At 39.5% G+C, this 57,671-nt stretch carries 46 protein-coding genes and 1 pseudogene (2 of these 47 running past the window's edge); 32 read left to right on the plus strand and 15 right to left on the minus strand.

Features of this window, described 5'->3' with window-relative positions; genetic code table 11:
- Together HNR31_RS13970 and HNR31_RS18910 are read left to right on the plus strand one after the other, a co-directional pair.
- Window positions 1-1,427: the 3' portion of a sodium:solute symporter family protein gene (locus tag HNR31_RS13970; protein WP_181556838.1), read on the plus strand. Its footprint begins 34 nt before the window's first position; only the last 1,427 of its 1,461 coding nucleotides appear in the window; its start codon lies off the left edge, out of view; its stop codon occupies window positions 1,425-1,427.
- A gap of 255 nt (window positions 1,428-1,682) precedes the next feature.
- Window positions 1,683-1,811 (plus strand): hypothetical protein, encoded by a 129-nt coding sequence (locus HNR31_RS18910; protein ID WP_258561086.1) that lies wholly within the window; start codon window positions 1,683-1,685, stop codon window positions 1,809-1,811.
- A gap of 512 nt (window positions 1,812-2,323) precedes the next feature.
- On the opposite strand, the gene HNR31_RS13975 is transcribed toward HNR31_RS18910, so the two are convergent.
- Window positions 2,324-2,698: a YmaF family protein gene (locus tag HNR31_RS13975; protein WP_181556839.1), complete on the minus strand. Its 375-nt coding sequence runs from the start codon at window positions 2,696-2,698 to the stop codon at window positions 2,324-2,326.
- A gap of 634 nt (window positions 2,699-3,332) precedes the next feature.
- Between HNR31_RS13975 and HNR31_RS13980 the strand changes: the two genes are divergently transcribed.
- Window positions 3,333-4,427, plus strand: coding sequence for a CotS family spore coat protein (locus tag HNR31_RS13980; protein WP_181556840.1), 1,095 nt, complete (start codon window positions 3,333-3,335; stop codon window positions 4,425-4,427).
- Between the two features lie 2 nt (window positions 4,428-4,429).
- Window positions 4,430-6,145 (plus strand): glycosyltransferase family 4 protein, encoded by a 1,716-nt coding sequence (locus tag HNR31_RS13985; protein WP_258561087.1) that lies wholly within the window; start codon window positions 4,430-4,432, stop codon window positions 6,143-6,145.
- A gap of 444 nt (window positions 6,146-6,589) precedes the next feature.
- Here the strand turns inward: HNR31_RS13985 and HNR31_RS13990 are convergent, their stop codons facing one another.
- Window positions 6,590-7,615 carry a trypsin-like serine peptidase gene (locus HNR31_RS13990; RefSeq protein WP_181556841.1) on the minus strand — a complete coding sequence of 342 codons (1,026 nt, stop codon included), beginning with the start codon at window positions 7,613-7,615 and terminating at the stop codon, window positions 6,590-6,592.
- A 52-nt stretch (window positions 7,616-7,667) separates the two neighbouring features.
- On the opposite strand from HNR31_RS13990, the gene HNR31_RS13995 reads away from it, so the two are divergent.
- Window positions 7,668-8,150 carry a hypothetical protein gene (locus tag HNR31_RS13995; RefSeq protein WP_258561088.1) on the plus strand — a complete coding sequence of 161 codons (483 nt, stop codon included), beginning with the start codon at window positions 7,668-7,670 and terminating at the stop codon, window positions 8,148-8,150.
- 618 nt (window positions 8,151-8,768) lie between these two features.
- On the plus strand, window positions 8,769-9,248 hold the full coding sequence (locus HNR31_RS14000) for a GyrI-like domain-containing protein (RefSeq protein WP_181556842.1): 480 nt from the start codon (window positions 8,769-8,771) through the stop codon (window positions 9,246-9,248).
- Window positions 9,249-9,503: 255 nt separating this feature from the next.
- Here HNR31_RS14000 and HNR31_RS19165 read toward each other — a convergent pair.
- Window positions 9,504-9,632: pseudogene (locus tag HNR31_RS19165) on the minus strand (ISNCY family transposase); the annotation flags it as partial.
- A gap of 321 nt (window positions 9,633-9,953) precedes the next feature.
- On the opposite strand from HNR31_RS19165, the gene HNR31_RS18915 reads away from it, so the two are divergent.
- Together HNR31_RS18915 and HNR31_RS14010 are read left to right on the plus strand one after the other, a co-directional pair.
- Window positions 9,954-10,088 (plus strand): hypothetical protein, encoded by a 135-nt coding sequence (locus HNR31_RS18915; protein WP_258561089.1) that lies wholly within the window; start codon window positions 9,954-9,956, stop codon window positions 10,086-10,088.
- A 384-nt stretch (window positions 10,089-10,472) separates the two neighbouring features.
- Window positions 10,473-11,243 carry a polysaccharide deacetylase family protein gene (locus HNR31_RS14010; protein ID WP_181556843.1) on the plus strand — a complete coding sequence of 257 codons (771 nt, stop codon included), beginning with the start codon at window positions 10,473-10,475 and terminating at the stop codon, window positions 11,241-11,243.
- Between the two features lie 731 nt (window positions 11,244-11,974).
- Here the strand turns inward: HNR31_RS14010 and HNR31_RS14015 are convergent.
- Both HNR31_RS14015 and HNR31_RS14020 read right to left on the minus strand, forming a co-directional pair.
- Window positions 11,975-12,430, minus strand: a complete 456-nt coding sequence (locus HNR31_RS14015; RefSeq protein WP_181556844.1) for a CBO0543 family protein — start codon at window positions 12,428-12,430, stop codon at window positions 11,975-11,977.
- The gene (locus tag HNR31_RS14020; protein ID WP_181556845.1) at window positions 12,357-13,487 is read right to left on the minus strand and encodes a DUF2515 domain-containing protein; all 1,131 of its coding nucleotides are present in this window, start codon (window positions 13,485-13,487) and stop codon (window positions 12,357-12,359) included. Before HNR31_RS14020 ends, HNR31_RS14015 begins: the two co-directional genes overlap by 74 nt.
- Window positions 13,488-13,603: 116 nt before the next feature.
- Between HNR31_RS14020 and shc the strand changes: the two genes are divergently transcribed.
- Window positions 13,604-15,502, plus strand: coding sequence for a squalene--hopene cyclase (gene shc, locus HNR31_RS14025; protein WP_181556846.1), 1,899 nt, complete (start codon window positions 13,604-13,606; stop codon window positions 15,500-15,502).
- 482 nt (window positions 15,503-15,984) lie between these two features.
- Here shc and HNR31_RS14030 read toward each other — a convergent pair whose 3' ends face one another.
- Window positions 15,985-16,887: a DMT family transporter gene (locus HNR31_RS14030; RefSeq protein WP_181556847.1), complete on the minus strand. Its 903-nt coding sequence runs from the start codon at window positions 16,885-16,887 to the stop codon at window positions 15,985-15,987.
- A 388-nt stretch (window positions 16,888-17,275) separates the two neighbouring features.
- Here HNR31_RS14030 and HNR31_RS14035 point away from each other — a divergent pair, with 388 nt between their 5' ends.
- The 3 genes from HNR31_RS14035 to mngB all read left to right on the plus strand — a co-directional run bounded on the left by HNR31_RS14035 (window position 17,276) and on the right by mngB (window position 22,682).
- Window positions 17,276-18,004: a MurR/RpiR family transcriptional regulator gene (locus HNR31_RS14035; RefSeq protein ID WP_181556848.1), complete on the plus strand. Its 729-nt coding sequence runs from the start codon at window positions 17,276-17,278 to the stop codon at window positions 18,002-18,004.
- Window positions 18,005-18,133: 129 nt separating this feature from the next.
- On the plus strand, window positions 18,134-20,047 hold the full coding sequence (gene mngA, locus HNR31_RS14040; protein WP_181556849.1) for a PTS 2-O-a-mannosyl-D-glycerate transporter subunit IIABC: 1,914 nt from the start codon (window positions 18,134-18,136) through the stop codon (window positions 20,045-20,047).
- A gap of 13 nt (window positions 20,048-20,060) precedes the next feature.
- A complete protein-coding gene (gene mngB, locus HNR31_RS14045; RefSeq protein WP_181556850.1) occupies window positions 20,061-22,682 on the plus strand; it encodes a mannosylglycerate hydrolase in 2,622 nt (873 codons plus the stop codon).
- Between the two features lie 564 nt (window positions 22,683-23,246).
- Here mngB and HNR31_RS14050 read toward each other — a convergent pair.
- Entirely contained in the window at window positions 23,247-23,462 is a 216-nt protein-coding gene (locus tag HNR31_RS14050; protein ID WP_181556851.1) for a helix-turn-helix transcriptional regulator, read from the minus strand.
- Between the two features lie 192 nt (window positions 23,463-23,654).
- Between HNR31_RS14050 and HNR31_RS14055 the strand changes: the two genes are divergently transcribed.
- The 15 genes from HNR31_RS14055 to HNR31_RS14125 all read left to right on the plus strand — a co-directional run bounded on the left by HNR31_RS14055 (window position 23,655) and on the right by HNR31_RS14125 (window position 41,659).
- A complete protein-coding gene (locus HNR31_RS14055; protein WP_181556852.1) occupies window positions 23,655-24,512 on the plus strand; it encodes a MurR/RpiR family transcriptional regulator in 858 nt (285 codons plus the stop codon).
- A 178-nt stretch (window positions 24,513-24,690) separates the two neighbouring features.
- Complete coding sequence (murQ, locus tag HNR31_RS14060; protein ID WP_181556853.1) at window positions 24,691-25,578, plus strand: N-acetylmuramic acid 6-phosphate etherase; 888 nt, start codon at window positions 24,691-24,693, stop codon at window positions 25,576-25,578.
- 25 nt (window positions 25,579-25,603) lie between these two features.
- Complete coding sequence (locus HNR31_RS14065; protein WP_181556854.1) at window positions 25,604-26,965, plus strand: PTS transporter subunit EIIC; 1,362 nt, start codon at window positions 25,604-25,606, stop codon at window positions 26,963-26,965.
- Between the two features lie 48 nt (window positions 26,966-27,013).
- Window positions 27,014-28,087 (plus strand): DUF871 domain-containing protein, encoded by a 1,074-nt coding sequence (locus tag HNR31_RS14070; RefSeq protein ID WP_181556855.1) that lies wholly within the window; start codon window positions 27,014-27,016, stop codon window positions 28,085-28,087.
- Window positions 28,088-28,216: 129 nt separating this feature from the next.
- Entirely contained in the window at window positions 28,217-29,164 is a 948-nt protein-coding gene (locus tag HNR31_RS14075) for an aldo/keto reductase family protein (RefSeq protein ID WP_181556856.1), read from the plus strand.
- A gap of 253 nt (window positions 29,165-29,417) precedes the next feature.
- The gene (locus HNR31_RS14080; RefSeq protein WP_181556857.1) at window positions 29,418-30,845 is read left to right on the plus strand and encodes a PTS mannitol transporter subunit IICB; all 1,428 of its coding nucleotides are present in this window, start codon (window positions 29,418-29,420) and stop codon (window positions 30,843-30,845) included.
- A gap of 199 nt (window positions 30,846-31,044) precedes the next feature.
- Window positions 31,045-33,135, plus strand: a complete 2,091-nt coding sequence (locus HNR31_RS14085; protein ID WP_181556858.1) for a BglG family transcription antiterminator — start codon at window positions 31,045-31,047, stop codon at window positions 33,133-33,135.
- A gap of 6 nt (window positions 33,136-33,141) precedes the next feature.
- The gene (locus HNR31_RS14090) at window positions 33,142-33,579 is read left to right on the plus strand and encodes a PTS sugar transporter subunit IIA (RefSeq protein WP_181556859.1); all 438 of its coding nucleotides are present in this window, start codon (window positions 33,142-33,144) and stop codon (window positions 33,577-33,579) included.
- A gap of 1 nt (window position 33,580) precedes the next feature.
- Window positions 33,581-34,738, plus strand: a complete 1,158-nt coding sequence (locus HNR31_RS14095; protein ID WP_181556860.1) for a mannitol-1-phosphate 5-dehydrogenase — start codon at window positions 33,581-33,583, stop codon at window positions 34,736-34,738.
- Between the two features lie 322 nt (window positions 34,739-35,060).
- Entirely contained in the window at window positions 35,061-36,035 is a 975-nt protein-coding gene (locus tag HNR31_RS14100; RefSeq protein ID WP_258561095.1) for a tripartite tricarboxylate transporter substrate binding protein, read from the plus strand.
- 65 nt (window positions 36,036-36,100) lie between these two features.
- On the plus strand, window positions 36,101-36,556 hold the full coding sequence (locus tag HNR31_RS14105; RefSeq protein ID WP_181556861.1) for a tripartite tricarboxylate transporter TctB family protein: 456 nt from the start codon (window positions 36,101-36,103) through the stop codon (window positions 36,554-36,556).
- A 12-nt stretch (window positions 36,557-36,568) separates the two neighbouring features.
- Window positions 36,569-38,095, plus strand: a complete 1,527-nt coding sequence (locus HNR31_RS14110; RefSeq protein ID WP_181556862.1) for a tripartite tricarboxylate transporter permease — start codon at window positions 36,569-36,571, stop codon at window positions 38,093-38,095.
- Window positions 38,096-38,600: 505 nt separating this feature from the next.
- On the plus strand, window positions 38,601-40,181 hold the full coding sequence (locus tag HNR31_RS14115; RefSeq protein ID WP_181556898.1) for an ATP-binding protein: 1,581 nt from the start codon (window positions 38,601-38,603) through the stop codon (window positions 40,179-40,181).
- Window positions 40,182-40,197: 16 nt separating this feature from the next.
- Window positions 40,198-40,887 carry a response regulator gene (locus tag HNR31_RS14120; RefSeq protein ID WP_181556863.1) on the plus strand — a complete coding sequence of 230 codons (690 nt, stop codon included), beginning with the start codon at window positions 40,198-40,200 and terminating at the stop codon, window positions 40,885-40,887.
- A gap of 220 nt (window positions 40,888-41,107) precedes the next feature.
- The gene (locus HNR31_RS14125; RefSeq protein ID WP_181556864.1) at window positions 41,108-41,659 is read left to right on the plus strand and encodes a tetratricopeptide repeat protein; all 552 of its coding nucleotides are present in this window, start codon (window positions 41,108-41,110) and stop codon (window positions 41,657-41,659) included.
- Between the two features lie 127 nt (window positions 41,660-41,786).
- Here the strand turns inward: HNR31_RS14125 and HNR31_RS14130 are convergent, their stop codons facing one another.
- Window positions 41,787-42,971, minus strand: a complete 1,185-nt coding sequence (locus tag HNR31_RS14130) for a globin-coupled sensor protein (RefSeq protein ID WP_258561090.1) — start codon at window positions 42,969-42,971, stop codon at window positions 41,787-41,789.
- Window positions 42,972-43,703: 732 nt separating this feature from the next.
- Here HNR31_RS14130 and HNR31_RS14135 point away from each other — a divergent pair.
- From HNR31_RS14135 to HNR31_RS14145, 3 genes are all read left to right on the plus strand, one after another.
- Window positions 43,704-44,717, plus strand: a complete 1,014-nt coding sequence (locus HNR31_RS14135; RefSeq protein ID WP_181556865.1) for a LacI family DNA-binding transcriptional regulator — start codon at window positions 43,704-43,706, stop codon at window positions 44,715-44,717.
- A 21-nt stretch (window positions 44,718-44,738) separates the two neighbouring features.
- Window positions 44,739-46,283, plus strand: coding sequence for a gluconokinase (gene gntK, locus HNR31_RS14140; RefSeq protein ID WP_181556866.1), 1,545 nt, complete (start codon window positions 44,739-44,741; stop codon window positions 46,281-46,283).
- 74 nt (window positions 46,284-46,357) lie between these two features.
- Window positions 46,358-47,707 carry a GntP family permease gene (locus HNR31_RS14145; RefSeq protein ID WP_181556867.1) on the plus strand — a complete coding sequence of 450 codons (1,350 nt, stop codon included), beginning with the start codon at window positions 46,358-46,360 and terminating at the stop codon, window positions 47,705-47,707.
- A gap of 315 nt (window positions 47,708-48,022) precedes the next feature.
- On the opposite strand, the gene HNR31_RS14150 is transcribed toward HNR31_RS14145, so the two are convergent.
- The 7 genes from HNR31_RS14150 to HNR31_RS14180 all read right to left on the minus strand — a co-directional run bounded on the left by HNR31_RS14150 (window position 48,023) and on the right by HNR31_RS14180 (window position 55,775).
- A complete protein-coding gene (locus tag HNR31_RS14150) occupies window positions 48,023-48,502 on the minus strand; it encodes a GNAT family N-acetyltransferase (protein WP_181556868.1) in 480 nt (159 codons plus the stop codon).
- 348 nt (window positions 48,503-48,850) lie between these two features.
- On the minus strand, window positions 48,851-49,507 hold the full coding sequence (locus HNR31_RS14155; protein ID WP_181556869.1) for a cyclase family protein: 657 nt from the start codon (window positions 49,505-49,507) through the stop codon (window positions 48,851-48,853).
- Window positions 49,504-50,322: a carbon-nitrogen hydrolase family protein gene (locus HNR31_RS14160; protein WP_181556870.1), complete on the minus strand. Its 819-nt coding sequence runs from the start codon at window positions 50,320-50,322 to the stop codon at window positions 49,504-49,506. The genes HNR31_RS14155 and HNR31_RS14160 overlap by 4 nt, the downstream gene beginning before the upstream one ends.
- A gap of 3 nt (window positions 50,323-50,325) precedes the next feature.
- Window positions 50,326-51,702, minus strand: coding sequence for a purine-cytosine permease family protein (locus tag HNR31_RS14165; protein WP_181556871.1), 1,377 nt, complete (start codon window positions 51,700-51,702; stop codon window positions 50,326-50,328).
- Window positions 51,703-51,785: 83 nt separating this feature from the next.
- Window positions 51,786-53,237: an aldehyde dehydrogenase family protein gene (locus tag HNR31_RS14170; protein ID WP_181556872.1), complete on the minus strand. Its 1,452-nt coding sequence runs from the start codon at window positions 53,235-53,237 to the stop codon at window positions 51,786-51,788.
- A 27-nt stretch (window positions 53,238-53,264) separates the two neighbouring features.
- Window positions 53,265-54,239, minus strand: coding sequence for an agmatinase (speB, locus tag HNR31_RS14175; RefSeq protein WP_181556873.1), 975 nt, complete (start codon window positions 54,237-54,239; stop codon window positions 53,265-53,267).
- A gap of 141 nt (window positions 54,240-54,380) precedes the next feature.
- Window positions 54,381-55,775 (minus strand): sigma-54 interaction domain-containing protein, encoded by a 1,395-nt coding sequence (locus tag HNR31_RS14180; RefSeq protein ID WP_181556874.1) that lies wholly within the window; start codon window positions 55,773-55,775, stop codon window positions 54,381-54,383.
- A 144-nt stretch (window positions 55,776-55,919) separates the two neighbouring features.
- Here HNR31_RS14180 and gabT point away from each other — a divergent pair, with 144 nt between their 5' ends.
- Entirely contained in the window at window positions 55,920-57,266 is a 1,347-nt protein-coding gene (gene gabT, locus HNR31_RS14185) for a 4-aminobutyrate--2-oxoglutarate transaminase (RefSeq protein ID WP_181556875.1), read from the plus strand.
- 31 nt (window positions 57,267-57,297) lie between these two features.
- Window positions 57,298-57,671: the 5' end (the start) of an aldehyde dehydrogenase family protein gene (locus tag HNR31_RS14190; RefSeq protein WP_181556899.1), read on the plus strand. The gene runs 1,066 nt beyond the window's last position; 374 of the gene's 1,440 nt are visible here — the first part of the coding sequence; it begins with the start codon at window positions 57,298-57,300; the stop codon falls past the right edge of the window.

Consider the following 57,671-nt stretch of genomic DNA (forward strand, 5'->3'; position numbering starts at 1 on the left):
TGCTCCTTTCTTTGTATTTAGGGATTCGTGCAAGAAAAGGCAAGGATATGAATTTGGAACAATGGACAATCGGTGGACGTGGTTTTGGGACTTTGTTTGTATTTCTTCTAATGGCTGGGGAAATTTATACAACATTTACTTTCTTAGGAGGAAGTGGTTGGGCGTACGATAAAGGAGCTCCTACTTTCTACATTATTTCTTACGGTTGCTTAGCTTACATTATCTCTTACTGGTTGCTTCCTACAGTGTGGAAGTATGCAAAAGAAAATCATCTCATGTCACAATCTGATTTTTTTGTAAGTAAATACAAAAGCCCTGTTCTAGGGATTCTTGTTTCCCTTGTTGGTGTGATAGCCCTTATTCCTTATCTTGTCCTTCAATTAAAAGGATTAGGAATCATTGTTTCTGAGGCATCTTATGGATCTATTTCGCCGACGTTGGCTATATGGATCGGAGTTATAGCTGTCACTTTTTATGTAATGGTTTCCGGGATTCATGGTTCGGCTTGGACATCGGTAGTGAAAGACATTATGATTCTGGTGGTGGTTGTGTTTTTAGGGATTTATCTTCCTTTCCATTATTATGGCGGCATTCAACCAATGTTCGAAGCCATTGACAAAGCTAAACCTGGATTTTTAGTTCTTCCTGAAACAGGAATGAGTGTTTCGTGGTTTGTGTCGACTGTTCTTTTGACCACGCTAGGTTTTTACATGTGGCCGCATACATTTGGGTCTATTTATTCCGCAAAAAATGAAAAAGTGTTCCGTAAAAATGCAATGATTATGCCATTATATCAGCTAGTGTTACTGTTTGTATTCTTTGTTGGCTTTGCTGCTATTTTGCAAGTTCCGAACTTAGAAGGTTCGCAGGCCGATCTTGCCTTGTTGCGGCTTTCTATTCAAACTTTTGATCCTTGGTTTGTTGGAATTATTGGGGCAGCTGGACTTTTGACCGCAATGGTTCCTGGGTCGATGATTTTAATGACAGCTTCCACTTTATTGGCGAAAAACGTCTATAAAGCGGTTTCTCCTTCTGCAACTGATGCTCAAATATCTGCATTGGCTAAATATCTTGTTCCTGTTATTGCTCTTGTCTCTTTGTATTTTACGTTTCAAGGCGGAAATACGATTGTGACATTACTTCTGATGGGATATAGCCTAGTGACACAATTGTTCCCGGCTTTCGTATTCAGCTTAGCAAAAAATAACTTTGTGACAAGGCAAGGGGCATTTGCTGGTATTATCGCAGGTGTTGCAACAGTGGCGTATATTACCATCTCGGGCACAACGATTGGAACACTATTCCCCTCTTTGCCTCAAGCGATTCAAGACTTGAATGTAGGAATCGTTGCGTTGATTGCGAACATTGTTGTAATGACAGTTGTAAGTTTAGTCACCACAAGAACTGTGAATGTAAATTGTGAATAAGGAAAAAAGAAGTGCTACTTAATAAGGAAAAGGTTGTTTTGAAAGTATAAATAAATCTTAATTAAATAGTGCCGAAAAATAGCTCTTGCCTAGACATTCATCAAAATGAAAGCGGTCCGCCTCAACATTTTTAAGGGACAAGAGCACTTTCATTTTACACAGAGTTTATGGTTTCATAAGCCTGTAAGCAACAGCGCTTTGTACGCTCAAAATTCGTCGTTTGATCATGTCTCTTGCGACTCAGAGATAAGTTTGGTGGAGTGGTTTGAGCGGGATGGAGATATCAAATTGCCAAGCCGGTTTAAAATGGATACGCCGATTGTCTCTTACATTCTATACTGGGCGAACTCTTGGTCTGTATATTACGAACATAAATACGTGTGAAGAAGCAATCCTTTCACTGGTTTTTATGTACGCAAGCGTTTTCTAATACGCTTGCTGCCCAATCTTGTTGTCGTCGTACGAGCCTACGATCTTTTTGGAATGGGCATCCATGGACAAAGCGAAGAAGCCCTAATCGTATAGATGATCTTAATCGATAGTACCGCGCACTTTGCAGTCGTCTCTATGATTCTCAAGCAGGAAAATTGACTCGACTGGTACGTACAAAGGGAATAAACTCTATCTTTGTACGATAACAGAAAGAATCGTTCATAAGGTCCATTTTGTACTGCTAGGTGCGATTCCCCTAGAAACCCGCCTATCAGCATTAGCGTAGGTGGACTATTTTTTATTTTTGTTTCTCTTTTCTTATTCTTTTAGTGATTTTTCCAACTATTTAGTTAGGAAGCACAGAATCAGAGCCGGGAGAATGAAAGCATACAGATGCTCACTGGCCACACCATTAATACATATATTAAAGCAAACATTGATACATGGTTAACATCAAGCTTTATTCAGCCACTTGTTTTTCCGCTATATCGATGTGAGTGAGGAATTCGTCCGCTGGTTGTTGTGACGCCGGAGAATTCGTGATAATGTCCCCCTCCTGGAAGTGGAATAGCCGGTCCGGTAACTCCCCTTATCTCATGCCTATGCCCATCATCGAAGGATGTAAATGTAAAATAACGGTGTGTATGTGGAACACCACTTGGCGCAGGTTCTGTCACTCCAACATATTGATGTCTATGACCTACGTCATAAGAAGTAACTCCAGAGAATTTGTGAACATGCACAGGCCTACCATCCCAAGTAGTAATATACAAGTTATGTGAGTGAGACGAGTCTGAATCATCGGAGTGAACCAAATATCCGTTAACAGGTATTTCCATCGTTTTTCTCCTTTCATTCGTTTTCTATATATCATATGATGGCGGGGGATAGATGTATGGGTTAGTATCAAAATTTAATTTATTTCGTACCGAAGCCAAATTTTCCATTTTTATGAGCACATTTTACAAGAATGATTGATGGAACAGTTGTAATGCTGTATTGAGATTTAAACGAGATGTTATCTAAATACAAAAACCTTAGTATTGTTTGAAAGCTATAAAAACCAGAAGTTAAATGGTTTCTGGCTTTTATTATGTCTGTACCGTTTGACAGCACCTTTTAAAAAACTAAATATTATAAATACACATATAAATAACTGAATAATCAGAAAACAAATTTTGCTAAATTACCATTATATTTGTCTATACCTTATTAAAAATGCAGGCATACCTTATTAAAAATACAGCCTACCTTATTGATATGTTTAAAATGACGCTCATTCTACGAACTATGTGTCAAAAAGTGACCTAACGTTGTTTGAGGCTTCTGTCGATGACTAAACCTATAAAATTCTGTTTATGTACCCATCACCCCAACACTGACGTTTATTAGATGAATGAACTACAACAATAATGTTTTGTCTAAGCATGGTTGCGTAGGGCTGATACTTTTCTATTTTATAGGAGGGATAGTGTGGAGAAGACGGTAATTGAACCATGGATAGTCGATGAGTCTACTGATGAATTTTTTGTACCTGACTATATTAATCAATTAGCAGAAGAAGTTCTTCAAAGTTACGATTTATCCGTTAAGAGCATTCAAATAATTACAACCAAGCCGGACAAAGGCGGAGCTATTTGGAAGCTTGAGACAAATTTAGGCCCCAAAAGTTTGAAGCTGCTACATCGAAGACCAACCAGAAGTTTATTCAGCCTAGGGGCTCAGGAATATTTAGTTGATGTCCAAGAGGCAAGGGTGCCGCCAATTGTAAAAACAAAGGACGGAAAAAATTACGTTGAGGCAGGAGGAAAGTTATGGTTTGTTGCAGAATGGATCGAACCATTGGCACCGGTTACAAAAGATTTGGAGGGAGCAAAGCAGCTTTGTTATGCTCTTGGTGAATTCCATCGTTTAAGCAAGGGATATATTCCTCCTGAACAAGCTGAAATTGCCTCAAGATTGTACAAGTGGCCCAAAAAATATGAAAAGGTCATAATTAAAATGGATTGGTTTCGAAACATTGCCAAAGCTTATGAGGAAATGCCGGCAAGTTCATATTTATTGGCTGTGATAGATGAATTTGAAGAGCAAGCAAGAAGAGGACTAGAAAGGCTCAATCAATCAAGCTATTTTGAATTGATAAAACTAGGAAATGCGTATTGGGGATTAGTTCATCAGGACTATGGTTGGTCCAATGGGCAAATGGGAGACGACGGGATGTGGATTATTGACCTTGACGGTGTCGCGTTTGATCTTCCGATTCGTGATTTGAGAAAGCTCATTACCGGTACAATGGCGGATTTATATAGATGGGATGTGACGTGGGTACGGGAAATGATTAAGGCGTACCATGAAGCCAATCCGATAACAGCTCAATTATATGAGATTTTAATGATTGATTTGTCAATGCCAAACGAATTTTATAAAAATATAAAAGAAGTTGTGTATGAGCCTGAAATATTTCTCAATGAACAAACGACACAATTAATTCAAACGATTGTTGAAACCGAACATTCCAAGTGGCCTGTATTAGAAGAAATTCAAGATGATTGGAAGGAGGTGGAATAAACATGAAAATTTTAATGATTTGTACTGAAAAACTTCCTGTTCCTCCTGTATTAGGAGGAGCGATCCAAACTTACATTTCTGGTGTTCTTCCATATTTAAGTAAATTTCATGATATTACAGTTTTGGGGATTAGTGATCCATCACTTCCAGACCAAGAAACTATAAATGGAGTTCATTATGTACGCGTACCCGGAAAAGTATTCGAAATATATCGAGAAAATGTTGTTCGTTATGTTGAAGCAAATCACTTTGATCTTATCCATATTTTTAATCGCCCGCGCCTCGTTATACCTGTTCGAAATGTAGCTCCAAAATCAAAAATTACCTTAAGTATGCACAATGATATGTTCAATCCAGAAAAAATTGATCCAGAAGAAGCACAGGCGGCATTAGAAGAAGTGTCAAATATTGTAACAGTCAGTAATTATGTTGGAAATGTAATACGTGATCTATATCCACAAGCCTCACCAAAAATACGCACTATTTATTCCGGGGTGGATACCGAGAGATTTTTACCTAGAAGCCATCCAAAGATGCAAAAAATACGCAATGAAATTCGTCAAGCACATGGTTTAGAGAATAAAACAGTTATTTTATATGCAGGAAGGATTTCGAATAATAAAGGGGTCGATAAGCTAGTTAGAGCGTTACCGGAGCTTTCAAAAAAATTTAAAGATTTAGCGTTAGTAATAGTAGGAAGTAAATGGTTTAGCCAAAATGACGTAACTGATTATGTCGCCTACGTACGAGCATTGGCAAAAAAGCTGCCAATTCCAGTTGTGACAACAGGCTTTGTTGCACCGGATGAAATACAAAATTGGTTTGCTGCCGCTGATTTATTTGTATGTACTTCGCAATGGCAAGAACCGTTGGCCCGGGTACATTATGAAGCGATGGCAGCAGGTCTTCCGATTGTAACAACAGCAAGGGGAGGCAATCCAGAAGTTATTCTTTCAAACGAAAACGGTCTTATAGTGGAGAACCCGGAGGACCCAAACTGTTTTGTAGAAAAGATTTCACAAATATTATCAGACAAGTCATTGATGAAAAGAATGGGGGAAAAAGGAAGAGGACTTGCTGTTTCCCGTTATAAGTGGGACAGAGTAGCCTCTGAGCTGCTCGAAGTTTGGGCACAAGCTAAAGAAGTTAAACAAGAAAAAACGAATGAAGAACATATTGCTGAACCAGTCGCTGAACATGTTATTGAACCAGTTACTGGGCATGCGGCTGAATCTGTTGCTGAACATGTTCTTGGACCAGTTGCTGAGCCTGTGGCTGAATCTGTTGTTGAACATGTTATTGAACCAGTTGCTGAGCCTGTGGCTGAATCTGTTGCTGAACATGTTCTTGGACCAGTTGCTGAGCCTGTGGCTGAATCTGTTGCTGAACATGTTATTGAACCAGTTGCTGAGCCTGTGGCTGAATCTGTTGCTGAGCATGTTATTGAACCTGTTACTGAATCTGTTGCTGAACATGCAGCTGAATTTGAATCGGAAAATGATAACATAATAGAGGGGCAACTGGAAAAAGGTACAGAAGAACAAACACAAGATCCATCAACTGAAACTGATTCAACTCATGAACAAACTAGAAGCAATGTTCGCGGAAAACATTTTATCATTACAAGCGGCGTTAGAAAAACTGAAATGGGTTCAACTCGTGAAAAAATTAGAGGCAAAGTTCACGGAAAATATTTTATCATTACAAGTGGTCATTAGAACAACTCGAAAATCTTAAGGCGAAAGAAGTTCTTGAGAAAATATCGAAAACACTAAACGTGAAGAAAAGAGCTTAAAGGCGAAGGAAAAATCGCCGAGCTAGAGAAAAAGAATACAGCGATAGTTAAAGAAATTGAAATTCAAGCGAATTTAGTTGAGGCACGTATGGAAATCGTTGAAGAATCTAATGAAAAAGTTGACAAAGCATCAAAAGAAATGTTAGTAAATGTTACTGAAAAATGAAAGTGAACGAAGGAGCAAGTTATAAAACAGCCTAACATTGTTCGCGAAGATAATAAGGACACCCGAGAAATAAAACGTGCTGAAAAAGGAAGAAGAGAGCTAGTTTATCAAGAACTTAAAAAAGCCATAAATAAAGGTAAGCACATATTAGTCAATTTTAATATGTGCTTACCGCTTGTTTTTCTTATTTCGCTAACACTCCTAGTTATTTTGAGCTCCCCAAGTTAAAATAAAGTTTTTAGAAACTGTTGAAAAGGCAACTCCCCAACTAGAAGTGCTATTTAAAGATACAGCATTCCAATTACTGGTTAACATAATTGGCCCGCCACTCATTCCTGATGTAACATAAGCGGTATGTGTAATGGTATTGCTTTCAATTTTGCTTATTTGACCGGAGCTTCCGTACATGTAATAGTAATATGAGCCATTGTACTCAAAACTTTTATCGCCAGGATACCCCACTGAAAAGATGCTATTATTAACTTGTGGATTAGTATTAATAGTTAAATAGTTTGGATGATTTGTACTTGATGACAAATTAATCACGGCAAAATCGTATTGTACATCTTTATAGTAGATACTTTCTTCATCTGGCGGAGTGGCTTGTTGCCATGAGCTAGTAACATATGCTGTCGTTGATGCCATCCCTCCATAAGGTAGTTGAGTCCCGTTTTCTGCAGGATACACATACCATGCTTGATAAAATTTATTATTGTAAGTATCATACACGCAATGTGCTGCAGTAACAACAGTATTTTTGTCAACAAACCAACCGGTACAACTATAACCATATGTGCCATCTGTAAAATCTATTTGAGCTATAGCGTTATAAGGGTAAGTTGTGGTTGGGTTTATCCGAACTCTATTATCAGTTGCTGCAGCTTCACTTTGTAATGGACTTATTGCTGAAGAATTCTTTGATTCTAAAGTAAAAGGAAGTTTTAGTATCTCTCCTTGAGAACTAAAAGAGGTGAATGACGGGTCTTGTTGAAGTTTTTTAATATCTTCACTACTTAAATTTTTTACAGGTTTTTTAGTGCTCTTGATATAATTTAATAATCTTTCAGTGCGTTCCTTTCCTATTTTCGGGAACGTGATTTTTTCGTAAATATCATTTTTGGAAGTCTCTTCGTTGAACGTTGCTGCAAGGGCTTTGTTCGCTAAGCTTATACTAGGAATTAAAAATAACAAGACGAATGAAAATAAAACAATTCCTGCTTTTTTCAATTTGTCCCCCTCCTTAACATTGAATTTTCTTAAAATTTAGTATAATATAACATTGAATGTAAATAAAGTATTTTTTGTAATTTTTTTAAAGGAGGTTTTTAAAATTTTTAAAATAAAAAAAATATCTTTATTGATTATTACTATTACTGTATTGCTAGTCGCTTGCTCCAATAAAAAAGATACGGTCAATCAACTTCCTAATAAAATACCTGTAACCATACACATAGTAGATAAGAGTGGCAAATATTCTAAGTTCTTAGTGAATATTGCCTCGAAAGGATATCAAACGAAGGAAATTGCCTATGTTCCTAAAGATAAAATTATGATTGTGAACAAAAAATCTTTTACATTGAATTTATATGTTGGAATTACATATACTTTGCAAGTCTCCCCGACTAAATACGATACTATCGATGAGTATTTAAAAGCGAAGAAAGCGCTAGGGGAGACTGCCAAAGATGAAAATTTACCGACAAGCAAAATACAATTCATCCCTAGTCTAAAAAATAATAAATTAACTATTTCCATAGAATGATATTAAAGCGGTAACATAACCGACAAAAAAGAGAGTAAAATGTGGCTCAGTGCCCAAATCTGTCCTTGCCACGAAGTTTGAAATCTTTTTTAATTCTCACGCAGCTTATAGATTTGAAGAATAGTAGAAATTCCATATTCAGTGTAAACAAAAAATAAGATCGAGGGTGCAGCAATTAAATATAGATACTGCTTTATAGGATAGTTAGTTCAATATAAGAGCAAGCTATCCTTTTTTATTAGCATAAAAATATAGGTTGATGATTTGGTTTGAAATGTTTAAGATGTAAATTATAAATAGGATTAGTTACTAAAAACCTCTTAGATCCTGTAGAGAAAGAGGAGCTGTTGTAGAGAGGGTTAAAACGTAGAATAGTGATCACTGATAATTAAGTAATATTCGTAAAACTGTACTTAATTCACTCATAATAGTAATAATGTTGTTTAAAAGCTCCAATTTTAATGAATTATAGCTCCCGTTAGTTCATTTAATCGAATACATTCAAAAGCTTTTTGTAGGCAACATGGCATAACATCAGGTGAAGCATGAGAGTCTATTGGAAAGCTCAAATCTTATTACCGCCTGATTATACAGGTGAGTCCGAAAGGAGCAGAACCAATGAAATACAAAATTGTTGAAAGAGATAGTTTTCAAGTAGTAGGAATCAAGCGAGAATTTTCATTAATCAATGAGGAGAATCTTGTGGGTATTCCCAAACTGTGGGATGAAGTGAATGAGGATGGAACAGTCGATTTATTATTGAAGTTGAACAATGGTCAGATTAAAGGTGTATTAGGTGTATGTGCCGCTAATAACGATACACAGAAGCAAGTAATGGATTATTGGGTAGCCACAGAATATGATGGTGACACACCCGACGGATTATTAAAATTTGAAGTACCCGCATCCAAATGGGCTGTATTTGAAGTTCACGGGCCGATGCCAGATGCTATGCAAAAAGTATGGAAACAAATTTTTTCAGAATGGTTTCCATCCAGTGGTTATGAGCATGCAGGCACACCAGCATTAGAAGTATATACAGACGAAGATCCCTCCAGTCCCGATTGTTATTCTGAAATCTGGATACCAGTAAAATAAACAGAAACTTCTGGAAATTTATTTAATGACAAATGCCCTTATATTTTTAAGGGTATTTGTTTGTATAAAATATGATGACTACTAAACACATTATGACAAAAAATCACACTAATCGCTCATTATATCAAATACTCCCTTAACAGCTTTAATCCAAATAACAGATAGATATTCGGAAATAATGACTAACGTTGTAAATCTGCGCTTTCCTGATGTTCCCCCTTATGCAACTAAACGGCACCTTTAGCTCAATATAAACTAGAGTAAAAACTCGAAGTTATACATAAGGATACAGCATAGCACATGCAGTACATATCGATGAAATCCATATCATCTTGGCAGTTCCAGCCTGTTATTCTTTAACTCGTTAAATACCTGTTCAATCTCGCTAGCAAAATCTAAGCAGCCATTGGCCACCGATCTGTTATTTTGTAATATGAAATATTCGCATAACAGAATGGCTCTCTTGCGCTGTAAGCTAATACAAGCAAACAAGAGTCCGGTGATTCTATGGGTTCTTGTTTGCCTTTTATCTGTTGAAGAACTTTTTTGTGGTTCGTGCGTGATCTTTTCCTATTCCCTGAACTTGTCAATCAGACTTATCTTACAATGTTCTGTTAAAACAAGACGTAGTGGTGTGACATGATTTCTGATAAAAAATTGATTTTCGGGAAACACTAATGAAAACAAAAACGGGAAAAAGTAGGCATGCCATGGATCGAAAGACGCATTATTTCCGGTGAATACGACAATGAAATGAACGTCTTTATCATCCAAAAGTTAAAACAGTTTTTCGGTCAATTTGTTCTCCCTCCACACCGGATTATCTGTCAGATTATCTGAAAAATCGTCAAAATGGGAAGGAAGGACAGACTGTGATTCTTTACAATCAAATTCCTGTGGGTCTGTCACAGGAAGAAACATAGCGGCTTTGTATGAAATTTAGCCTCTCCGTAAAGGTTTTTCATGAAAATAAAAAAGGGCATGGAGAAGGGAAAAGAATTGGAGCAGATGGAGGTCCAGCCCGTTCAACAGGAAACGTTGACAGAAGTTGGTTGAATAGGGCTACGCTAGAGTTGTGGCTACAATAACAGACGAAAATAAGCGTGGAGAGAATCCCGATCTGCTGCCGAGAGGTCTCTAATGATCCATATTGGGCGGAAACATAATTGAGAAATAAGTATTCTAACACAAGCAATAAAATTACACAGAAGGTGTTGGTGCTTGATGATAAATAAAAAATTTTTTAAATGGTTAATCTCTATCATAGGTTGCTCTGTTGTTCTGATGTTTATTTGTGTATTGCCCATAACAGCGGACAATAATAAAGGACGAAAGTTTTATGAAGAACAAGGAAAAGCAATTTGGGAAATACCAACGAAAGAAAAAGTTATTGCATTGACATTCGATGATGGACCGAGCTCAAAATATACTCCACAAATTCTAGATGTTTTAAAACAATATCAAGCAAAGGCAACCTTTTTTGTAGTTGGTTCTCGTGTAAAAGATCATCCCGATTTAGCAAAACGGGAAATTTTGGACGGCCATGAATTAGCTAATCATACATACAATCATTTAAATTTCAGAGGGCTTACCGAAGAAGAAATCAGAACAGAGTTAAGAAAAACAAAACAAACCATTATTCAATTGACTGGATTCTCTCCTAAATTATTTCGCCCGCCAGGAGGATATTATAATGAAACCATCATCAATGTTGCTAACCAAGAAGGCTATACAGTAGTGATGTGGTCATGGCATCAAGATACATATGACTGGAAACAGCCGGGAGTCAGCAATATTGTAAAAAAGGTTTTGTTGAATGCCCGAAATGGCGATATTGTCTTATTTCACGATTACGGTGGGGATCGTCGGCAAACTATCGAAGCTCTAAAAAAAATTTTGCCTGAACTTAAAAAAAGAGGATACAAATTTGTCACCGTATCAGAATTGCTAGAAATGCATCCAAACTATAGATATCTCAACGGGATATCGGGATGAATGATAAACAACTGGATAGAAAAATTGCCTGTCATCACTCGAAGCTGGCTGAATGATCCTGCAAACATTCGGGATGTGGCAGGCTCTTTTTTGAAAAAAGAGACAATAATTATGGGGCGAACGTGTAGCGCCGAACAATCATAACTATGTGATAGTTCCGAAATGGGGAATTGTTTGATCTTTAAACGCTAACGATTTACTGGCGAAAAATCGCTGTGTGCTCTGATATTGCGGCAAGTTTTGCGAAGCTGTTTTGAGAGCAAAACAAAAGTGAAGTCAAAGTCAACTGGCCAAATTCGTTCATCGGTTCGTGCCGTTCAGGCTTGAGGATTTGTGCTCGAGGAGTAATTCATTTAGAGGCAAGTGTGGCTTATGGCATAAATTAAAGATAGGGGCAGTGGATACTCCCTTGTAACAAGGAGGCTACGGATGATGACTGTTACAGATGCACCAACATTAATGATTTCCTTTGCAATTTTTACATCATTCCGAAAGAAGCCTCCCGCTTCAAAAACATGACAAAGTTTAGTGTGAAGTGGGGGATCACACTACTTCGTTCATGATTGACACATACGGATTCGGTTACCATGCATGACTATCAAAAGAATTGGCTCATACTTTGAAAATCGCATTTGATTGCTGGTGGTGTATGGAAGAAGATTAACAACAGCAACAATATCGAATGCAGAAGAAGATTCGCATTAACCCCCTGTCTCATAATGTTCAATGCCCTAGATTGAATTCATCCATCGATAGAATTTCCAAACGATTATCATAAAAATCAGATATCCAAAAAAAGAATAAATATGTTCCCACTGATCATTGTGGGCAAACCATCCGAGTGCTTCTGATCGTTTTTCTCCAAGTGTCATTATAAGGCTTGCTGTGCCGATAAAAACACCTTTTTTCCACGTTTTTATCTTCTCCATAAAGTAAAGAAAAAAAGTCGTTAGGATTGGTAGGCCGATCAGCGTAAACATAATGTTAATGGTGAAAATAGCTGGATACGGCCTAGCAGGAAAACTATACCATTGTTTTCCAACGAAATAAAGATCTAAATAAGTTCCAATCCATGAGGCAAATAAGGCTGTAGAAATATAAGCAGAAATATGTTTACTTCGAGTGGAAAATAGCTTTTTTCGCGATAACCGCAAGCTCAATTTTTTCGAGTGCTTCACAATATTCATCGGTAATCTCTCCATTTATCTCTTCCTCTTGTTTGTTGAAATAATCGGTAATGGTCCAGTCATTGAACCAATCTCCTATATCTGCTTCTTCATGTGTAACGTTTTTCCATGCATACTCTAATCTTGGACTATATATTCGAGGTACCCCTTGCTGTATTTGGCAATTTTTGATGCGGCGTCTATAGGGGTGTCCTGGCACCGATTCATGAACGTCATTAAATAGGTGAGGCCAGTAATCTTTACGAGTTCCGGTATGGGGGCAAGAAGCGGCCCATTGCACCACTTTGTCTAACATATTTTTTTTATGAAAAAGTAAGGAATATAACCGCTTTCCTAATAATATCCGTTCATGAAGCGAACTGAAATGATGCAACGTTTGCCCGATGAGTCCTATACTTCGCTTCTCATATTTGTCATAGTAAGGAAAAAGAATATGATTTAAGCTAAGGATATCTTGAAGCTTAAACTCAATTGTATGAAATACGTTCTCTTGAAAAAGGGGATTTTGGATGACTCGTTTTTCTAAATAGCTTTGTTCATTAATTACAAGAGCAATGGCCAGTATATAGGGGTCACCATATTTCCAAAAGTGGCTCCAAATCGTTTCCATAAATGTTGATACATGAAAAATAGAAAGAAGATAAAAAAGTGGTCTTTTCCTTTTTATACTTTCCTCATACAGCAAAAACTGCGGGTATACATCTTGAAAAATAAGCCAATTTCCGCGCTCTAAAAAGGAAAAGAAAGACTGCTGTTCCTGTTCGTTTAACAAATTGGATAGCAGCTCTCCCTTTAAGTCGGTCATATTCCATCCACCATTTCTTGATACCATATGTCCCAAAAGTGCCCAATGAATTTCCGGATGACGCTGATAAAAATCAAAGTATGCTTGTGTTCTTGTGATGTTGTTTTCATTCTTTATTTTTGTGTGAGTGAGTATTTTTTGGACCAACCTTTTTTCTTCTTTGGTTAAATCGGACTTTTTCATCGTTGTTATCTTGAAACCTTTGCACTTTTTCTTTAACTCCTCATTTATTTCCAGAAGAAATGGAGGCATAACCGGTTTTTTCTTTTTCTTTATTAGCCAAAAAATATCTACCCCTCCCTATACGAATCGTTTTCAATATGCGGGAATAAGTATTAGGTAAGTGCTTATTTTTTTAAATGAAAGGGATGGCGAGCGTGAAGTTTAGCATTCAAAACGAAATCAACCGAATCGTGAATCAATTGAAAAAAGAACAATCCCCGGATGGATCATGGCGTTACCCTTTTGAAACTGGCGTTGCCACAGATGCTTATATGATCATCTTATTACGTACGTTGGAAATAAATGATGAGGACTTAATCAAAGCGTTAGTAGAAAGAATCGAAAGTAAGCAGCAAGGGAATGGAGCGTGGAAACTTTTTGATGACGAAGGCGAAGGAAATGTAACGGCAACCGTTGAAGCATATTATGCGCTTCTCTATTCCGGATATCGCAAGAAAAACGATAAAAACATGCAAGCTGCAAAACGGCGGATTTTGGAAATGGGTGGAATAGAAAACGTGCATATGTTTGCCAAATTTATGCTTTCTTTAACAGGGCAATATCCATGGCCGAAATTTTTTCCTATTCCTGTGGAAATCGTCCTTTTGCCGCCTTCGTTTCCGATCAACTTTTGGGATTTTTCCGTCTCTGGAAGAGCCAATCTTACACCGATTTTCATTCTAGCTGACAACAAATATCGTATAAAAACGAGGAGAAGTCCAGATCTTTCGGATTTATTTGTTTCGAGATGTGAAGAAGACGATTACTGGAGATGGTTACAAATGGATCGGTCTTTTCTTTCTTATATGAAACAGGGAATCAAAAGTTTCATTGGTTTACCGGAATATATTCACACTACAGCCATTCATCATGCCAAACAATATATGTTAAGCCGTATAGAATCAGATGGAACATTCTATAGTTATTTTAGTTCTACTTTCCTTATGATTTTTGCTTTGTTATCGCTTGGGTATCCAAAAAGTCATCCAATCATTATCAAAGCGATTAATGGATTAAAGTCTTTTGTCTGCCAAATTAATGGCTATCCTCACATACAATATACAACGGCAAATGTTTGGAACACTTCCTTAGTGAGTTATGCTTTACAAGAAGCAGGGATGTCTTCTACAGATCCCGTGGTTGAAAAAGCAAATCTCTATCTTTTTTCACGTCAACATTATCAATATGGCGATTGGGCCATTCATAATCCATACAGCTTGCCAGGAGGATGGGGGTTTTCAAACATTAATACAATAAATCCCGATGTTGATGACACAACCGCTTCTTTAAGAGCAATTCACAAATTGGTGATGAAAGAACCTTTATTTCGTCAGGCATGGGATAGAGGGATCAATTGGCTGTTCTCAATGCAAAATGACGATGGAGGTTACGGAGCATTTGAAAAGAATGTCAATAAGCGCATTTTACACCATATTCCGATTCAAGGAGCGGAGTTCTTATTAACCGATCCGTCTACCGCAGATTTAACCGGAAGAACGTTAGAGTTTTTCGGAAATTTCACCAATTTATCTAAACAACACCTAGCTATTCAACGTGGAGTAGAGTGGCTTCTAAATCATCAAGAAAAAAACGGGTCTTGGTACGGCAGATGGGGGATTTGTTATATATATGGAACATGGGCTGCTGTCACCGGGATGATTTCAGTGGGGATTTCTCCGAAACATCCAGCCATTCAAAAAGCGGTGAAATGGTTGTTAAACATTCAAAACAACGATGGCGGGTGGGGAGAGTCATGTAAAAGCGATATAGCGAAAGCGTACGTTCCGTTAGGAGCAAGTACGTTAATACATACAGCTTGGGCATTGGATGCACTGATTGCTGTTTTTGATGAACCGATACCGGAAATTCAAGCCGGAGTCCAATTTATTCTCCAATCTGCTGAAAGGAAAGATTGGACAACTTCTTATCCAACAGGGCAGGGAATGGCAGGGGGATTTTATATTCATTATCACAGTTACCAGTATATATTTCCTTTACTAACATTAAGTCATTATCAGAAGAAATATGAAATCTTCCATGTTTGATTTAATATGTTGTTTCCCAGAACGGTCCTTAGTAATGGAGTAAAATCAGGTACACGATGGGGAGCTTCACCGTAACGGTCACAAGCTCTCCATCTTTAGTGCAAACAGAATTGATTGAAAAATGTTGTTTTCGATCTTGTTTGTATGGGCTGCTCCATAAGTGTTTGATCTTACGTACATCTCACAATATCGTTTATTCATCCATGCCATGTCCTACATGTGAGATTTGATATTTTGCTTTTGGGGCAGATTCGTAATCTCTATTTCCTTTGGAAGGAAGATTCTCATGTTGAAAGAATACCTCGATTGAAAATGAACTTTATGTTTAAGTAAATTGTTTTTCTAATGAAGTAAGGAGAAAATAACCGATAAAAACAGAAAAAAAAACGATTTTTCTTTTCCAACGGATCTTTTCGTCGGCTCCTTCTATTTTTCAACCAGTAAGGGTTCTTCTTTTTTTATCTATCACTCGAGATTAAAATTTACAACTGTGCGTGCACTTTTTTTATGACTTTCTCTTTTGGTTTAGGTATTTTTGTAGCAAAATAAACTCCGATGAGCACTAGAGTACCGCCAATGATTTGTGATACGAGAATCTTTTCTCCTAAAATTAATGTGATGATGGCAGTAAACACCGTAATCAAATTTAAATACACACCCGCATGGCTAGGACCAACTTTTTTTACAGCCATGTTCCAAAAAGCAAAGGAACAGACCGATGGAAATAGCCACATATAGATGATTCCGGTAATCCCTTTCACACTTAATTGGGTCATATCCATCGGTTGCAAGAAAAGAAATGGAAATAAAAAAATGACACTAAGAGCAACAGAACTGGCTGTTGCTGTAATAGGAGGAACAGCTAATCTTTTTCCGATAATCGAGTAAAAGACCCAGCATAAATTAGCCGCTATCATCATTAAATCCCCGCGGTTATATGTTGTTTGAAAGATCCATTCTAAATGTCCCTTCGTTAATATGAAAAGCACTCCGATAAGGGAAAGGGCAAACCCTACAACATTAGTCCAGCTCATTCTTTCTTTCAATATAAGAAAAGAAAAAAACACCATCATAGCTGGATTCAGTGCATTTACCAAGGAAGCATTCATTGGCGATGTGTATTCTAATGCGCCGTAAAGCAAGAGGTTGTATCCGATAACACCAAGAAGCCCCATGCAACTTAATGATAACCAAGAATTTTTCAATACTTTGCGGTAATTAGGCCGTTCAACGAAATAAGAAATAGGAATGAGAAAAGCTAAGGATAAAAACCACCTAGTAAAAGTAATCCATAGTGAACTCATCTCGGAAACGACGTATTTTCCAAATACATAGTTCCCTGCCCAAAATAAATTCGCCAAAATTAAAAATATTCTCTCCCTCATAGCAAGATCCCCTATCTATTTTTAATGATATTCCCTATTTTACCAAATAACTGCCATAATGTGTTATGAAATGCATGGGATGGTGAAGAGTATAATAATGCATTAAATACCGATTTTGGTTTATATTTCTTGGACATAACAAGAAAGTTTAAGTGATTTTTACGGAAAAGGTGTTAAAGTTTAAAGTTTAAGAAGAATTCATGGTTGGAGGGAAAGGATTGAGGCGTTATAATAAAACTAGTTTTATAACGGATTTTATGGAAGCGTTTACTGATGGTGGTAGCTACTAAGGGAGAGGGAATTTTTTGTTTATGAGCGTTATTAGGTAATATTAAGAACGGAACCCCTGTGATGAAACAGTAGAACATTGTGGTGAAGGATGAGGGCGATGAAGTTTGAAGAGAGAGTGCAAATTTATGCTCATAAGTTGAATGAGACCGATGATCAAATTGTTGACTATATCCTTAGTCATCGACAGGAAATAGTAAATATGTCGATACAGAAATTATCTAAAAATCTATATACTGTCCCGAATACAATCGTGCGACTTGCGAAAAAGTTAGGGTATAAAGGATTCTCTGAGTTAAAAACGGCTTTGGTGTTAGAAGATCGTTTAAAAACGTTCGATATCACGAAAATTTCCGATCATATATTCAAAACGTATGACATGATCGATATGGATACGATAGATATGGCTGCAAGAAAAATTTACGAGTCAAAAAGAACCCTATTTTACGGTGTGGGGGATTCTGCTTATTTTTGTGAAATGATGGCAAAAAACTTGCGATGTGTTGGGAAACAAGCAGAATTTTTTACACAGCGGCATGAGATGATTTACAGTGCCGAACATATTCAGCCTAAGGATCTTATATTTGTGATCAGTGTTTCTGGAGAGACAAAGCAAGTATTAGATGCGGTTACGATTGCCAAGCAAAAGGAAGTGTTTATTGTCAGTCTCACTCATTTAAACGAAAATTCGCTCGCCGCCTTATCGAATCTTCGCCTCTATTGTTGGGCTCCTAAACAGTTTATCAACAAGTACGAAATCACGGATCGTACGTCGTTGATGATTGTATTAAGAAAATTAAGCGAGCATTACTGGAACGGGTATCGTTAGCATGTGCATAAATACACACGGATAGTCACTATATTTGTGAATTTTGTGAAAAAATAAGAAGATTCAAATCTTCTTATTTTTTTTATTTATAATAAAAACAATACGATGGATGAAGGGAAGTGAAAACAAATGGAATTAAAGAAGTTAACGAGCGTGAACTTAATTGATGTAGATGTGGTGCTAACCGATAAAGACGAAGTCATTCGACATTTAGTAAAGAAATTAGCGCACGAAGGAAAACTGTATTCAGAAGAGGAGTTTTATCGTGATGTCATGGTTCGAGAAAAGCTATCTCCAACTGGATTGGAAGCAGGGCTTGCGGTTCCGCACGGAAAGTCAAGCGCTGTCAAAACGGCTTCTTTCGCTGTGGCTAAGTTACAAAAGCCGATTGAAAATTGGGAAAGCATTGATGAAAACAATAAAGTTGATCTTGTCTTTTTGTTAGCGATTCCTAAGGAAGAAGCGGGATCAACACATATTCAATTGCTTGCTGAATTGGCAAAAAGAATTTCAAATCCGGAATATAGAAAGCGATTACAAAACTGTACAAGTGCAAAGGAATTATATGAAAACTTAGATGGCTTTCATCAAACGGATGAGGAAAATCACAGTATAAGTGAATCAACTATGATTGTTGCTGTCACGGCTTGTCCGGCAGGGATTGCCCATACGTATATGGCAGCCGAAGCTCTTCAAAGGGCTGGAAATGAAGTGGGGGTTACCGTATATGTGGAAAAGCAAGGGGCAAATGGAATTGAAGACTCTCACACAGACGAGCAATTAAGAAAAGCAGATGTAGCGATTTTTGCTGCTGATGTGGCGGTGAAAAACGAAGAAAGATTTGCTCATCTACCAATCTATCGAATAACGGTAGCCGCTCCGCTAAAAGACGCAAAAGGAGTGATCCAAAAGGCGCTCGAAACAGCGAAAAGTAAGGAGAAAACGGAGTATCAACCACAAAAAAGGGAATCTCGTGAAGATACGACATCATGGAAAACGGAAATCAAGAATTCGATTTTAACAGGCATTTCTCATATTATACCAATTATTGTTGCTGGGGGAATGATTTTAGCTTTTACGGTTTTAGTTGCCCAAGCATTTCATTTGCAGGAATTGTATGATACGGAAAACTCATGGTTATGGATGCTCCGAAAATTGGGCGGAAATATGTTGGGAACATTGATGATTCCAGTATTATCTGCTTATATGGCTTATTCCATTTCTGACAAACCGGCGCTAGGACCGGGATTTGCGGCGGGAATCGCAGCGACCATGATTAACAGCGGATTTTTAGGTGGAATGCTAGGGGGGTTTTTAGCCGGTTATATCATTAAGTTTTTGAAGAAAAAGTTGCCGCCTAAAGGTACGTTCTCAGGCTTTATTAGCTTTTGGGTTTATCCGGTTGTAGGTTCTCTTGTCGTAGGAGCATTAATGCTTTTAGTATTTGGCAAACCGATTGCCGGATTCAACAATATATTGCTACATTGGTTAGACAACCTTTCGGGAAACAATGCGGTTGTACTGGGAGCAATTTTAGGAATTATGGTCTCATTCGATTTGGGGGGACCTGTTAATAAGGCTGCCTATACGTTTTGTATCGGAGCGATGGCTAGCGGGAATTTTATTCCATATGCGGCATTTGCTTCGGTAAAAATGGTGTCGGCGTTTTCTGTAACCGCGGCAACATTATTATTTAAACATTACTTTGAAGAGTATGAGAGGGAAGTAGGGAAATCGACTTGGTTTCTAGGATTAGCAGGGATTACGGAAGGGGCTATACCGTTTATAATCGAGGATCCACTCCGGGTGATTCCATCCCTTTGTATCGGGTCAGCTGTAACAGGTGCAATTGTAACCGTTTCAAAAATTGGATTAAATGTTCCGGGAGCGGGCATTTTCTCCTTATTTGTTTTGCAAGGAGCTCCGTTGCTGAAAGCGGGGATGATTTGGCTAGGAGCTGCGTTCATCGGTGCGTTTATCTCTACGGTACTTTTAGTGGTCACTCGTATTCATAAATTTAAAAGACAACAATTGCAAAGCTAGTGAGGTGGATGTTTTGAAAAAGTATGTTCATATTGTTCCGCATATGCATTGGGACCGAGAATGGTATTTTTCGGCTGAAGAATCGAGAATTCTTCTTGTAAATAATATGGAAGAAATTTTAGATATGCTTGAAACAAATCCGGACTACCCCCATTATGTGTTGGACGGGCAAACGGTTGTGTTGGAAGACTATCTTGCCGTAAAACCAGAATATAAAAAGCGAATCCAAAAGTTAGTCCAACAAGGCAAATTAATCATAGGCCCTTGGTATACACAGACGGACGAAATGGTCGTTGGCGGGGAGTCGATTGTTCGAAACCTTTTATACGGACTAAAGGATTGCGAAGAGTTTGGAGAGCCGATGAAAATAGGTTATCTTCCGGATTCATTCGGGCAATCTTCCCAACTGCCGCAACTATTAAATGGATTTGGCATTCAGCGGGCAATTTTTTGGCGGGGAATTTCGGAAAGACACGGGACCGATCAAACGGAATTTTATTGGGCAAGCGATGAAGGGTCAAGGGTACTTGTTCAAGTATTTCCACTGGGATATGCGATAGGAAAATATCTTCCAACAGATGAAGCAAAATTAAAGAAGCGTATGGATACGTACTTTTCGGTGTTAGATCGGAGAGCGACTACCGACCATATTATTATTCCAAACGGACATGATCAAATGCCGATTCAAAAGAACATTTTTGACGTAATAGAAGTATTACGGAAATTATATCCGGAAAGAATTTTCTTTTTAAGTCGTTACGAACATATCTTTGACGAATTAGAAAAACAAGAGGGGCTGGCAACGATAAAAGGAGAGTTTTTAGACGGAAAATATATGCGAGTACATCGAAGCATTTACTCAACAAGGATGGATATTAAAGCAGCAAATACAAGAATCGAAAATAAGATAACGAATATTTTAGAACCGTTAGCTTCCATCGCGTCGACTCTTGGGTTTGCGTATCACCATAAATTAATCGAGTTAATTTGGAAAGAGATGATGAAAAATCACGCTCATGATAGTATAGGCTGTTGCTGCTCCGATAAAGTGCATCGTGACATTATGTCTCGATTTTTCATAGCGGAGGAGAAAGCCGATCAACTCATTTCATTTTATATGAGAAAAATAGCGGACGCGATGCCTTGTGATCAATCATTAGATAAATTAGTTGTATATAATTTTCTTCCTTATGAAAGAAATGAACCGATTCAGGCGGAAATTACAACAAAAATAGCAAATTTCAAGTTAGTGGATGAAAACGAAAATGAAATTGATTTCGAGGTTGTGAAAAAAGAAACGATAGATCCGGGACTGGTCGATAGACAAATTGTTCATTATGGAAACTATGATCCGTTTGTTCGATATACCATTCAGTTTCAAGACGACATTCCGGCGATGGGATACAGAGCCTATTTCATAAAAGAAGCGGATACAATGATCAAGAATGTATCCGAAGAAGTAAATCAAATCGACACGGAGTTCTATTCTTTAACGGTGAATGAAAATGGTACGTTGAAGATTTATGATAAAACATTACAGCGTACGTTTGATAATGTACTATTGATAGAAGATATGGCGGACGATGGAGACGAATATGACTATTCTCCCTTACTGAACGATTTTATCGTGCTCAGTGATGATGTAAAAGCACAGTACTCCATGCGGCAGAATCAGTACTTTGCTTATGTGGATATTCATTACCAATTACCTGTACCAGCCAATATCGAAAGTCGTAAAGCAAAGCGGCGTGATAGTTTTATTGATGTCAATATTCAATTAACGGTCCCGATGAATAAACCGATCATTGATGTAAAAATGGATATTGAAAATATTGCGAAAGACCATAGAGTAAGAGCATACATTCCAACTGGAATCTCATCAACCTATGCAATAGCGGATAATCAATTCGGAAATATAAAAAGACGAGTTGTCGATCCAGCTATCGAAGTTTGGGAAACAGAAAATTGGGATGAAAGACCCGATTCGATTTATCCAATGTTAAGCTATGTGGGCTTGTCAAATGAACATTATGGAGTAGCGGTGTTAACCAACAGTACGAGAGAGTATGAAATTGTAGGAGAGCACTACGACACAATAGCGGTTACGCTTTTTAGAAGTATCGGCTATCTTGGAAAGGAAGACATAGTGAGAAGACCGGGACGACCATCGGGTATCAAAATGGAAACACCGGATTCTCAAATGATAGGAAGCAATAAAGTGCATTTTGCGATCACTACTCATCAAGGGACAACGGTACAAGCGAATGTGGCAAAGAGAGCTAAAGAATTTTTAACCCCGTTATACACGTATAATAAAATGCCGTATGATGCCATGAAGATGAATAATGTCGACTTTCATGTGCCATATCAGTATAGTTTATTTGAACAAAAAGATCCGTATATCGTCTTAAGTGCCGTCAAACGAAGCGAAGACGACTCGGGCATTATCGTTCGCTTTTACAATCCTTCTGAAGCAGAGAAAAAAGCGATATTTCAGTGGAAGGGCCCGCTTACCCAAATTCAAAAAACGAACTTAAATGAGAAGATCATTGCTTCTATTGCATACCATCCACATAAAGAATTTGAAGTGAACGTTAAACGCAATCAAGTCCAAACCGTTTTGGTTCAACTATGATCGTAAAGCCAAACAATGATTCAAAAGAAAAGCGAAATGGACCGTAATTACGTGCATTTCGCTTTTCTTATTACAACAAACCCATTGTAAGTTGAAAGAATTACCTATGTTTCAAGAAAAAAACGGAATATTTTTGATAAGCTTTCATAGAGCTTGTTTTTGCGCGCGAAATCATTATCGTCTTTTTGCAATTGTGGCATAATGAAAAGCCCGATAAAAAAGGTGGCAATAATATATAATGTTAAATAATTGATCTTGATAAACGATTTGTGCAATACGCAATCATTGATGACTAGATATAATAGTAATAAAAAGTTGGAACATAAAAAAGTCATCAAAATTAACGTTCTTATATTGTCATTGACTCTTTCATCTTCTATCTCTTCCCCGCTTAATTTCTTTTTCCTCGCCTTTAATAAACGAGAAATTCCATATCCCAATAATGCGGCTAAAAAGCTTAGCCATTGAATTTCTCTAACAGCGAGACTTAAAATACCAAAAGAAATCAAAAAACTTAATGAAAATGCGAATATCGACCTTTTCCACTAAGCCTTACTCCCCTTTTCAATGTTCTTCAAGCCAAAAGAGTTCATCCAGCGGTTTTTCTAAGTATTTGCTTAACAATAAGCATACTTTTAAGGAAGGATTATATTTTTCAGCTTCGATTAAATGTAACGTTTGTCTTGTAATACCGGCCTTTTTCGCTAGTTCTGCTTGTGTTAAGTTTCCTTTTTCAATTCGTGCTAATTTCACTTTATTTCTAATGATTGGTTCTTGCATATAAACAATCACCTCTATATTGATTGTAACATATTTTTTACATATGTAAATTATATATTACATATTGTGAGGATGGAAAAGAAACGAAAGGTAAATAAGTATCAAAAGCATCATCTGGTTTGTTTTTCCGATTATGAATGGTATGATTGGTTTGAATGTGATTGGCCACGACAGCTAGGAAGGGGGAGAGGGATGAAGCAGCTAAGTATTCTGTCAAAAATTCAAAATCATATGGAGCGATTTTCTCCGGCGGAAAAAAAGGTAGCGATGTATATTATGGAACATGCAGAGCTCGTTCCGAATATGACAACGAAGGATATATCGAAAAATGCTGGGGCGAGTGAGGCAAGTGTTGTTCGCTTTTGCAAAACGATCGGCATAGGCAGCTTTAAAGCATTGAAATTAACCCTTGTCCGTGAGTTAACGATCGCGGATATGAACATTAACGACTTTTCCATTATTGAAAAGAAAGATACGCCGTTCGACTTGTTTAATAAGGTGACGTATGTCAATAAAGCGGCTGTTGAATCAACAACAGCGACAATAGATAGAAAGGAATTAGAAAAAGCAGCGGAAGCGATGGTAAAGGCAAAAAAGATTTTATTTTACGGAGTGGGCGGGTCGGCAGCCTCTGCGTTAGATGCTTGTTATAAGTTTACAAAACTTGGGTATGTGTCAATGATGTCTCACGATTTTCATATGATGATTCCACTCATTGCGAATTTGGAACCGAATGATGTCCTAGTGGCGATTTCAACATCGGGAAGAACGAAGGATGTATTGGAGATTGTTCAATTTGCGAAGAAGAAAAGCGCAACAGTCATTGCGATTACAAAACTCGATCCATCCTCTCCATTATATAAAGAAGCAGATATTAAATTATGTGTACCTGATGTGGAACAAGACCACCGAATCGGAAGTATGGCATCAAGAATGACGCAACTGAACATAATTGATGCGCTATATTTAATTACATTTCACCAGATGGGCAGTAGCGTGATTGAAAAGTTCCATGAAGCAAGAGAGGAAGTTGTTCGATTGCGAAGATAATGAAATTTTATTTCAAAAAGGCCGATATGGTTAGCACGAGAAGGGAGTAATTTACATTTCCCTTCTTTTTTTTCTGGATGAAAGAATTTTCGGGGAAGATAAGAAAAAGATTGTTTTTTTATTTCGTGTTGATAAAATAAAAATATGAAATAAAATTTCAATCTGAGAAGGTGACGGCATGTTAGAACACTTAACGACAGAGCAACGTAACAAAAAAACATGGAACTTAGACGAAATGACGACAAAAGAAATTTTACAAATTATGAATGAAGAAGATCAGACGGTAGCAGTGGCTGTTTCCAAAGAACTTGACCAAATTGAAAAACTCGTTCACAAAGTGATTGCTTCTTTTCAGCAAGGTGGGCGACTCATTTATATGGGCGCTGGTACAAGCGGGCGGCTTGGCATTTTGGATGCGGTGGAATGCCCGCCGACGTTCGGGACTGACCAAAGCATGGTACAAGGATTAATCGCGGGTGGGTTGGAAGCGTTTACAAATGCTGTTGAAGGAGCGGAAGATAACGAGGAGATGGCCGTAGAAGATTTACAGGCTATTGGTGTAACGGAAAAAGATACAGTTATTGGTATCGCAGCAAGCGGGCGTACACCGTACGTTATCAGCGGATTAAAATATGCAAAAAAAGTAGGTGCAACGACAGGAAGCCTTGCTTGTAATAAAAATGCTGAAATAAGCAAGTATGCCGATGTCAGTATTGAAGTAGAGACAGGTCCGGAAATTTTAACAGGTTCGACGCGTCTGAAAGCAGGCACAGCCCAAAAGTTCGTGTTAAATATGATTTCCACTGCATCTATGATTGGGATTGGAAAAGTGTATAAAAACCTCATGGTAGACGTACAATCTACTAATAGTAAATTAATAGAACGCTCAAAACGCATCATCATGCAAGCAACGAATGTGGATTACGAAACGGCAACGCACTATTATGAAGCTGCCCACCGTCATGTCAAAACAGCCATTATTATGATTTTACTGAAGTGCAGCTATGAAGAAGCGCTTCAAAAATTGCAGAAAGCAAATGGGTTTGTTCGCAAAGCTTTAATCTAATTATTTTTAGGGGGAGAGGATTCACATGAAACATGAGCAACGAATGGCCGTTGAGATTGTGGAGCGACTCGGAGGTGCGAACAATATTTCTAGTATAGCCCACTGCATGACACGTCTTCGTATGACCTTACGTGATGAAACAAAAGCGGATGTAGCGGGAGTGAAACAGGTAAAAGGAGTTATGGGAGTCATTGAGGATGAAACGCTGCAAATTGTAATCGGTCCTGGCATTGTCAACAAAGTCGCTATGGAAATTGGCCAATTGGCAGGGTTACATCTTGGAGAAGTGGTCGAGGAAGAAATGGACATTGCAGCTAAGAAAAAGGCAGAATTTCAGCAAAGAAATCAAGCCCCATTTAAACGTTTGCTTCGCAAGATTGGTAGCATTTTTATCCCTCTTATTCCCGGATTAGTCGCATCAGGAATCATTAATGGGATTGCGAACTTTGCGAAAAACGCAGGTGTTGCTCCAACGGAAACATGGTTACAAATTTTGCTGCTCATTGGCGGAGGGATCTTTGCTTCTTTAGGAGTGTTAGTCGGATTCAATACGGCAAAAGAGTTTGGGGGTACCCCGGTATTAGGAGCGATTGCAGGAATTTTAATTTTTAATCCAGCGCTTGCAGATATTAAACTATTTGGGGAAGCGCTTACACCTGGGCGTGGCGGATTATTTGCGGTGATGTTTGCTGCTTGGCTAATGACAGTCGTAGAAAAAAATGTCCGCAAAGTGGTTCCTAATGCTGTAGATATTATTGTGACACCATTGATTACCGTATTGGTAGTATGTCTATTAACCATTGTTGCGGTACAGCCTGTCGCCGGATTATTATCTACAGGGATTACTAGCGGAATCAAAGCGGTGCTTGATATTGGAGGTGCTGTCGCCGGGGCGATTTTAGCGGGGACTTTCTTACCGCTTGTGATGGTAGGACTGCATCATGGATTGACACCGATTCATATGGAGTTTATTAATAGCACAGGAGTCACACCGATTCTCCCGATTTTAGCCATGGCCGGAGCCGGCCAAGTGGGGGCGGCTATTGCCATTTTTGTGAAAACGAAAAATAAACGGTTACGCAATATTATTAAAGGAGCTTTGCCTGTAGGATTTTTAGGAATCGGAGAACCATTATTGTATGGGGTGACGTTACCGTTAGGAAGACCATTTCTTACAGCGTGTCTTGGAGCGGCGGTAGGAGGCGCTTTCCAAGCAGTAATGAAAACAGCTGCGCTCGGAATCGGAGTTTCCGGTTTATCACTGATCCCATTAATTGCAGAAAATAAATATATTATTTATTTCATAGGGTTGTTGATTGCCTATACATTTGGATTCATCTTCACTTATTTCTTCGGATTTAAAGAAGAAATGGCAGAAAACATGTAGCGGGAGGAGGGACATCTCCCTCCTATTTCTGCGAATGGAGGAGGCTTCATGCTTGGAATCTCTATTTATTTATCCAGCCAAACGATGAAAAAGAATGAAGTATGGATTCACAAAGCCAAAACGTTTGGATTTCGGGAAATTTTTACTTCTCTTCATATTCCTGAAGATGATCCGGGGGTGTATAAAGATCTTCTGCGAACGATTGGAAATGAAGCGAAACGGCATGGAATGGAACTAATAGCCGATGTTTCTCCGAAGTCGTTTCAATATGTAGGAATCCGTCCGTGCGACCTTAGTATATTAGTAGACTGGGGAGTATCTGGTTTGCGGCTAGATGATGGCTTTTCCGCTGAGGAAGTGGCTCAGTTTTCACAAATAATAAAAGTAGCGTTGAACGCTAGCACGATTTCAGAAGAAGAGCTGCAATTACTAAAATCTCATCGCTTGCATTGGGACAATGTGGAGGCGTGGCATAATTTTTATCCTCGTCCGGAAACCGGGCTATCGAAAGATTACATGATAAGAAAGAATGAGCGTTTACGGCAATTTGGAATCGGAACGATCGCAGCATTTATCCCGGGAAACAAGGAAAAGAGAGGGCCTTTATACAAAGGACTGCCTACATTAGAAAAACATCGTAATATAGAACCGGTTTATGCTTATTTAGAATTAGTGAGAGACTGCGATATCGATAAAGTATTGATTGGCGATATAAGCATGACCGATGAAACATTGAGACGAATGTCTGAAGTGCATAAGGGGATCATCCCGCTTAGATATAAGCCGATAGTTGTGCAAGAGGACATGTTATCGATGATCGAAACCGTTCATACGAACCGCCTTGATCCTGCTAGAGATGTAATTCGTTCGATCGAATCACGTTCATCTATATTGTGGACGGATGACCTATTAGCACCTTCGAATACGGTAAGAAGGCGGAAAGGAAGTGTTACGATTGATAATACGTTATACGGAAGGTATGCAGGAGAATTACAAATTACGTTAGCCGATTTGCCGCAAGATGAAAAAGTTAATGTTGTCGGCTGCATTATAGAAGAGGATTTGCCTCTTCTTTCCTATGTAAAAGAAGGTCAAGCGTTTCGACTAGTGAGGGTAGAATAAATGGTTCTATGTATACGCTGATGTTAAATATTTGAAATAATCAAGCAAAATCCTTCCCAAAAAATCATAAAAATTTTATAATAATTTTGTCTGTTATTTTAGATAAATTTGGAAGGGAGAGAGGGGTAGATGAAATATCGCAAACTCGGAAGAACGGGGTTAAAAGTAAGTGAGATTAGCTTAGGAAGCTGGCTTACATACGGAAACTCCATTGAAAAAGAAGCAGCAATAAAAACGATTGATAAAGCGTATGAGCTCGGAATTAATTCTTTTGATACGGCAAATGTGTACGCAAACGGCGAAGCAGAAAAGATTGTCGGCGAAGCATTGCGAAAATACCCAAGAGAATCTTATGTTATTGCAACGAAAGTATTCTGGCCTATGGGAGACGGCCCGAATGATCGTGGGCTTTCAAGAAAGCATGTGTTCGAGCAGCTTCATGCAAGCTTAAAACGCCTAAATTTAGATTATGTCGATATTTACTATTGCCATCGTTATGACACAGAAACGCCAGTTGACGAAACATTGCGAACGATTGACGATCTTGTTCGTCAAGGAAAAGTATTGTATGTCGGTGTCAGCGAATGGACGGCTCAACAAATCCAAGAAGCTCTAGGCACGGCAGATAAATATTTACTTGACCGGATTGTTGTCAATCAGCCTGTTTACAATATGTTAAATCGTTATATTGAAAAAGAAGTCATCCCTGTTTGCGAACAAAATGGCATTAGTCAAATTGTGTTTTCGCCATTAGCTCAAGGAGTGCTGACGGGGAAATATAAAAGAGGCGAAAAAGTTCCTGAAGGAAGCCGTGCGAGCGATCCAAAATCTAATAAGTTTATCAATGATTTGTTGAAAGACGACGTATTAATAAAGGTCGAACAATTACAAACGCTTGCGAACGAATTAGGGATTAAGCTTTCACAATTAGCACTAGCGTGGGTGTTGCGTCAGCCGAACGTTGCCAGTGCATTAATTGGGGCAAGCAAACCAGAACAAGTCGAAGAAAATGTCAAAGCAGTGGATGTTGAACTATCAGATGAAGTCATTGAAAAAATTGAAGAGATTCTTGCGTAAACATAAAAAGAGGCAAACCTAATGGTTGCCTCTTTTTATGTTTAGGATAGAATATTTAATGGCATGAGCCTATCTCATATGTATCGCTATTCGTTCATTCCATATATATGTTTCCCCAGCATATTGATGGCAAGTCCCCTTTTTTAAAAAATGACAATAATGTGTCGGACAAAATGATATTTACTTTTTATTGAATATATGATGTAAGCGCTTTAAGATAGAGGTACAGTATATAGAAAAGGAGAAATGCAACATGACTCATACAACAGAAAATCAGTCTAGTTTTCGTGTAAAGGTTCAACGTTTTGGAAGTTATTTAAGCGGAATGATCATGCCGAATATCGGTGCGTTTATTGCTTGGGGAATTATCACTGCATTATTTATTCCGGCAGGATGGATACCGAATGAAGCATTTGCTAAGCTTGTCAGTCCGATGATTACGTATTTGCTGCCATTATTAATCGGTTATACAGGCGGTAAAATGATTCATGATGTTCGCGGCGGTGTTGTTGGTGCGACTGCGACGATGGGGGTTATTGTCGGTTCTGACATTCCCATGTTTCTTGGGGCTATGATTATGGGACCACTTGGTGGCTACCTCATTAAAAAATTTGACCAACTTATTCAAGGGAAAGTCAAACAAGGATTTGAAATGTTAGTAAACAACTTCTCAGCCGGAATTATTGGTGGAATTTTAACGTTAGTGGCTTTCAAAGGAGTTGGGCCGATTGTTTTAGGATTGAACAAAACGCTAGCTGCTGGTGTTGAGACAATTATCAATCTCAAATTATTGCCGTTAGCAAATATTTTTATTGAACCTGCGAAGGTCTTATTTTTGAATAATGCGATTAATCACGGAATTTTAAGCCCGCTTGGCATCGAGCAGGCAACAAAAACAGGCAAATCGATTCTATTCTTACTTGAAACAAACCCGGGCCCAGGTCTTGGTATTTTGCTTGCTTATTGGTTATTTGGCAAAGGAACAGCTAAACAGTCGGCTCCAGGGGCTGCGATCATTCATTTTCTCGGCGGTATTCATGAAATTTACTTCCCATATATTTTAATGAAACCGGTTTTAATTTTAGCAGCCATGGCAGGGGGAGTAAGCGGTGTTTTAACGTTTACTGTTTTCCATGCAGGGCTAGTAGCGGTTCCATCACCTGGAAGTATTTTCGCCTTGTTAGCGATGACGCCAAGAGGAAATTATCTCGGAGTATTGGCAGGAGTATTTGTCGCGGCAGCTGTCTCTTTCTTTGTGGCATCTATCTTTTTGAAATCTACTAAAAATACAGAAGAGGAAGATTTGAATAAAGCCGCTGAAAAAATGCAGCAATTAAAAGGGAAAAAGAGCGATGTTGTGGCTTCGCTACAACAAAAAGAAGCGACTGTCCCATCAAAAGTGAAAAAAATTGTTTTTGCTTGTGATGCAGGGATGGGTTCAAGTGCTATGGGAGCTTCGATTATGCGAAATAAGGTACAGAAAGCGGGATTGGACATTCAAGTAACGAATACCGCTATCAACCAACTTCCGGGAGATGCTGATATTGTGATTACCCATAAAAATTTAACAGAACGTGCGAAAGAGAAATTACCAAACGCTTTCCATGTTTCGGTTGAAAATTTCCTAAATAGCCCGAAATATGATGAGTTAATCGAAAGTTTGAAAGAAAGTCGCGAATAGGGGAGAAAAAGGCTTCCCCTATTCGTTATGTTTTTAGCCGTTCATGATTTATTAAAAAATGGCAACAATAAGGAAGACGAAAAAGGAATATCTATTTGTTGTAATAGAGAGAGAAACACTCTAAAATCCCTTTTGAAAGATAATTTTTCATTCTAAATCATGTCAACAATGGTTGCTTGAGACGGTGGGTGAAGAAGCGATGTATATATCTGCGCGAGAGAGAAAAATACTCGATATTTTATTATCTCATGATAAAGGAATCACAGTAGGGGAGCTTGCACAACAGCTGAATGTCAGCAATCGTACTGTTCATCGGGATTTAAAAGGGATAGAGTGCATTTTAGGAGATTACAATTTGCAACTTATAAAAAAGGCAGGGGTTGGCATTCAAGTAACTGGAGACGAAGACAGGAAGAAAGAGTTGCAAATTCATCTATTTCATTTGTCCCATACTGAGTACACACCGGAAGAGCGCCAAATTATTATCCTCATTACTTTACTAGAAGCAATAGAGCCCGTAAAGCTTTTATCTCTCGCGAATGATTTAAATGTTACTGTAGCAACCATTAGCAATGATTTAGATAAAATAAGTGAAAAAATCGAAAAACACGGGCTTTCTCTTATTCGTAAAAGAGGATATGGGGTTGAGATCGCAGGTGCTGAATTAGCGAAACGGGCGATGATGAGTGAGTTATTATTAAATCATTTTAATGAATACGAGTTTCTTTCGTTAATGAAAGAATCGATTCAAAAAAAGTCGGCAGATACCCTTAATACGGTTACTGAAAAACTTCTCGGACTCGTTGATAAGAAAAAGTTATTAACCATTGAAAAGCAAATTGAAGACATGAAAGATGAGCTTCCTTTTACGATTGCTGATAGTTCGTATATTGCTTTAGTTGTCCATCTAGCCTTAGCCATTGAGCGGATTATTCAAGGAGAACCGATTAATTTCGATCCACAATACTTGGAAACGATTCGCGCGACGAAGGAATTCGAAACGGCCGAGAAAATTGCCCGCTCATTGGAACGTGCATTCCATATAACGATACCGAATGAAGAAATCGGTTATATGACGATGCATTTAATGGGAGCAAAACTTCGAGATCGCCAAGGCCATATGTTAGAAGAAGCGAGTTTTGAAGTGGGCATAAAGGCACAAGAATTGATTCGTGTAGTAAGTGATGAACTAAACATAGATTTAACGAACGATTATCCTTTATATGAAGATTTGGTCATTCATTTGAAGCCAGCCCTTTATCGCATCCGACATAACATGGGAATTGCTAACCCGCTTTTGGAAAAAATTGTTCAAGATTATTCTGAGCTTTTTTCTACACTAGAAAAAGGAGTCAAAAAAGTATTTCCTGATTTAACAGTTCCGAAGGAGGAAATCGGTTATTTAGTTCTTCACTTTGCTTCCGCTTTATTAAGGGAAAAGCAGGGACTGCATGCATTAGTTATATGTTCCAGCGGTTTAGGCACTGCCAAAATATTAGCAACGAGATTGAAAAATGAAATTCCTGATATTGCACACATTGAACAAATATCTGTCTTTGAATTAGGAAAGGTAGATACGAATCAATACGATCTCATTGTTTCGACAGTGCCAATTCATAACTTCACAGAACCGTATTTTGTCGTTAGTCCGATGCTGCAAGAAGATGAGATTGCCTCTATTAAACAGTTTCTTAAAAATCGGAGACTGGTATTTCCGAAAGCGCGTACTCAGCATTTGGGCGAAGGTGCAGCAAAAGTGATTGAGAATCTCAGTTCGATTCAAAAAATGAGTGAAACGATTGTGCAGATTTTGAATGGTTTTACTTTACAAGAATTAGATAGCGGTTCCATTCAAGAAGCGTTATCCGAAGCGTGCCGCCAATTATATGAAAGAGGAATTATTCGCAATGCGGAGCAAGTTCTTACTGAATTGTTAAACAGAGAAAAAATGGGCGGTTTGGGAATACCAGAAACCTCCCTTGCTTTGTACCATACTCGAAGTTCAGGGATTCTTCTTCCTTCTTTTACTATTTATACATTAACGAAATGGCAAACGGTAAAAGGAATGCATGAAAAACAGATGAAGGTGAACAAAATTTTATTACTTTTAGCACCGGAGTCGGCGGCCCAAGAGACGATTTCTGTTTTAAGCCACATTAGTTCTTTAGTGGTTAAAGATGAAGAAAGTATGGACGTATTTGTATCAGGAAATAAGGATCGACTTTACTCTTTTTTGAGCCATCATTTAGGAAAATTTTTTTACGAACATATTCAATATCACAAGGAGTGAATGACATTGTCGATGCCAATTTTAAAGAAAGAAAATATTGTGTTACAAGCATCAGTAGCAGATAAAACAGAAGCTATCCGTTTAGCGGGAACCGTTTTAGCCGATCAAGGTTATGTAGAAACTTCTTATATTGATAAAATGTTTGAACGAGAAGCGTTGACATCTACGTATATGGGCAACTTTGTCGCTATCCCTCATGGCACAGAGGATGCGAGAAATCTCGTGAAACATGCAGGAATTTCTATCGTGCAAATCCCTGATGGAGTTGATTTTGGGGATGGAAATATAGCGAAAATATTGATTGGGATTGCCGGGAAAAATGATGAGCATTTAGAAATCCTCTCAAAAATCGCGATTGTTTGTTCAGAGGAAGAAAATGTGGAAAAAATGATAAAAGCAGCAAGTGAAGAAGATATCCTTCACCTTTTGAGCGGGGTGAATTAATATGTTAGCGATTCATTTTGGTGCAGGAAATATTGGAAGAGGATTTATTGGCAGCTTACTTTCTCAATCTGGTTATGAGGTTGTATTTGTCGATGTCAATGATGAAGTTGTTCGTTTGTTAAATGAGAAAAAGGAGTATCGTGTTCTTATTGCTGATGAATCCAGCAAAGAGCAGCTCATTCGCAATGTTTCCGCTGTTAACAGTCAGAAAGAATACAATAAGGTCATTGATTATTTGACAAAAGCGGATTTAGTAACAACAGCGGTTGGACCGAATGTTTTGCCAGCCATCTCGTCTGTGCTTGCGGAAGGGCTTCGTAAGAGATTATCAGTGAATCAAAAACCGCTGAATATTATCGCGTGTGAAAATATGATCGGCGGAAGTGCTTTTCTAAAGGAACAAGTTTTTGAAAAGATTTCAGAAGAAGAAGCAAAGTTATTTGAAAAGCATTACGGTTTTCCTAATTGCGCAGTTGATCGCATTGTACCGAATCAAAAACATAGTGATCCGTTAACAGTAGTAGTTGAACCGTTTTTTGAATGGGTTGTCGAAAAACAAAACTTAGTCGGAGAGATTCCAACTGTAACAGGCGCCCAGTTTGTGGATGATTTACTGCCTTATATTGAGCGAAAGCTTTTCACTGTGAATACGGGGCATGCAATTTCTGCTTACTTAGGTTATTACAAGCAGTTCCAAACGATAAAAGAAGCAATGGAAGATGAAGAAATTCGTTCCGATGTTTACAAGGCACTACACGAATCAGGAGCTGTGTTAGTGAAGAAATATAAATGGAATGAAGATGAACATAAGTCATATATAGAAAAAATTGTTCAAAGATTTACAAATCCTTCCATTTCGGATGAAGTGGTAAGAGTGGCACGTTCACCGATTCGCAAGCTTGGAGCCAATGACCGTCTCATTGGTCCGGCTAAGCAATATTATGAATTATTTACGGAAGTACCGGCTGGTTTGATAAAAGGAATTGCAGCGCTGTTATTGTTTGATTATAAAGAAGACCATGAAGCGGTGGAATTGCAAAAGACAGTAGAGACAGCGGGAATAGAAGGTGCCCTTTTACAATATTCTCAGTTGGAAAAAGACCATCCTCTTGTTGATGCCGTCAAGAAGCAAGTGCAGTTGTTAAAAAAAGAACAGTAAACAGAAATTTATCACCTGCCATTAACCGATCGTTATCGGAAGATGGCAGGTGTTTTTTATAGCTGATTTGCCAAAATTTTCGCGTGCTTCATCTAAATGTTGCTGAAGCTTTTCGGAGCAACAAGCATATTTGTTTACTTGCTGTAATTGATCGGATTTTCAGTAAACAAAATGAACAAAATTGTTTTTATTTTCAAAAACTCATCATTCAGGAAATTGCTAATATAATTACTTTCAAATATGTAAGCGTTATCAAAAAATAAATGTTGCGGGGGGAGAAAAGGTGAAAAAGTGGATGAGTTTCATTGTGATGGGAGTTGCGATGTTCGTGCTTAGTGCTTGTGGAAGCAGCAATGTTACGAAAGAGTCTAATCAACATTCGAATTATCCAACAAAGCCGATTGTGTTCGTAGCTCCTTCGGGGGCTGGAGGAGGTTGGGATTTAACGGCAAGGGCGGTTACGAAAGTGTTGAATGAGACGAAACTCGTTAAACAAACGATGACGGTGGAAAATAAGCCGGGCGGTGGCGGAGCTGTGTTTATGGCGGAATATGCGACACAAGATAAAAACAATGATTATAAGTTGTTTGTGAGTTCACCGCCGATTATCATTAACAACTTAAAGGCAGAAGGAAACAGCCCATTCGGTTATAAAGATACTACTCCGCTGGCTCAGCTTACGAAAGATTTTGGAGCCATTGTTGTCAAGGCAGACTCGAAATTTCAATCTTTGCCTCAATTGATCGACGAGATTAAGAAAAAGCCTAAGTCTGTAACGATAGCGGGCGGATCTGCACCTGGTTCAATGGATCATTTAATTGCGATTCTTCCGATTTATAAATCTGGAATTGACCCGAAGATAGTAAAGTATGTCTCATATGACGGTGGTGGAGAGGCGATGGCTGCTCTTCTCGGAGGAAATGCTGATGTGATTGCGACAGATGCTTCTTCAGTTGAGGAGTATGTCAAAGCTAGAAAAGTGAGGGTTCTTGCCGTTTCTGCTCCTGAACGTCTTGGTGGCAATTTAAAAGATGTTCCTACGATGAAAGAACTTGGAATTGATGCGGAATTTACCATCTGGAGAGGCGTATTTGGAGCAAAACAAATGTCTGACGATGCGAAAAGGTTTTGGGAGGACACGTTCAAAAAGTTATCTGAACACGAGAAATGGAAAGAGGAGCTGACAACGCAAGGGTGGCAGCCTGAGTACAAAGGTTCCGATGAATTTGTGCAATTTTTGCAGGAACAGGAGAAGCTCATTAGGGATATGTTAAAGTCGTTAGGAATGTATAAGTAAGTGAATGGGTTCTGCCTTGCCTTTTTAAAGAGAAGATAATCCGAAAAACAAACGGAGGTGTGGGAATGAGCAAAACGTTCGACCGCTTTGCAGCAGTAGCTTTCTTAGCGATTGGGGTGCTATTTATGTTAGAAAGTCTACGAATCTCTAAAAGTGCATACGGAAGTGCCGTAGGTCCCAATGTCTTTCCTTTTTTGTTAGGTCTTGTTCTCGCTTTGCTAAGTATAAAGCTATTACTAGAAACATTGCGCTATGATGTTGCGAATACATCTAGGAGAGAATTGCAATATAAGAAATTTTTCGTCATTCTCATTTCTTCTATATTATATGCGATGTTGCTTGAACATGTTGGTTACATTATTACAACGTTTCTCTTTCTTATAATTGGATTTCAAACGATCCAAAGAGGGGATATATGGAAATCAATAATCATTTCAGCGTGTTTTTCATTTGGTGTTTATGTTGTATATGTAAAACTACTGCAAGGTACGTTGCCGAGTTGGCCGGTCTGGTTCAGTTAAGGAGGGAGTAAAGTGGAAGCGATTACTTTTCTTTTCGATGGGTTTCAAACGGCGTTACAGCCCCACAATTTGTTATTTGCTTTTATTGGCGTGCTCATTGGCACGGCCGTAGGTGTTTTACCGGGAATTGGTCCGATGAGTGGGGTTGCCCTTTTGATACCAGTCACTGCCTCGATGACAACGGGATTAGATCCTGCTCAGGCGGCGACCAGTTCGATCATTTTGCTTGCAGGTGTTTATTATGGGGCAATGTACGGTGGATCTACTACTTCAATTTTGTTGAATACGCCCGGTGAATCTTCATCCGTTGTCACAACATTGGACGGATACCAGATGGCAAAGCAGGGGAGGGCAGGCTCTGCACTAGCGATTGCTGCGATTGGTTCGTTTGTCGCTGGGATTGTTTCACTCATTGCTCTTGTGCTTCTTGCCCAACCGCTTTCGAACTTGGCATTGAAGTTTGGTCCGGCAGAATATTTTTCCTTAATGCTTCTTGGATTAGCAGCAGTAAGCGGATTAGCCGGGAATTCAATGACGAAAGCATGGATGATGACTGTTTTTGGTCTATTACTTTCTACCATTGGACTGGACAGTGTTTCAGGGGTAGCTAGATTTACGTATGATATTTCCGTTCTTTACGGAGGATTAGAATTTTTAACCGTCGCTGTCGGGTTATTTGCCCTCGGGGAAGTATTTAAAGCCATCCTTCATAAAGAAAAAAACGATGGGGAGATTGCGAAAATTGGAAGGATTATCCCGTCGAAAGAGGATTTAAAGGAAAGTGCTGGACCGATTGCCCGAGGATCATTGCTAGGATTTTTTGTCGGGGTATTGCCGGGGGCTGGTGCTACTCTTGCTTCATTCTTTTCATATATCGTGGAAAAAAAATTAAGCCAAACACCTGAAAAATTTGGGAAAGGAACGATTGCCGGAGTAGCAGCGCCGGAATCCGCCAATAATGCCGCTTCAGGAGGGGCAATGATTCCGCTCTTAACACTCGGGATTCCCGGTTCTGGAACAACTGCGATTTTAATGGGAGCTTTAATCATGTACAACGTACAGCCGGGTCCGCTCCTTTTCGATGAACATCCGGATGTCGCGTGGGGATTAATTGCCAGTATGTTTATTGGAAATATTATGCTTCTCATTTTAAATATGCCGTTAGTAAAAATATTTGCGAAAATCATTGAAACACCTTCGAAATATTTACTTCCGCTGATTATCGCGATTTCCATTTTCGGTGTATATGCGGTGCAAGTAACGACGTTCGATGTCTTGCTGCTTATTGCCTTTGGGGTGTTCGGATATTTGCTTTCTTCACACGATTTTCCACTTGCTCCTCTTGTATTGGGGCTTGTTCTTGGTCCGATGATTGAAAATAACATGAGAAGAGCCCTTACCTCTTCGAATGGAGATTTTATGATCTTTTTCGAAAAACCGATTTCCCTTGTGCTTATAATCGCCGCCGTTTTATGGGTGCTTGTTCCATTGTTCATGAAATTAAAAGGGAAAAACGTGGTAATTAACGAAGATATGTAGTGGAATGGATGGAAAGACCTGCTGCTTGCGGTGGTTAGTCTTTCTCTATTTTTATACTTACTTATATATGAATAACTCCGTTTGGTTGAAACTTCGTAGCGACTGGAGCTTATGAGTGTCTAGCAGTTCTAACGTGCTAAGCGCTCCTGCCTCTGCATCAGGGACGAATTAACGACTACCCGAATGCAAGAGACATGTTCAAGCAATCATCGGTTTTCAATGGTCTCTGTCTGCTGACCGTATCTTTCTTTTCCGTGTATAGCAGACATGCGATTACATTCAACGCGTTTTACGGTGGCGCTGATTTCGTGCCGCCAACCTTCTACGTTGAGTTTGACAAAGAACAATAGGAGTGCCCTTTATCAACTATTTCTCCTTTTCCTCATTAATCCCGCGAAAGGAGGAAGTACAGGAGTGTTTTGTTAACGCAACACGCACATTCCCCCTCACTTTCATAGAGATTTGCCCTTATGTATTAAAAGAGGGGGCTCCTGTGCAAAGTAAGATGAAATTACAAACGAGACTCATTTTCATAATATGTTCTCTAATCCTTTTTGTCATTTTATTTTTGTCGTTTCTTTTTCAGCATATGTTGGCGGTTACGTTAAAGGAGCAAATGGGAATGCGTGCTTTAAATGTGGCTGAGACGGTTGCTTCTACTCCAATGTTAAGAGATGCGTTTAAGCAAAAAGAGCCACATGTACGAATCCAGCCGTTCGCGGAAGAAGTTCGTCGTAAGACAGGAGCGGAATATGTAGTTGTCGGTAATAAAGAGGGGATCCGTTATTCTCATCCGTTTCCGAATCGTATTGGGAAGAAAATGGTTGGAGGAGATAATGAAGAGGTTCTTCTAGGAAAGCCGATTATTTCGGAGGCGGTTGGCTCGCTCGGTCCTGCGATTAGAGGGAAGGCACCCGTTTTTGACGAGCACGGAGACGTCATTGGCATTGTTTCTGTAGGGTTTCTGATTGAGGACATTCAAACAATTGTTTGGTCATATAAAGTAAAAATTTTTTTGTTGTCTATACTAGCATTATTGTTTGGAGTAGCAGGAGCAATTGTGATTGCGAAAGCGGTAAAAAAAGCCATTCACGGATTGGAACCGAGAGAGATTGGATTACTTTATCAAGAAAAACAAGCAATACTTGAAGCAATTCGTGAAGGTATGATTGCAGTGAATAGTGATGGGTTCATTACGATGATCAATAAAGCAGCCATGTCGATGTTAGGATATGAGAACGAAAATGATGTTTTAGGAAAATACATTTTGCATATTATACCAAATTCCAGATTGCTAGAAGTGATGAGAACCGGAAAGCCAGAATGCGATGCTGAGATGGTGTTAGGGGAACAAATGGTCATTGCCAATCGAATTCCTATTGTAGACCAGAAAGGAAAGGTGATTGGAGCAGTATCTACGTTTCGAAGCAAATCAGAGCTATATCGACTAACAAAAGAACTTTCACAGTTAAAAAGTTACGCTGATGCGCTTCGAGCCCAAACGCACGAATTTTCTAATAAGTTATATTTAATCTCTGGACTTATTCAATTGGAGTCATATGAAGAAGCACTGGACATCATTACGAAAGAATCAAATCTTCAGCAAGATATTGTCCGCTTTATTATGAGTGAAATTCCTGATCCGATTATTGGAGGACTTTTAATTGGAAAATTTAATCGTGCAAATGAATTAAAAATCGAGTTTGATATTGATCGAGAAAGCAGTTTTAAGGATATTCCGAAACGCATGAATCGGGATAATCTCGTAACGATTATCGGTAATATTATCGATAATGCCATGGAATCGGTTTTACGAAATCAGCGGAAAGAGAAGAAAGTGACGGTTTTTCTGACCGATCTTGGCGAAGATTTGATTATTGAAGTCGAAGATACGGGAACGGGGATTCCTCAGGAAGTCGGAGAAAAAATGTTTGAAAGAGGGTTTTCTACAAAGGAAGCGGCCGATCGAGGTTACGGTCTTGATTTAGTGAGAAAGTCACTAGAGGCGCTACACGGACATATCACGTATCAAACTGAGCTAGGACGAGGTACTCTTTTTACCATTATGATTCCAAAACAGAGATGAGAGAGGTGTTTCCAATTTGATCCGTGTTCTCATTGTGGAAGATGACAAGCGAATTGCAGAGATTAATCGGCGATTTGTGGAAAAAGTAGCAGGCTACGAAGTCGTTGGAATTGCTATAAATGAACAAGAAGGGAAGGAACTAGTTGAAGTGTTAAAACCCGATCTTATCCTTCTTGACATTTATTTTCCTGATATGAACGGGATTCATTTTCTTAAATGGATTCGAGAGCATTTTGCCAACATCGATGTGATTATGATTACAGCGGCGAGAGAAGTAGAAACGCTAAAGCAAGCCATGCATAGAGGAGTGTTTGATTATATTATCAAGCCCATCATGCTCGAAAGGTTTGTAGAAACATTAAACCGATATAAGGAATATTATCAGAAAATGAATGAATTGATAAGTGAAAGAGAAATCATTGGCCAAGATGAAATTGATGAATTGATTCGAAGGGACTATAAATTCATCGATGTTGAAGGTGAACTTCCAAAAGGAATTAATCGTTTGACTCTTGACAAAGTTCTTGCGGCTGTGAAGAAATATAAGGACGGAGTGACGGCAGAAGAAGTGGGCAAGCTCATTGGAGCAAGCAGAACAACGACAAGACGGTATCTAGAATATCTTGTCTCCATTTCAAAGGTAACAGCTGACATTTCGTATGGCTCCGTCGGAAGACCTGAGCGGCTTTATCGATTGAAGAGGTGAGAAAGTCAACAAACTTTTATCATCTTTAAGAGTAAATAGCGGACTAAAATGGCGAGAACAGTTGAAAGCGGCTTATGTAGAGGTTTATAAAAAATTTATAAACTGTTGGATAGGAGAGGACAATGTTCTCTCTCCCTGTTTAACGAAATAAGATCACTTTCAGCAAAGTTAAATGAAAGATTGCGGGTAAGTAATAATGACATTCAAACAGGGGGATTGGATGGATATTCAAATTCCATTTAACATGAACTATTTTTTTAATGACGTATTAAGAGAAGTTCCAGAATCAACAGAGCAGATGGAGCTTGGTGTGCAATATTTAATAGATCAGTTTGAAAAGAGTTCTGGGATGCATAAAGCTAGAATTGCTGGATTACTTGGGGTCTACAGCCGTATATTAAGCTTTTATAATGATGGGAAATATTACTTGAAAAGAGCTATTTCTTTGTACGAGGAATATGGAAATGAACTTTCAGCATTTGTGAATAAGATAAGGTTAGCTCATATTTTTCATTGGAAAAAGCGGTTTGAAGAAGCGGTTGAACTATTTGAATCATTGAGGGAGCAAGCTCTTATAAACCCAAAATATAGTAAATACTTAGATTTTATCTACCAACATTATGGGAAATGTCTCCTTGACCAAGGTAAGTGTAGTGGGGCATTAGTTCAATTTAACATGGCATTAGCTTTACGAGAAAAGAAGGGCAATGAAGATTTAATTGTTTCGACAGCAAAGGCAATAGAATTATGTGAAAGACTCATGAGGTATTGAACGAGTACGTCAGTAAAATGAGAAATACAAAAGGTAAGCAAACATATTAAACAAGATTAACATGCGCTTACCTTCTTAATCGTTTTACATTGTAGGTCTTGATAAACTCGTGGCAAAGGGGGATTTTTTACAATTGATAAGTCATTTTTTCCAGCTGTTCTGCTGACATTACTACGCTAGAAACAGTCTCGTTAATTTCTGTTACAACGTGAACATATCGTTTCATTTCTTCATCAATGTAGCGGTTTTGTTCGCGAATTTGCTTGAGAGACGACATAAATGTCTCAAAAAATTGCTGAATTTTTTCCATATCAGCAGTTCCTTCAGAAACTAATGTTACCATTGATCGCAATGATTCGGAAATGATATCGATTTTTTGGTTAAGCTCATTTAAGATATCAGTCACACCAGACATGGACTGCTTCGTTTGTGACGCTAAATTGCGTACCTCGTTAGCCACGACTGCAAATCCTTTCCCATGCTCTCCCGCACGTGCGGCTTCAATAGATGCATTTAACGATAACATGTTTGTTTGATCGGCAATAGAAGTCACTAAGCTATTAATGTTTTCAATTTTATGAGCGGATTGATGTAGGCTGTGCATGTCCGTTTGGATTTTTTCCATCATGGCTTGAATATTATGAATGGTTGATAATTGATGTTGTAATTTTTGCTGCCCTTCAATTGACTGCTGTTCGCTCAAATGGGCAATTGCCGAGGCTTCCTCAGCGAATTGTAAAATATCAGTCGCTTGGTTTGTCAATTGTGAAACAGAAGAGCTCACTTGGTTGGATACACTAGAAAGTTCTTGAACCGTTGTTTTCAGCTGCTCCTTTAGCTCATTCTTCAATCGATCCACTTGCAGGCGAGCTTCTTCGTTTGCTTTTTCATATTGTTCTAAAACGAGCTGCTGTTCGAAATTCAATATTTTTGTTACAGACTTTATTGCTTCGATTAACAGAAAAGGATCGTGAATGTGTGGTGAAATAACTTCGACAATGTCTAAAAGCAATTGTTGAAACGCACACATATACCATTTTGGTACTAGGCCGATTCGTAAATGTGCCATAGCAATGCGCGTACGTTTTGAAATAAATTCCTCGTCGATTTTCCCGTTAAACATTTCGATGATATGGATTTTGAGCGTTTGTTTCAACCGATCGACAGAGCTATGGCGATTAATAATTTCGAGCAGGGACGGCTCTTTTTGGAGTGTATCGTAAAAGTGCGTCATAATCCAATCGATTTTTTCTTCAATCAACGGTTTTAATTGTGTTAATAGTGTTAAATCCCGCTTTGTTAAGTTAATCATTTCAAGCTGCTTATTGATGATGGCATTCTGCAGACGAATGGGTGCAGCCGGAACATCCGGTATTTTAGTAATGGTGGCAGTGGAGTGTTCTCTTTTTTTTTTGTAAAAACTGAGAAGTTCATTTGCTGTTCGCTCCTCTTTTTAGTTTTTTCAACAATAAAAACAACACAAATATCTTATTGAATATTGAAGAAAAAAGGAATGAGAAGATCATCCTAGTTCATAGCTGTTAACATCCAATAATAGACCAAGCTAGAGTACTATATTTTTTCCTCCATCTTGGTGATTAATATTGTCGAAAGGTTTTATGCATTTGGCACGATTTATTCAAGAATCGTTATATCATCGCTGATTAAGCGGTTATCAAATGTTATTTGGCGAAGTATTGTGGCTTACTTCTTCGATTGTTGGAAAAACAAATCCAAATAGTAACTGTTTTTACTATATAAATAGGACGTAAAAGGCATAGCTTTTCGAATTACTTTTCTTGTCCAATATGATTCACCACGTAATCTCTTTTTATCGTATTGGAAAATCAGGTTGGGCTTATAACATAAGTTTGAACTACCATTTTAATAAATGATTAGAAAAATATTATTAATGATTTGACAGTGAGAAGAGTTAAAAAATGTTGTAAAGCGCTTACAATTGTTGTATAATTCAACTAAACCGGTTTATGAATGTTTTTACGTATTTACTAAATCGATTTAGTAAAGAGAGAAGGGGATATCCTTGAAACAAATAACGATGGCTGATGTCGCGAAATTAGCCAATGTTTCAAAAAGTACCGTTTCTCAATATTTAAACAAGCGATATGACTACATGAGTGAAGAAACGAAGAAACGGATTGAAAAGGCGATTGATGAATTAGGATATCAGCCAAATTTTATTGCACGAAGCTTAAAGCAAAAATCGACCGCGACGATAGGGGTCATTGTTTTCAATATTTTGCATATGCTGACGACGCAGGTGCTTCGGGCGATTGAAGATGTGTGCCAAGAACGGGATTTTCATGTCATCGTCTGCAATACCGATGACGACCCGGAGAAAGAAAAAAAATATATAGAGATGTTACGGGCCAAGCAAGTGGACGGTTTGATTATTTTTCCGACAGGGAAAAACCTTGAGTTATATGAAAAAATGGCAGAGGAACAATTTCCGCTCGTATTTGTTGACCGGATGGTTCCAGGCATCCCGGCAGATGCCATCCTTCTTGATAATCACAAAGCAGCCGCATTAGCTGTCAATCATTTAGTCGAACATGGTTATGAACGAATTGGCATCGTGGCACCGCCGATCGTACCACATGTTATTCCAAGGCTTGAGCGGATCGAAGGATTTAAACACGCGCTTGCTGAAAAAGGGCTTCCAGTCATGGAAGAATATATGGTTGGAATGGAGATTTCACGCATAAAAGAGGGGCTAACGCAACTGTTTTCCTCTGATTGCCCTCCAGAAGCGCTATTTGCGATTAACGATTTAACGCTGATGGAAATCTTGAATTTTGTCAAAGACAATAACATTAGGATTCCCGATGACCTAGCATTAATTAGCATTGATGATGTACCGTTTTCCAATATTTACACACCCACGTTAACGACGATTGCTCAGCCAACGTTTGAGATGGGGAAAAAAGCAGCCGAACGATTGTTTATGCAGATAGATCAAAAAAATGAACACCATCAGCAAATTTTGCGCTTTCCGCCGACGCTAATCCAACGAGGGTCTGTGAAACAACGAACGTAAGAGAAAAGAGGGGGAAGTACGGTGAACAGTAGTCAAGACATTGTCATTGGAGTCGATATTGGAACAACAAGTACAAAAGCAGTAGCATTTGGGGAACAAGGTCATGTGCTTTCGTCTCATGCAATTGATTATCCAATTGTGCAGCCGCATCCTGGCTGGGCCGAACAGGATCCCGATGTTATTTTTTCTGCTGTAGTCAAAAGTGTAAACGCTGTCATTACCAAAGCGAATATTGGTCATGGGCGAATTAAAGCGTTAGGGTTTAGTGCTGCGATGCACTCGCTTATTGCGCTTGATGAGTCAGGCCGTCCTCTTACCCGCTGCATTATTTGGGCGGACAATCGAAGCGGCAAACAATCGGAGAGGCTTTTAAAAGAAATGAATGGATTGGATATTTACAAACGAACAGGAACACCGATTCATCCGATGTCACCTCTTCCCAAATTACTTTGGTTGAAAGAAGAAATGCCTGAATTATTTCGTAAAGCCTATAAATTTGTCTCAATAAAAGAATATGTGTTGTATCGGCTGTACTCTCAATACGTTGTCGATTATTCAATCGCTTCCGCAACTGGTTTGTTTCGACTTGATACGCTTGATTGGGATGTGGATGTTTTACATCTTCTTGGTATTACACGCGAGCATTTGTCCGAACTTGTTCCGACGACGCATATAGTGCGGGGGATGAAGAGAGAATGGGCGGAACAAATGGCGCTTCATCCGGATGTGCCTGTAATTGTCGGAGCGAGCGATGGAGTGCTTGCCAATGTGGGAGTTGGAGCCGTTTTACCGGGAGAGGCGGCGATTACGATTGGAACAAGCGGCGCGGTTCGTACCATTTCTCCCGTGCAAAAAACCGATGAAAAAGGGCGAACATTTTGTTATGCGCTTACGGAACATCATTGGGTTGTTGGTGGACCAACAAACAATGGCGGCATTCTTTTACGATGGTTGCGCGACGAGTTCGGCGGTCAAGAGCGCGAAGTGGCGAAAAAGCTCGGGATTGACCCGTATGACTTATTGACTCAATATGCGCAAAATGTCCCTGCTGGCTCTGAAGGGTTGCTATTTCTTCCGTTCTTATCGGGGGAGCGCGCGCCGTACTGGAATGCGAACGCAAGAGGAACATTTTTTGGCATCAGCCTTCATCATAAACGGGAGCATTTTATTCGCGCTGTCATGGAAGGGGTATGTATGAGCGTATTTTCTGTTGCTCTAGCAATTCGCGATGTAACTGGGCCGTTATCCGAAATTCGCGTGTCAGGCGGATTTGCGAAATCACCGTTTTGGCGGCAAATGCTGGCCGATATGATGGGAAAAGAACTGCTTGTTCCGGAAACGCACGAAGCTTCAGCGTTAGGAGCGGCGGCACTTGCCTTGTATGCTCTCGGTGATATCCCGTCACTAGACACGGCGAAAACGTGGATCCAAATTACATCACGCCATGTGCCAAATAAAGAAAATACTCTTATTTATTCAGAACTGTTTGATATGTATATGCGGTTATACGATCGATTGAAAGATGAATTTGATGTTATTGCTTCGTTTCAACGGAAGGACTCATAGCTAGATTCATAGTTATACATCATTACTAAATCGGTTTAGTTCACATGAAGTACAACAGAGGGGGAACGAGAAGTATGGGAATTGCTATTGTAATTGCTGCCATCGTTGTGTTGCTTTTGCTTATTACGATTGCGAAAATGCATCCATTTGTCGCCTTAATTTTAACAGCGGTTGGTGTCGGACTGGCAATGGGAATGCCGATTGTCGCACCTTCTCCAGAAACGCCCGGAATCATTGATTCCATTAAAGCAGGACTTGGAAACACGCTTGGATTTTTAGCTATTGTCTTAGCTCTTGGGACGATGCTTGGGAAAATGATGGCTGAGTCAGGCGGAGCAGAACGAATTGCAAAAACGCTCATTGACCGTTTTGGTCAAAAACGCGTCCATTGGGCAATGATGGTCGTTGCTTTCTTAGTGGGGATTCCGGTATTCTTCCAAGTGGGATTTGTCTTATTAATTCCTCTTGTTTTTACGATTGCTATGGAAACAGGAATTTCACTTGTGACAATCGGCATTCCGCTTGTAGCTGGATTATCGGTCGTGCACGGTCTTGTGCCACCTCATCCAGCAGCGATGGCAGCTGTTGGAATTTTCAAAGCCGATGTAGGCCGGACGATTTTGTATTCGATAATTGTTGGATTGCCAACAGCGATTATCGCAGGACCATTGTTCGGAAAATGGATTGGAACGCGTCTGCATAAAACTGTGCCAGCGGAAATCGCCGAACAGCTGGTTCAACATAAGGAAGAGAGAGAACTTCCGGGGTTTGCAAACACCCTATTTACGATTTTACTTCCAGTTTTTTTAATGCTTATTGCTTCCGTTGCGGATGTCACGTTAGATAAAACAACAGAGTTAGCGAAAGTATTGCACTTTATCGGTGATCCCGTTGTGGCTCTATTAATCGCTACAGTCTACTCGTTTTTCAGCCTTGGTTATGCACGAGGATTCAATCGCGATCAAGTATTGAAATTTGCCAATGACTGCCTTGGACCAGTAGCGAATATTTTACTCGTTATCGGTGCAGGCGGGGCATTCAATAAAGTGTTACTCGATTCTGGCATTGGTACGCAAATTGCCGATTTAGCGAAACATTCTCATATTTCCCCTCTGTTTTTAGGTTGGGGAATTGCGGCACTCATTCGTGTTGCGACGGGATCAGCTACAGTATCGATGATGACGGCAGCCGGCATTGTCGCGCCGATTGCCGCTAGCATCCCAGGCACGAACATAGAATTGCTAGTGCTGGCCACCGGAGCCGGTTCATTAATTTTATCCCACGTCAACGACTCCGGCTTCTGGATGATTAAAGAATATTTCGGAATGACCGTAAAAGAAACATTAATGACGTGGACCGTGATGGAAACGATTATTTCGGTAGTTGCCCTAGGGTTTATTGCATTGTTGAGTCTAGTACTTTAAAGATAGTGAAACGAAAAAACGTCAGGACTTGTTGAGGCAAGTTCCTGACGTTTTGTTTTTATTATTTAAAGTACGAAAAATTATCACTGAAATACATCGAAGTCTCTAAATTTTTTCTTATAAACTTAAAAATTGTGATTGACACTATAAATTTATGTGAGGTTTTATAACAAAGTTTTAAGTATTTATTATATTTTTAGATTTTTTATCGTTTTATAAAAATATAATATTGTTTATAAAATTAACATATAACATTAGGAAATATTACATAAAATTTGAAAGGGGGGAAAGCAGTAGACGTACATTCCTAGCTGTTTACAAAAGTTGTTTGATAAGCAGCAGTTCATCACGGATCGGAATGCCGTCTGAGCTGACGAGCGGAATGCTTGGTTTTATTTGTCTTGCTTTTTCCACAGCATTCGGGAAAACCTTAACAATCTGGTAACCCCGTTTTTGATAAAAGCGCAGAGCGTGCAAATTATCGTTCGTCGTGATTAAGCGGATCGTGACGCATCCATGCTGCGCGGCAAATGCTTCCACTTGTTGCAACAGGGCACTGCCGACTCCTTGATTTTCGATCACACTGTCTAGCGAAATAATCTCGCATTCTTCTGCTTTGAAGATATAAGTAATGAGCCCCACTATTTCTCCGCTGTCTTGGATTGCGGCAAACCCATCCAGCTCGCTGCAATCATACACTCCCGTCGAAACGACCATTTGCGGGCTCCCCCAATGGATGGTAAAAAATTGCTGCACGGTTGAGCGGTCTAGGAGATGGATAGGAATAATGTTCATGTTTCTAGCACTCCTTGTCATAATTGTACTTAAATTCATCATACAAGAATAAGTGCTCTTTGTCTGTTCATAAAAAAGCCTAGTGCCACCAAAAATGTGAAGGATGGCGCTAGTGATGAAGAAGTGGCGACTCACCATTTAACATATACGGTTCTGTTTGGATAATAATAATTTAAGGCGGCGGACAGGAGAAATTAGTGCAGAATTTTAAAGGTGAAGCGCCGAATAGAGAATGGGCAAGTACCACGAGAGATTCACGGGAACATCCGCTGTAAGCCCTCCGCTTTAGCCGTTGGGCAGTTGAACGGCTTCCTTAACCAATGAACAGAATATTTTTTACGGCTTCAATTAGTATGAGTCCAATTCCACTGCCACCGCTCTTACCGGCGAGCCGTCACATTCCGGCAAATAAAGGGGAAGCGCGATAATGTACGGATTGGCAAAGTCGATTTTATCGAAGTTCGTAAAATTTTCCCCAATTACTCCATTTGCAGCGGTAATTGCCTCATGTGCAGGGAAGGAAGAACCGTCAGGCGGATCGATGTTTAACGCATCGATGAAAAACGTGCGGATTCCTCGTTCCAACATTGCCAGGATGACGTCGATGGCAACGTACGGGTGGCGAAAATAGCGCTCCGTTCCCGCATATTGGGACCAACCAGTGTGAAACAGGGCAATCATTCCCGGTTCCAGCTGCGGCAAATAAGCAGTGACATCGTCTAGTGTAACCGCTTCTCCATTGTTTTTTTTCGTCACATCGATGACAATTCCTTTGCCAAGAAAATACGTTAACGGAACCTCATCGATTCGCAGGCCATCTTCGCGAAAATGAAAGGGGGCGTCCACATGTGTGCCAGTATGCGAACCAAGAACAAGGCGGCTGACATGGTAGCCGTTTTGGGCGAATGTTGCCGCCGGCTCAATATATGGTTTTGGATCCCCTGGGTAAACCGGGGTTTGTGAAGTTATTGGCATCGATAGATCCACGATTTTTTTGATGTTCATGTCCATTCCACTCCTTTATAAACATCTGTTCGCCGCTCATTCATCATCGTGTAAAAGGTTTGCTTTAATTCTTGACGCCAGTTCTCATCTATCATTGCTCGTATGATTGTTTCTTGATCATCCATGTTGGCGGCGGCAATTTCGTTTCCATCTGGTCCATAAATAGAGGATAAACCAAAGAAATAGAAAGGAAAAGACCGGCCCACTTGATTACATGCAGCGACATAGACGGTATTATCGATCGCGCGTGCCATCGCAAATTTTTGAAAAGGCTCGTGAAACGGGGATTCCCACGCACACGGAACGAGAAGAAGCTCGGCTCCATGAACAGCCAAATACCTTGCTAGTTCTGGAAAAGCTAAGTCCCAACAAATCATCAAACCGATGCGGCCGAGATCTGTATCTACTAGGATTGGTTTTGATCCGGGAGTAAACCACGCTTTTTCTAACGGGGTTAAATGGATTTTTCGATAATTCCCTACACATTGTCCGCTTGGATGAATCAGGATGAGAGAGTTATAGAGATTTACCTCGTCATCTTTTTCGACGTATCCGTAAGCAATATATAATTGAAGTTTTTGTGCAAGCCTGCTCATTCGCTGAAAGATAAAACCATCCCATGCTTGCGCAACGTCTTTCAGCGTTTCTGACAAAATGTAACCAGTGATACAAAGTTCTGGGAACAGAAGAAGACGGACATCGGGAAATTTTTGTTTGCATTCGTTTGCGATGGCTTCCATTTTTGCGAGGTTGCCAGAAATATCGCCATTTACCGATGTCATTTGCGCCAGTGCTATTTCATACGATGTTGCCATGAATTATCCCTCCATGCTAGTGGGAGCGTGGAGTTCCACGGTATGCGCTCTGCTCGATGTTTGTTTTGTGATTTTCATCAGTCCCCAATAGCCTGCTCCTGATAAGAGAAACGTTAACATGGTTGAGCCGATCGCAAGCGGATGAACATACGTAAAGTAATAGGCGAAAACGGCTCCGATGATATATGTCACATATGCGGCCACATTGACACCTTTTTGATACCGATACCGTCCTTTTGTATCAAAAAGAATATCTTCTGCATCATACGCTCCTTTTTTGATCAAAAAGTAATCGACGAGAACAATGGCGAATACAGGAATGAACAGTGTCGCAATGAGCATAATAAAATTAAAGAAATGGGACATGAGTGCTTCTTTTAACAAGGCACCGAGAGTACAAATGATTCCCATGATCAATGTCGGTTTCCAAAATCCTGCGCGTGGGAATACGTTCATAAAGGACATCGTCGCACTATATAATGCCATGACGTTGGTAGATAGTACAGAAAAGAAGACGACAATGGATGCGATTAATCCAAACCCGTAAGCGGCAAGGAGAATAGTAGGGTCGTATGTTCGTTCCATGTTGGAAGCAATGCTAAACCCACTGACGACAGCACCGAGCCCCATCGCTACAATCGAAGCGACAAGATAGCCAAAATAGGTTCCCCAAAATCCGCTTTTTTCCGACTGACAGTTTCGGTTAAAATCACAAACGGTCGACATCCATGAAAATGCTGTTGCAACGACGATATCAAACGCGATGATCGTGGTGACCGATGGATGCTTGCTTAGTTTTATTTCTAATAGTGTGGAGATGTGATACGTCGTAAAAATTTTATAAAAAACGAGAAAAGATAAAAGTAACATGGAGATCGATATATATTTTTCGATTCGTTCGACCCCGCGGTGGCCGAAAATCGTCATCATCACGACAAGCAGTTCGGTTAAAATTACAAATAAATTAATATTGCTGTATCCCGTAGCGTAATGAACCGCGTAATTCAGACTAAGGCCAGCCATATATGCTTGAATCCAACTCCAGCCTATTAAAATAACCGTATTGACAAGGGCTGGAAGGATCGCACCCTTTTGTCCGAAGGCAGCCCTGGTAATGACCATGGTGGGGAGCCCGGTTCGAATGCCAATGTTTCCGGTAAGAGCGAGCGGAATGGCGCCGATTGCGGAGCCGACAATAATCGCAAGCATCGCATTGGTAAAGGAAATATCGGGAACGAACATCATACCTGTCATCACGGTAGTAATGACGACGTTGGCAGCAATCCAAAGAGTAAAGGTACTAAAAAAATTCATACTCCGTTCGTTCATTGATGTTGGTCGAATATCATCATGTCCAAAACATTCTGTCCATTTCGCCATCAACAACTCCTCCTTGGTTATTTTTGAATATTCAGAATAATTTTTGTATACATCGATTTCGTCCTTGCGACGAAATCGAAAAGTTATTGATACCACCCGAGTGGCTTTCCATTTTCGCTTATATTCACATGTTTTGTTTCCGTAAAAGCAGCGAATCCTTGTGGGCCAAGCTCCCTGCCGATTCCGCTTTGTTTAAAGCCGCCCCAAGGCGCATCGACATAAGGAGTGTGATAACTGTTAATCCAAATCGTTCCTGTTCTCAGCTTCCCAGCGATTTGTTCTGCCCGTTTGAGATCGCGGCTGAATATGCCAGCTGCCAGCCCATATATCGTATCATTTGCCAATTCGATCGCTTCTTTATCATTTTGGAAACGCTGTATGGTAATGACAGGACCAAAGATTTCTTCTTGTACGATGCGCATGTCTTGGTGAACATTGACAAAAACGACGGGGGAGAGGTAATATCCTTGTTCTTTGATGCGTTCGCCGCCTCGGAGCAGGACAGCTCCTTCTTGCAATCCGAACTGGATATACGTTTCTACTTTTTCTAAATGAGAGGAGCTGATTAATGGTCCCATCTCCGTTTTCTCGTCTAAAGGATCCCCGATGCGAAGGGAATCTAGTCTTTTTATCAGTTTATCTATCAATGAATCATAAAGATGTTCATGGACAAGAATTCGTGAAGCGGCAACACACACTTCTCCTTGATTCAAAAAAGAAGCAAACATCGCCCACTCTACTGCGTTATCCAGATCAGCATCTTCGAAAACGAGAAGCGGAGATTTTCCGCCGAGTTCCAGGGAAACCCGTTTGAAGCTGCCAGCGCATTGTTCGTAAATCCATCGCCCTGTTTTGGTTCCACCGGTAAATGATATTTTTTCCACATGAGGATGTGTCACCAACGTTTCCCCAACAGGAGAACCGCCTCCAGGAACAAGATTAAACACCCCCGGTGGAAGACCGATGGAATCGATAAGTTTTGTTAGTTCTAGTAAAGATAATGGAGTTAACTCTGATGGTTTAAAAACGATGGTATTCCCCGCAGCAAGCGCAGGTGCAATTTTCCATATTCCCAATAAAAGCGGAAAATTCCAAGGAACAATGAGTGCGCAAACTCCGATTGGTTCTGCGATGATTTTACTGATTGTTCCATCAGCCATTTTCTTTTCCTTAATGGTTTGTTGTTCGAGAAAGCCGGCATAATAACGAAGGCATTGTACAGAATCGCTTACATCGAGACGTGATTCACGAATCGGCTTTCCTGTATTGATCGTTTCGATATATGCAAATTTTTCCGTGTTTTTCTCTAGTAGATCTGCTAATTGACGTAGAACGGAAATTCGATAACTTGGATTCGCCGGCCAATTTGTATATTGAAAAGCATGGCGGGCTGCTTCGATCGCTTCCAATGTTTGTTGCGAGGACGCTTCCTCAATTTCTGTGATGACTTTTTCATTGGAAGGATTGATAATCGGTCTTTTTTCTCCATTTCCTTTATGCCATGTACCGTTTATGTACACATGGTAATTGGACATAAAAACTCTCCTTTTGGTGAGATGTTCTTATTGTGTGGTTGTGGCAGACAAGTTTTTTTGTAGGGATCGTCTTTTCTTTAATGCAACCAGCGTGATCATCTCATACATAATGGAAGATGCTAATACAGCTGTAATTTCTCCGCTATCATAAGAAGGTAATACTTCAACGAGGTCAAATCCGACAATATTTAGTCCATCGAGTCCTCTTACATATTCCAGTGCTTCATAGCTAGTTGGTCCTCCTACTTCCGGTGTGCCAGTGCCGGGAGCAAATGCAGGATCGACAAAGTCGATATCATAGGAAACGAAAACAGGTTTATCATCCACACGGTTGTGAATGCGTTTGATTACTTCAGAAAATCCAATTTGTCGAACTTCCTTCATGGTAATCACTTCAAAACCAAGCCGTCGTGCATCTTCTATATCATCCGCGCTGTAAAGCGGTCCGCGCATGCCGATTTGAATGGAATGATCCACATCCAGCAATCCTTCCTCGACAGCACGGCGGAATGGCGTGCCATGCATATATTTTTCACCATAGTAATGATCCCAAGTATCTCCGTGAGAGTCGAAATGAACAAGAGCCACTGGCCCAAAGCGCTCATAAAATGCCCGTAAATTTCCTAACGTAATCGAATGATCGCCGCCCATAATAATCGGAACGATATTTTTCTTCAGCACTGGCCGCAACTCTTTTACGATATGATCGTACGTTCGCAGCGCGTTTCCTGGAATGACGTCAATATCACCATAATCTACTCCAGAACAATATTCAAAGATATTAATGTCCATATCTGGATTGTAGGGTCGAAGCAATACGGAAAAATTTCGAATGTGCTGCGGGCCATACCGCTGCCCGGTTCGGTTAGAAGCGGCGGTATCAAACGGCACACCGAGTACGACAAAATCAACGTTGTCCGTTGTTTTGATATTTTCTAAACGCATAAATGTTCGAACTCCGCAAAAGCGGGGAGATTGGGATGAATCTTTTGGTTTATACACCGCAAAAACCTCCTTCAAAAATATTCTGCTTTTTATAACATGCAAAAAGTGTGCCAAAAAAGAATAGAGGTTTTTGCCAAAAAATACGATGAATTAATTCAAAAGTGAATGAAAAATAAAAAATCAATTCAAAAATGGATTTTAATCCACTTTTGAATTGATGCCGTATTTTTTTAGCTTTCTCACCACGGTTGGCTGACTAATTCCAAGATAATCTGCCATTTCATAAGTTGTTTTGCACTGTTTTGCTGCGCGCAAGAGCCATTGTCGTTCTACCTGTTCAATCGCTTCTTTCAATGTAGCGGGCTCTTTCTCTTTTTCTAACCATTGATTTGATCGTGTAAATTGGGGGTATTTTTGGATAGAAAAAGGGAGATATTCAGGATAAATGGCTTTTGTTTCGGAGGTAATGACTAATCTTTCCATCATATTTTCTAGTTCCCGTACATTACCAGGCCAATCATAATCGACAAGATGGTCAACAATGGACGGATGAAAATATTTATCTGTATGGTATTTTTGATTGAATTTTTCTAAAAAGTATTGTGCTAACATGAAAATGTCTTCTTTTCTCTCCCGTAAAGCAGGTACGTAAATGGGAATAACATGTAAACGATAAAATAAATCTTGGCGGAATTTTCCTTGTTTCACCATTTCCTCTAAGTTCTGATTGGTCGAGGCAATAAGCCGAAAGTCAATCGTTCTTTCTTTAATTCCTCCAACGCGTGTTACTTTTTTCTCTTGTAAAACTTTTAGTAACTTCGCTTGCATCGAAAGCGGGAGTTCGCCAATTTCATCAAGAAAAAGAGTCCCCTTATCTGCTAATTCGATAAGCCCGGGCTTCCCGGTTTTTTGTGCGCCGGTAAACGACCCTTTTTCATATCCGAACATTTCCGATTCAAATAGCGATTCAGGAATCGCGCTGCAATTGACTTCGATAAATGGTTGGTTTCGTCTCGGGCTATTTTGATGGAGGGCATGGGCAAATACATTTTTTCCAACTCCGGACTCGCCAAGAAAAAGAACCGTTGCGTCTGATTTGGCAACCCGATGCACGAGCTTCCAAATACGTTGCATGACCTTGCTTTGGATCACAATGTTTTCGTATTTTAATTCTTCCATTTCGATTTGATAGTGTTCCATTTGTCTTCTTAGCTTTTCATAGTCTTCTTTTAAACGTTCTAGCTCTGTTAAATCATGCGAAAAACTAATCACGCGAATAATGTTATTTTGTTTATCAAATACAGGTACGCCTGTTGCCATGACGACACGGCCTGTCGGTGTTCGCTGCATGATTTGAACTTCCTTTTTCTCTTTTAGTACTCTGGCCGTCACAGAAGGAGAAAATATATGTTCTTTTTCTAATTGATATACGGACTTTCCAATAAGATAAGAGACCTCTTTTCCATAAATGGAAAGACAGTTGGGGCTAGCGCGGAGAACCATTCCGTTTCCGTCTGTAATGACAATATTATCGTTAGAAGATTTTAATATGGCACCTAACTCTAATTCCAACACATCCGTTGCACTTTGCATGCTCTCCCTCCCAGCTGTTTATCAGAACTTACATTATTAATTATTCAGAAAAACGTAAAATCCCTTTTTCTTTCTCATAACGTCTTTGGCATGTTTTTTGCATCTATTAAGAAAGTGAATACAAAATGATGGAGGGAGAAATAGATGAAGGCTGAAGTGAAAAAATTTATACAGCTAAAAACCAACATCCCGGGGCCAAAAGCGACAGAATTACTAAGAAAAAAAGAACAGAATGTTCCTCGTGGACCGTTTAATACATTATCTACGTTTGCTGTCAAAGGGGAAGGTGCACTCTTAACAGATGTGGACGGAAACACGTTTATTGATCTTGCCGGGGCGATTGGAAGTCTCAATGTCGGTCATTGCCCGCCGAAAGTGGTGGAAGCGATTAAAGCTCAAGTTGACCAATATATTCATCCTTGCTTCCATGTGATGATGTATGAGCCGTATATTCAATTAGCAGAAAAATTAAATGAAATTACTCCAGGCACTCATCATAAAAAAACATTTTTCCTAAATAGCGGAGCGGAAGCGGTCGAAAACGCTATTAAAATTGCCCGGAAATATACAGGAAGGAAAGCGATTATCTCCTTTGAAAGAGGATTCCACGGACGTACACTTCTTGCGATGTCGCTCACAAGTAAAGTAAAGCCATATAAATTTGGATTTGGACCATTTGCCCCAGATACGTACAAAATGCCGTATCCATATTATTACCGCAAGCCATCCGGCATGACAAACGAGGAATTAGATACAGAGATTTTAAGACGTTTGGAGGACTTCTTTGTATCCGAAGTTCCGGCAGAAGAGGTAGCGGCGATCATCATGGAACCGGTACAAGGAGAAGGTGGCTTCATTGTTCCATCCAAAACATTTGTGCAAGGAGTAAAACAGATTTGTGAAAAATATGGTATTCTATTTATAGCAGATGAAATTCAAACAGGATTTGGACGAACTGGAAAGATGTTTGCTATTGAACATTTTGATGTTGTACCAGATTTAATAACGATGTCGAAGTCCATTGGAGCAGGTGTACCAATCAGTGCAGTTACTGGAAGAGCGGAAGTAATGGATGCGCCGAACCCAGGGGAAATCGGGGGAACGTATGGGGGAAGCCCGCTTGGTTGTGTCGCGGCGCTGCAAGTCATTGATATGCTGCAACAAGAACAGTTAGTCGAGCGTGCCAATGCCATCGGGCAAACGGTAATAAACCGGTTCAGACAGCTTCAGGAGAAATACGAAACAGTTGGTGATGTACGTGGACTTGGAGCAATGGTGGCAGTTGAATTTGTGAAGGACTCTAAAACAAAAGCACCGAATAAAGAATTAACAGCGGCAATTTTGCAAGAATGCCATCAACGCGGCGTCATTGTCATGAGCGCTGGCATATACAGCAACGTCATTCGTCTATTAACACCGCTTGTGATTACCGATGAGCAGTTAACGGAAGCATTGGATGTGATCGAGGAAGTTATTCATGAATTGGCGTGATGAGGTAACAATGAAGAAAGAGGGGAACACGATGAAAACGACGGTTGAGAAAAAGAAGCTTTACATTAACGGCGAGTGGGTCGAAGCGAAATCATATGCCACATTAACGTCTCCTTATTCGGGCGAAGCGTTGGCGGAGATTCCTGTGGCGGCGGAAGAGGAAGTCGAACGGGCGATTGCCGCAGCGTATGAAGCGAGAAAAGCAATAGCCAGCCTGCCGGCATACAAGCGGGCGGAGATTTTGGAAAAAGTAGTCGCAGAGCTGCAAGAGCGCGCAGAAGAAGCGGCGCGGATCATTGCGCTTGAAGCAGCCAAACCGATTACAACGGCAAAAGGGGAAATAGCGCGGACGATTCAAACGTACAAATTTGCTGCCGAAGAAGCAAAACGGATTCATGGAGAAAC

The sequence above is a fragment of the Thermaerobacillus caldiproteolyticus genome, from assembly GCF_013761245.1.
Taxonomy (GTDB): domain Bacteria; phylum Bacillota; class Bacilli; order Bacillales; family Anoxybacillaceae; genus Thermaerobacillus; species Thermaerobacillus caldiproteolyticus.

Excerpts from the sequence above, each read along its gene's own strand:
- HNR31_RS14130 (WP_258561090.1), bottom strand. The coding sequence starts at position 42,971 with ATGATTAACTTAACAAAGCGGGATTTAACACTATTAACACAATTAAAA.
- HNR31_RS14145 (WP_181556867.1), top strand. The coding sequence starts at position 46,358 with ATGGGAATTGCTATTGTAATTGCTGCCATCGTTGTGTTGCTTTTGCTT.
- HNR31_RS14085 (WP_181556858.1), top strand. The coding sequence starts at position 31,045 with ATGTATATATCTGCGCGAGAGAGAAAAATACTCGATATTTTATTATCT.
- HNR31_RS14160 (WP_181556870.1), bottom strand. The coding sequence starts at position 50,322 with ATGGCAACATCGTATGAAATAGCACTGGCGCAAATGACATCGGTAAAT.
- HNR31_RS14080 (WP_181556857.1), top strand. The coding sequence starts at position 29,418 with ATGACTCATACAACAGAAAATCAGTCTAGTTTTCGTGTAAAGGTTCAA.
- HNR31_RS13985 (WP_258561087.1), top strand. The coding sequence starts at position 4,430 with ATGAAAATTTTAATGATTTGTACTGAAAAACTTCCTGTTCCTCCTGTA.
- HNR31_RS14020 (WP_181556845.1), bottom strand. The coding sequence starts at position 13,487 with ATGCCTCCATTTCTTCTGGAAATAAATGAGGAGTTAAAGAAAAAGTGC.
- HNR31_RS18915 (WP_258561089.1), top strand. The coding sequence starts at position 9,954 with ATGCCATGGATCGAAAGACGCATTATTTCCGGTGAATACGACAATGAA.
- gabT (WP_181556875.1), top strand. The coding sequence starts at position 55,920 with ATGAAGGCTGAAGTGAAAAAATTTATACAGCTAAAAACCAACATCCCG.
- HNR31_RS14165 (WP_181556871.1), bottom strand. The coding sequence starts at position 51,702 with ATGGCGAAATGGACAGAATGTTTTGGACATGATGATATTCGACCAACA.
- HNR31_RS14155 (WP_181556869.1), bottom strand. The coding sequence starts at position 49,507 with ATGAACATCAAAAAAATCGTGGATCTATCGATGCCAATAACTTCACAA.
- HNR31_RS14030 (WP_181556847.1), bottom strand. The coding sequence starts at position 16,887 with ATGAGGGAGAGAATATTTTTAATTTTGGCGAATTTATTTTGGGCAGGG.
- HNR31_RS14125 (WP_181556864.1), top strand. The coding sequence starts at position 41,108 with ATGGATATTCAAATTCCATTTAACATGAACTATTTTTTTAATGACGTA.
- HNR31_RS14050 (WP_181556851.1), bottom strand. The coding sequence starts at position 23,462 with ATGCAAGAACCAATCATTAGAAATAAAGTGAAATTAGCACGAATTGAA.
- HNR31_RS14010 (WP_181556843.1), top strand. The coding sequence starts at position 10,473 with ATGATAAATAAAAAATTTTTTAAATGGTTAATCTCTATCATAGGTTGC.
- HNR31_RS14100 (WP_258561095.1), top strand. The coding sequence starts at position 35,061 with ATGTTCGTGCTTAGTGCTTGTGGAAGCAGCAATGTTACGAAAGAGTCT.
- HNR31_RS14150 (WP_181556868.1), bottom strand. The coding sequence starts at position 48,502 with ATGAACATTATTCCTATCCATCTCCTAGACCGCTCAACCGTGCAGCAA.
- HNR31_RS14015 (WP_181556844.1), bottom strand. The coding sequence starts at position 12,430 with ATGAATATTGTGAAGCACTCGAAAAAATTGAGCTTGCGGTTATCGCGA.
- HNR31_RS14055 (WP_181556852.1), top strand. The coding sequence starts at position 23,655 with ATGAAGCAGCTAAGTATTCTGTCAAAAATTCAAAATCATATGGAGCGA.
- HNR31_RS14095 (WP_181556860.1), top strand. The coding sequence starts at position 33,581 with ATGTTAGCGATTCATTTTGGTGCAGGAAATATTGGAAGAGGATTTATT.
- HNR31_RS14070 (WP_181556855.1), top strand. The coding sequence starts at position 27,014 with ATGCTTGGAATCTCTATTTATTTATCCAGCCAAACGATGAAAAAGAAT.
- mngA (WP_181556849.1), top strand. The coding sequence starts at position 18,134 with ATGGAATTAAAGAAGTTAACGAGCGTGAACTTAATTGATGTAGATGTG.
- HNR31_RS14075 (WP_181556856.1), top strand. The coding sequence starts at position 28,217 with ATGAAATATCGCAAACTCGGAAGAACGGGGTTAAAAGTAAGTGAGATT.
- HNR31_RS14180 (WP_181556874.1), bottom strand. The coding sequence starts at position 55,775 with ATGCAAAGTGCAACGGATGTGTTGGAATTAGAGTTAGGTGCCATATTA.
- HNR31_RS13975 (WP_181556839.1), bottom strand. The coding sequence starts at position 2,698 with ATGGAAATACCTGTTAACGGATATTTGGTTCACTCCGATGATTCAGAC.
- HNR31_RS14105 (WP_181556861.1), top strand. The coding sequence starts at position 36,101 with ATGAGCAAAACGTTCGACCGCTTTGCAGCAGTAGCTTTCTTAGCGATT.
- HNR31_RS14170 (WP_181556872.1), bottom strand. The coding sequence starts at position 53,237 with ATGTCCAATTACCATGTGTACATAAACGGTACATGGCATAAAGGAAAT.
- murQ (WP_181556853.1), top strand. The coding sequence starts at position 24,691 with ATGTTAGAACACTTAACGACAGAGCAACGTAACAAAAAAACATGGAAC.
- HNR31_RS14000 (WP_181556842.1), top strand. The coding sequence starts at position 8,769 with ATGAAATACAAAATTGTTGAAAGAGATAGTTTTCAAGTAGTAGGAATC.
- HNR31_RS14035 (WP_181556848.1), top strand. The coding sequence starts at position 17,276 with ATGAAGTTTGAAGAGAGAGTGCAAATTTATGCTCATAAGTTGAATGAG.
- shc (WP_181556846.1), top strand. The coding sequence starts at position 13,604 with ATGGCGAGCGTGAAGTTTAGCATTCAAAACGAAATCAACCGAATCGTG.
- HNR31_RS14115 (WP_181556898.1), top strand. The coding sequence starts at position 38,601 with ATGAAATTACAAACGAGACTCATTTTCATAATATGTTCTCTAATCCTT.
- HNR31_RS14065 (WP_181556854.1), top strand. The coding sequence starts at position 25,604 with ATGAAACATGAGCAACGAATGGCCGTTGAGATTGTGGAGCGACTCGGA.